Raw genomic sequence first — 55,927 nt, 5'->3', positions numbered from 1 at the left:
TGGTGCGCCTGGCCGACGAGGCGGTGCAACTCGGGCCGGCGCCGCCCAAACTGAGCTACCTCAACGCGGCCGCAGTGCTGGAGGCGGCCCGGATGACCGGGGCCGACGCCATCCACCCCGGTTACGGGTTCCTCTCCGAGGACCCCGACTTCGCCGACGCCTGCGCGGCGGAGGGGATCACGCTGGTCGGCCCGCCGGCCGCGGTGATGGCCCAGCTTGGCGACAAGACGTCGGCCCGCACGCTGATGTCCGAGGCCGGCCTGCCGCTGCTGCCCGGCAGCCTGGACCCGCTCTCCGCCGAGGACGCCCACCGGCTCGCCGACCGGATCGGTTACCCGGTGATCGTGAAGGCCTCCGCCGGTGGTGGCGGTCGGGGGATGCAGGTCGTGCACTCCTCGGCCGAATTCCCGGAAGCGTACCGGCGCACCCAGGCGACCGCGCGGATGCTGTTCGGCAACGGCGAGGTGTACGTGGAGCGGTACCTCGCCGAGGCTCGACACGTGGAGATCCAGGTGCTCTGTGACGGGCACGGGCACGCCGTCCACCTGGGGGAGCGGGACTGCAGCGTGCAGCGCCGGCACCAGAAGCTGATCGAGGAGACCCCGGCGCCGAACCTGCCGGACGGCCTCGCGGAGCAGATGGGCAAGGCCGCCGTCGCCGGGGCGCTGGCTGCCGGGTACGTCGGCGCGGGCACCTTCGAGTTCCTGGTCGACCGCAGCGGCGGCTTCTACTTCATGGAGGTCAACTGTCGTATCCAGGTGGAGCACCCGGTCACCGAGATGGTGACCGGGGTGGACCTGGTGGCCGAGCAGATCCGGATCGCCGCCGGCCAGCCGTTACGCCTCGCCCAGGAGGACGTCCGGCTCTCCGGGGTGGCGATCGAGTGCCGGATCAACGCCGAGGACCCACGACAAGGCTTCGCGCCGACACCCGGCCGGTTGACCGAGTTCATCCCGGCCGGCGGGCCCTTCGTCCGGGTGGACACTCACGCCTACCAGGGGTACGTCGTCCCACCCAACTACGACTCGCTGCTGGCCAAGCTGGTGGTCTGGGCACCGCGACGAGACGAGGCGATCGCCCGGATGCTCCGCGCGCTGGCCGAGTTCCACGTCGCTGGCGAGCGGGTCAGCACCACCAGCGACTTCCTCGCCGACGTGCTCGCCACCGACGCGTTCCGGACGGCGACACACACCACCGCGCTCGTCGACCAGCTGCGCTGACGGCCGCTCCAGACGGACTCGACCGGCCCTCGAGCACCGGCCGACAGCCTGGACACCGTCACCCGGCACGTGCGGCCACCCGGCACGCCAACCCGCAACGGAGGAACAATGACGCAGGATCAACGGGTCGCGCTGGTCACCGGCGCGACGAGCGGCATCGGGTTGGCGATCGCCCGTCACCTCGCCCGCGACGGCGTACGGGTCTACCTCTGCGGTCGTCGCGAGGAGGCCCTCGCGGAAACCATCAAGTCACTCGGCGACGAGGGGCTGGAGGCGGACGGGCGCACCTGTGACGTGACGTCGTCGGCCGAGGTCCAGGCGTTCGTCCGGGCCGGGGTCGAGCGGTTCGGGCCGGTCGACATCCTGGTCAACAACGCCGGCCGTTCCGGTGGCGGCGTCACCGCCGAGATCCCGGACGAGCTCTGGCTCGACGTGATCAACACGAACCTCAACAGCGTCTTCCTGGTCACCAAGGAAGTGCTGAACAACGGCGGAATCCTCGGTCGGGGCCGGGGGAGGATCGTCAACATCGCCTCCACCGGCGGCAAGCAGGGCGTGCTGCACGGGGCGCCGTACTCGGCGTCGAAGCACGGCGTGGTCGGGCTCACCAAGGCCCTCGGGCTGGAGCTGGCCAAGACGGGCGTCACCGTCAACGCGGTCTGTCCCGGCTTCGTGGAGACGCCGATGGCGCAGCGGGTCCGGGAGGTCTACTCGGGCCTGTGGCAGGTGCCCGCCGACGAGGTGCTCCAGCGGGTGAACGCCCGAGTGCCCATCGGCCGCTACGTCCAGCCCGACGAGGTGGCGGCGATGGTCGGCTACCTGGTCAGCCCCGCCGCGGACGCGGTGACCGCGCAGGCGTTGAACGTCTGCGGCGGGCTCGGGAACTACTAGGGGGCGGCCGTGACGCAGGCAGAGACCAGACAGGACGACCAGCACCTGTTGGAGACCGTCGAGCACAGCGTGCTGCGACTGCTCTCCGGCTTCCGTGACCCACCGGCCCGACTGGAGATCACCGCAGGAGCGGTCACGGTGACCGCCGAATGGGCCACCGCCGAGGGCGCCAACGGCACCGTCCCGGCGGTGCCCGCGCGAGCTCCTGCGGACACGCCGGCCGCGCCGATCGACGACCGGCTGCTGGTCCGGGCCCCGACCGTGGGGGTCTTCTACCTGGCCCCGCAGCCGGGCAGCCCGCCGTTCGTGCAGGTCGGCGACCCGGTCGGCGCCGGTCAGCAGATCGGCATCGTCGAGGCGATGAAGCTCATGATCCCCGTCACCGTGGACACGCCGGGCATCGTGCTCGACGTCCTCGCCACCGACGGCGCGGCGGTCGAGTACGACACGCCGCTGTTCGCTCTGTCCCCGGCCGAGGCGGGCTGACCCGTCGCTCGGCCGCCCAGACCCGAGGAGAAAGCATGATCACGACCGGTGTCTCGACCGACCTCTACGCCGAGGTGTCGCAGTTCTACGCCCGGCAGATGCAGGCGCTCGACAACGGTGACTTCCAGGCGTACGCCGACAGCTTCACCGACGACGGCGAGTTCACCCACTCACCCGGCCTGCCGCCGGCCCGGACCCGCGCCGGCATCGCGGCCGAGCTGACCGAGTTTCACCGCCGGCGCTTCTCCGGCACGCCCGTGCAGCGGCGGCACTGGTTCAACCACGTGGTGTTGGACCACCGACTGGACGGCGGCATCGACTCGACGAGCTACGCCCTGGTGCTCACCGTGCACCCGGGCGTGAAGCAGCCCGAGATCGGGCCGAGCTGCGTGGTCCATGACGTGCTGGTGCGGGTCGACGGCGACCTGCGGCTCGCGTCGCGGCGCGTCGACCACGACCAGGACCGCTGAGGTGGGAGCCGTCGTCGTCATCGGCACCGGCACCATCGGCACCGGCTGGATCGCGCTGTTCGCCGCACACGGTCTGCCGGTGCGGGTGAACAGCCGCCGGCCGGACGCGGAGAAGGTCGTACGTGCCGCACTGGAGCTGTTCGCACCCGCGTTGCCGGGCGCGCCGGACCCGGCGGCGTTGCTGGACCGGATCGAGTTCGAGCCGGACCTGGCCCGCGCGGTCGCCGACGCCGACGTCGTGTCCGAGAACGCGCCCGACGACCTGGAGCTGAAGCAGCGGCTGTTCGCCACGATCGAGCAGACCGGCACCGGGGCGTTGCTGCTGTCGTCGACGTCGAAGCTGGTCCCCGACGACCTCGGGGCCCGGATGCGGGACCCCGCCCGGCTGGTCGTGGCACACCCCTTCAACCCGCCGCACCTGGTGCCGCTGGTGGAGGTCGTCGCCGGCTCCGCCACCGCGGCGGCGGCCGTGAGCGAGGCGATGGCGTTCCTGCGGTCGGTGGGCCGGCAGCCGGTGCTGCTGCGCCGCGCCCTGCCGGCGTTCGCCGCCAACCGCCTCCAGTCGGCGCTGCTGCGCGAGTGCATCCACCTCGTGGTGGAGGGGGTGGTGACGGTGCCGGAACTGGACGACCTCGTCACCAACTCGATCGGTCTGCGCTGGTCGACCATGGGCCCGTTCCAGGCGTTCCACCTCGGCGGCGGGGAGGGCGGCCTGCGCGGGTGGCTGTCCCACCTGGGCTCCGGCCTGGAACGCGGCTGGGCGCAGCTGGGCACCCCGGCCCTGACCGACCAGACGCGGGAGCTGCTGGTCACGCAGACCGAGCAGGCGTACGGCGATCGCACGTATGCCGAGTTGGCGGCCGAACGGGACCGGTTGCACCTGGCGGTGCTCGGCGCCCTCGCCCGCGCTCGGGCCGAACCTTCCTGATTGGAGCGCGTACATGCGAGTGATGCAGTTCGACCGCTACGGCGGGCCGGAGGTGCTCGTCGCCGCCGACGTCGCCCGGCCGGAGCCGGGCGCTGGCGCGGTTCGGATCCGGGCCGAGGCGATCAGCGTGGGGTACGCGCAGACCCAGATGCGGCGCGACGTCTTCCCGGCGCCGATGTGGCGACCGGTGTTCCCGGTGGTGCTGGGCGGTGACGTGGTCGGGCGGGTCACCGCCGTCGGCGACAGCGTGAACGGTGTCCGGATCGGCGACCGGGTCGGCGCCTTCACGCTGCACGGCGCGTACGCCGAGGAGGTCGTGGTGGACGCCACCACTCTGGTGCCGGTGCCGGACGCGTTGGACGCGGCCGAGGCGGCGGTGCTGCCCGGCACCGGCCTGATCGCCGGCGGTGTGCTGCGCACCGCGTTGCTGCGCAAGGGCGACACGGTCCTGGTGCACGCGGCTGCCGGCGGCATCGGCCACCTGGCCGTGCAACTCGCGAAGGCCGCGGCTGCCGGCCTGGTCGTGGCCACCGCCGGATCGGCGTCCAAACGGGACTTCGCCCGCTCGCTGGGCGCGGACGTCGCCGTGGACTACACGCGGACCGACTGGGCCGACGAGGTGCGGTCCGCGACCGGCGGGCGCGGCGTCGACGTCGTACTGGAGAGCATCGGCGGCGACGTCGTGGAGCAGGGACTCGACCTGCTCGCGCCCGGCGGTCGCCTGGTCTTCTTCGGGTCCTCGGCGGCCGAGCTGGCGGTGCCCACCGTGCCGCTGATGAAGCTGATCGGTCTGCGCTACGTCACCGGGTTCGCCCTGTCGGCCTGGCGGGGCAGCCGGCCCGACGAGTACCGCGACGTCCTCGACGACCTGACCTCCCGCCTGCTCGACGGACGGCTGCGCTCGACAGTCCACGCGCGACTGCCGCTCACCGACGCGGCCGAGGCGCACGAACTGGTGGAGAGCCGGGCCCACCCCGGTCGGGTGGTGCTCGTACCGGGGCTGGACTGAGCTTCGAGCCAGTTTCAGGCCACCGTCCGTAGCGTCCATCCTGGCTCGCTTCGGTACCTCACAAGGAGATGAGATGGCAGGTAACACGAGATGGATCGGCCGGCTCGGCATGGGTGCCGTGGCGCTCACCGGGGTGCTCGCGTCGGTGGGTGTCGCGAACGCCAGCCCGGGCGCCGCTACACCGACGGCGGCCGTGAGCACTCACAGCACGGTCGCCTACGACTGCCGCACGACGGTGCAGCAGGGCTTCCACCCGGTCGCCTACAGCCGTGACTTCGACGTCTCGGCGCCGACCACGGTGACCGCCGGGACCGAGTTCGACGTGACGCTCGACCCGACGCCGATCACCGCGTTCGCGCAGTACAACCAGACCGTGACGGACGTCCAGGTGGCGTACGCGATCCCGCGCAACGCCAAGGTCAAGAGCTACTCGCTGGTCGGCGGGTCGGGTCTGGGTCAGGCGTTCACCTGGGTCGAGGAGCGCGACGGCGCGCTCGTGGTGCGCAGCAGCGGGCCGTTCACCGGTGGCGTCGAGTTCGACCTGCCCACGCTGTCGCTGCACATCAAGGCGGGCAAGAACGCCGGTGCGATCGTGTTCGCCCCCGGCGGCGGCAGCTACGTGGAGCCGGGCTTCGCCTGGTTCCGCTACCAGCCGATCCTGAACGAGTGGGGCCCGTTCCAGTGCTTCCCCGACCCGGCCCTGCCGGCGGTGGAGCTGGCCCGGGTGAACGTCACCAAGTGACGCGCGAGGGCGGGCGTCGGGACACCGGGGCCCGCCCCTCTCCGCCACAATGGGATTCCACTTACCAAAAGCACTGAAAGGAACCCCCATGCCGTTCGCGATGGCGATCACGGAGTTCGGCGACGCTGACGTCCTGCGCCCCTTGGAGGTGCCCGAGCCGGACGCCGGGCCCGGCCAGCTTCGGGTGCGGGTGCGTGCCGCCGGCGTCAACCTGATCGACTGTCGGATCCGGTCCGGGTTCATGCAGTCCATCTACCCGGCGACCTTCCCGCAGGTGCTCGGCAACGAGTTCGCCGGCGTGGTCGACCAGACCGGGCCGGACGTGACGGGCTTCGCCGTCGGCGACGAGGTGCTGGGCTTCGCCTTCATGCAGTCGTACACCGAGGTGCTCGTCGTCGGGGTCGACCAGGTGGTCGCCAAGCCCGCAGACCTGCCCTGGGAGGCCGCCGGCTCGCTCTCCGCCGTGGGCCAGACGGCCTACAACGGGCTGCGCGCCCTGCAGGTCTCCAGCGGGCAGACCGTGCTGGTGCACGCCGCCGCCGGCGGCGTCGGAACGGTCGCCGTGCAACTGGCCCGGGCCTTCGGCGCCACGACCGTCATCGGCACCGCGAGCCCGAGCAACCACGACTACCTCCGGTCGCTCGGCGCCGAACCGGTCGCCTACGGTGCCGGCCTTGCCGACCGGGTGCGGGCGCTCGCCCCGGCCGGGGTGGACGTCGCGCTCGACGCGCACGGCGGCCAGGAGGCGCTGGACGTGTCGCTGGAGCTGGTGTCGGACCGCAAAAGGATCGGCACCATCGCGAACTTCCGCGCCGCCGGCCAGCACGGCATCACCATGCTGCGCGGCGAGCGGTCGGCGGAGACGCTGGCCGCGCTGACCCGGCTGTACGACGACGGCGGCCTGCGGTTGCACGTGCAGCGCACCTACCCGCTGCGGCAGGCCGCCGACGCTCACCGTGAGGCCGAGGCCGGGCACGTACGCGGGAAGCTCGCCCTCGTCGTCTGACGGCTTCCACCTGGAGGACACCGTGCCGTCGCCCCCCGACTCCGGACACCCTCGACGCTGGCGGATCCTCGCGGTGCTGGTGTGCTGCCTGCTGTCGATCATCCTGGACAACACCGTGCTGAACGTCGCGCTGCGGACCCTCACCGATGCCCGGCACGGCCTCGGCGCGACGCACAGCCAGTTGGAGTGGATCCTCAGCTCCTACACCCTGGTCTTCGCCGCGTTGCTCTTCGCCTGCGGTGCGGCGGCCGACCGCTTCGGCCGTCGGCGGATGTTGCTGCTCGGGTTGGTGGTGTTCGGGGCGGCGTCGCTCGCCTCGGCGTACGCCGACAGCCCTGCGGCGTTGATCCTCACCCGGGCCGTGATGGGCGTCGGTGCCGCCGCGGTCATGCCGTCCACGTTGGCCGTGATCGCGACGGTCTTCCCGCTGCGCGAGCGGCCCCGGGCGATCGGGGTCTGGGCCGGCGCGGTGGGCTTCGCCCTGGCCATCGGCCCGATCACCGGGGGTGTGCTGCTGTCCCGGTTCTGGTGGGGCTCGATCTTCCTGGTCAACGTGCCGCTGGTGCTCGGCTGCGTCGTCGCAGTGCTGCTGGTGGTGCCGGAGAGCCGGGGGCACGACCGTGGCCTGGACCTGCCGGGTGTGGGGCTGTCGGTCGGGGGTCTCGGCGCGCTGGTGTACGGGGTGATCAACGGCGGCCGGTTGGGCACCGTGAGCGACCCGCGGGTGTGGGTGCCGCTCCTGGCCGGCGTGGCCGCGCTGTGGCTGTTCGTCCGGCACGAGCGGCGCACCGCCCAGCCCGCCTTCGAGCTGCCCTTCCTGCGGGACCCGGCCTTCTCCGCCGCGCTGGTGGCGGTCGGTTTCGTCTCCTTCGCGATGCTGGGTTTCCTGTTCTTCAGCGCGTTCTACCTGCAGAGCGTGCGCGGCTACAGCCCACTGCGGGCGGGCTCGTTCACGCTGGCGTTGGCCTCCGCCAACGTCCTGGTCGGCCCGCTCAGCGCGGTGGCGGTCCGCCGCTACGGGCCGCGGGCGGTCTGCGCCGCCGGGCTGCTGTCGGTGGGCGCCGCGTTGCTCGGGGTGGCCCTGGTGCGTGAGCACACGCCACCGTGGGCGCTGCTGCCGATGTTCGCCCTGCTGGGCGGTGGGATGGCCGCGGTGCTGCCAGCCGCGTCGATGTCCATCATGACCGCCATCCCCCGGGAGAAGGCCGGGGTCAGCTCGGCGATGAACAACACCATTCGGCAGGTGGGCAACGTGCTCGGGGTGGCCGTGCTCGGTTCGGTGCTCGCCTCGACCTACCGCGCCGGCGTCTCCGACGAGTTGTCGGTGCTGCCGGCCGCGATGCGCCACGACGCCGGGGAGTCGCTCGACGCGACGCTGGCCGCCGCGGCGGCGCGGGGCGGTGACACCGACGCCCTGGTCGCGGCAGCCCGTGCGGCTTTCATCGACGCGATGCACCTCACCGCGGTGCTCGCGGCGCTGTTGGCACTGGCCGGTGCGGCCATCGCACTGCGCTGGCTGCCCCGGTCGCTGCCGACCCACGACCGGCCCACCCCGGCGGCGCCCGATCGGTCGCTGCGCTCCGCAGTCGAATCGTCACCGACACCCTAGGATAGGCCGATGTCTTTCACCGATGTGGAGATCGAGTACCTGACGACGCAGCGACTGGGCCGGCTGGCCTCGGTCGCGCCGAGCGGCGCACCGCAGAACAACCCGGTCGCGTTCACCTACAACCCGGACACCGGCACGATCGACATCGGCGGGCATAACCTGACCGCCAGCCGCAAGTTCCGCAACATCAAGGCCGATCCACGGGTGGCGTTCGTCGTCGACGACCTGGCGTCCACCAACCCGTGGAAGGCCCGGGGCGTCGAGATCCGAGGCCACGCCGAGGCTCTGGTGGACGTGGAGCCACCGCACCCCTACTTCGGATCGGCCATGATCCGGATCCGGCCGCGACGCATCATCACCTGGGGGATCGACGACGCGCCGATGACCGGCCGCGACGTCGAGTCGTGACCGACCGACCGACTTAGGGCCTGTTTCACAAGGACTGACCGGCCTCGGCTCGACCGCCCTTATGAAACAGGCCCTAGCGCGCTTCGAGTGGGCCGCGAGCCCGCCCTGACACCGTTGACCTGCAACCGCGGGCCAGCCGGGAGGGGCGCAGATGACGGCACCGACAGCGCAGCAGCTCTTCGAGGACGACTTCACCAACGGCGTACGGATCGGGGCGGGGGCGCCCTGGCGGCTCCGCCCCGTGGACGCCCTGCCGGGTGGTGACGGCGTCGTCCGCGCCACCCCCGACGGCCTGGTGGTCGTACCGACCGGGGTGGACGTCCGGACCGGTGCGCCGGCCTTCGCGCAGCCGGCGACGCCGGTGCAGCACCTGCGCTGGGCGGCGTTCACCACACACGTGTCCCCGTCCGGCCGCCCGGGTTTCGAGACCGCCGACGGACACCTGCTGACCGTGTCGGCCGACGTGGCGCTGCGGGGGTTCGGGCTGGACGCCCACCCGTACGACGACGTCGCCGAACCCACTGTCGACATCCGGCTCGGCGCCGGCGGCCTCATCTCCGTCGACCTCGAATCCGGCATCGTGTTCGACTTCTTCCTCACCCACCGGCGCCTCTACGCGGTGTACGAGCGGCTGGCGCTGCGTCCGGACGCGCGTTTCGCGGCGTTCACCTACGCCGTCCCGGTGGCCGACCGAACGCCCGAGCAGGTGCACCGCCTGGAGGTCTCCTTCGAGCGGGCGACCGGCACGGCCCGGTGGCGGGTCGACGGCGCCGAGGTGCTGTCGGTCGACCGGGTCGGCACGCGCTGCCTCGACGCGGCGTACCTCAAGCGCGACAACGGCGGCGTCGAGGAGTCGGTGCTGCCCGGTCAGTTCAGCTACGGCCTCGGCCTGTTCGCCGACCGCATGTACGGCCAGGGCGTCGAGCTGTCCGCCGGCCGGCTGCGGGTCACCGCCGTCCCGCGTTCCTGACGCCACCCGTCACCGCCCCTTCCGTCACCTCTGGAGGTCAACCGTGTCCCCTTCGGACAAGACCGTGCTTGTGCTCGGTGCCACCGGCAAGCAGGGCGGATCGACCGCCCGTCACCTTCTGCGGCGCGGCTGGTCGGTCCGCGCGTTCGTGCGTGACCCGAACGCCGCGAAGGCGCGGGCGCTGGCCGACCTGGGGGCGACCCTGGCGGTCGGCGACCTGGAGGACGCCGACTCGGTACGGCAGGCGATGAAGGACGCCTACGGGGTGTTCAGCATTCAGACCCCGATGAGCGAGCACGGTGTGGAGGGCGAGGAACGGCACGGCAAGACCTGCGCGGACGCGGCGAAGGAGTTGGGCGTCCAGCACTACGTGCACAGCTCCGTGGGCGGCGCCGAGCGGCCCGAGGGCATCAACTGGCGGCTGTCCAAGTTCGCCATCGAGCAGCGCATCGTCGAGAACGGGCTGCCGTTCACCTTCCTGCGCCCGTCGTACTTCATGGAGAACCTCAACCACGACATGTCGCCGCTGGTGCTGGTCGATGGCGAGTTGGTGTTCCGGCGCGGGCTGGGCCCGACCAACACCCTTCAGATGATCAGCGGGCCGGACATCGGCTACTTCGCGGCCGATGCCTTCGACGACCCGAAGCGGCACATCGGCGCCAAGATCGAACTTGCCGGTGACGAGGTGACCGGCGACGAGCTCGCCGCCGCGTTCGGCCGGCACACCGGCCTGCCCGCCCGGTTCGAGTCGGTGCCGCTGGACCAGCTGCACGCGGAGGGGCTGGTCTGGCAGTCCATTTCCTACCGGTGGCTCAACGGCATCGGCTACCACGCCGACATCCCGGCCCTGCGGGCCCAGTTCCCCGGGTTGCTCACCCTCGACCAGTGGCTGGCGAAGACCAACTGGCAGCCGATGCCGCCGGCCCCGGCCGAGTGACCGACCCACTGCCGCACGAGTCGCGTACGAGCGCGCGACGCCATGGTGAACCGAATCGATGAGGGGGCCGACATGCCGGACCTGTTGACGGCGACGCGAGACGTCGTCGAGCTGGCGGCCAAGAACGCCGCCGACGCGGAGATCAACCGCAGGCTGGACCCGGAGGTGGTCCGGGGAGTCGTGGAGGCCGGGTTCGCCAGGCACTTCGTGCCGACCCGGTTCGGCGGCCGGGCCGCGACCTTCACCGGGTTGATCGAGCCGGTCGCCGTGCTGGGCGAGGCGTGCGTGTCGACAGCGTGGTGCGCCTCGCTCACCGCGGCGCTCGGCCGGATGACCGCGTACCTGCCCGGCGAGGGTCAGGCCGAGGTCTGGTCCGACGGGCCGGACGCGCTGATCGTCGGCGCGCTGATGCCCCTGGGGCGGGCCGAGCCCACCGACGGGGGCTGGCGCCTGTCCGGCAGTTGGCCGTTCGTCAGCATCGTCGAGTACTCCGACTGGGCACTGGTCTGCGCGATGGTGCCCGGTGCGGACCGCCCGCAGCCGTGGTTCTTCGCGGTGCCGCGCGACACCTACCGGGTCGCCGACACCTGGCACACCATGGGCATGCGGGGCACCGGCAGCAACACGCTGATCCTCGACGACGTCTTCGTCCCGACCGGGCGCGGGTGCAGCCGGGAGAGCATCGCCAGCGGTGATGCGGTGGCCGCCGAGGCGATCTGCCACACCGTACCGGTGCGCGCCGTCAACGGTCTGGCCTTCGCCGTGCCGGTGCTGGGCGCGGCGCGGGGCGCGGCGGCGGCCTGGACCCCGTGGGTCGCCGAGAAGCTGACCGGCGGCCCGAACGCGATCTCCGCCCTGGACCGGGGCGCGTACGAGCAGACCCTGGCCCGGGCGCACGGCGAGATCGACGCGGCGCAGCTCCTGCTGGAGCGGGTGGCGCTGGTGGCGGACGCGGGCAACGTGACCCCGCTGGCGGTCACCCGAGGCTCCCGCGACTGCGCCCTCGCCGCCGAGACCCTGGTCGCGGCGACCGATCGACTCTTCACCACGGCAGGCACACGAGCCCAGGCCGAGAACAACCCGCTGCAACGGTTCTGGCGGGACGCGCACGCGGCGGCCAGCCACATCGGCCTGCAGTTCGGCACCGCGGCCAGCGCCTACGCAGCCCGGCTGCTCGCCGGTCGCTGACGACCACCACACTTCTCGGAGGCAGACAGTGGATCCGACCAGGACGGACGCGGGTTTCGTCGCGATCGTCACCTTCCCCACCGACGGCCCGGCGACGGCACGCAAGCTGGTCGAGCTGGCGACCGGGGGAGTCCAGGAGTGGATCCGGGCGGTGCCCGGGTTCCTCTCCGCCAACTACCACATCAGCTCCGACGGCACCCAGGTCGTCAACTACGCCCAGTGGAGCAGCGAGGCGGCCTACCGCGAGTCGTTCACGAACAACCCCAGGTCGGCCGAGGTACGGGCAGCGCTGAGCGCGCTTCCTGGCCTCACCGGTCCGCCACGCTCGGTCTTCTGCACGCTCGCCGCCAGCATCCTGCCGGCGCCGGCCCCGGAGGCGTCCGCGTGAGCCGCCGGGTCGTGGTCACCGGGATCGGCGTACGGACGCCGGGCGGCTCCGGCGCCGACCAGTTCTGGGACCTGCTCACCGCCGGCCGCACGGCCACCCGCCGGATCAGCTTCTTCGACCCCGCGCCCTACCGCTCCCAGGTGGCCGGGGAGTGCGACTTCGACGCCGAGGCCGAGGGTTTCAGCCCCCGGGAGATCCGTCGGATGGACCGGGCCACCCAGTTCGCCGTGGTGTGCACCCGGGAGGCGGTGGCCGACAGCGGTCTCGACCTCGACGGCGTTGACCCGCACCGGATCGGCGTGAGCCTGGGCAGCGCGGTCGCCGCGGCGACGAGCCTGGAGAACGAGTACCTCGTCCTGTCCGACCGGGGGCGGGAGTGGGAGGTCGACCCGACGCACCTGTCGCCGTACATGTTCGACTACCTCACCCCCGGCGCGATGCCGGCGGACGTGGCCTGGACGGTGGGGGCGGAGGGGCCGGTGGCCCTGGTCTCCAACGGCTGCACCTCCGGGCTGGACGCGGTGGGACACGCCGCGCAGCTCATCCGGGAGGGCAGCGCCGACGTCATGATCACCGGCGCGACCGACACCCCGATCACCCCGATCGTCGTGGCCTGCTTCGACGCCATCAAGGCGACCACTCCGCGCAACGACGAGCCGGAGCGCGCCTCCCGGCCGTTCGACGGCTCCCGCAACGGCTTCGTCCTGGCCGAGGGCGCGGCGATGTTCGTGCTGGAGACCCACGAGCGGGCGGTGGCGCGCGGCGCGCACATCTACGCCGAGGTCAGCGGGTACGGGGCGCGCAGCAACGCGTACCACATGACCGGCCTGAAGACCGACGGCCGGGAGATGGCCGAGGCGATCCGGGCCGCGCTGGCCGAGTCCCGGCTCGACGCGGAGGCGATCGACTACATCAACGCGCACGGCTCCGGCACCAAGCAGAACGACCGGCACGAGACCGCCGCGTTCAAGCGCAGTCTGGGCGAGCACGCGTACCGGACGCCGGTCAGCTCTATCAAGTCGATGGTCGGTCACTCGCTGGGGGCGATCGGCTCGATCGAGATCGCCGCCTGCGCGTTGGCCATCAAGCACAACGTGGTGCCGCCCACCGCGAACCTGCACGACGCCGACCCGGAGTGCGACCTGGACTACGTGCCGGTCGTCGCGCGGGAGCGCCGGCTCGACGCGGTGCTGACGGTCGGCAGCGGATTCGGTGGTTTCCAGAGCGCGATGGTGCTTACCCGGGTGGGAGGAACGCGATGACGACGGTGGTCACCGGGGTGGGCGTCGTAGCCCCGAACGGTCTTGGGGTCGACTCGTACTGGAAGGCCACGCTGGACGGGGTCAGCGGCATCGGGCCGCTGACCGGGTTCGACACGTCCCGTTATCCGGCCCGGCTCGCCGGGCAGATACGCGACTTCGACGCCCGCGACCACATCCCCGGCCGGCTCCTGCCGCAGACCGACGTCTCCACCCGCTACGCGCTGGCGGCGGCGGACCTGGCGCTGGCCGACGCTCAGGTGCGCACCGACGCGCTGCCCGACTACGACATGGGGGTGGTGACGGCGAACGCCCTCGGCGGTTTCGCCTTCACCCACCGCGAGTTCCACAAGCTCTGGTCGCAGGGGCCGGAGTACGTCAGCGTCTACGAGTCCTTTGCCTGGTTCTACGCGGTCAACACCGGCCAGATCTCCATCCGCAACGGCATGCGGGGGCCCAGCAGCGCCGTCGTCACCGAGCAGGCCGGCGGCCTCGACGCGATCGGGCACGCCCGGCGCACGATCCGGCTGGGCACCCCCCTGATGCTCACCGGCGGGGTCGACTCGGCGCTCGACCCGTGGGGCTGGGCCTCGCACCTGTCCAGCGGCCGGGTCAGCCTCGTCGACTCGGCCGACCGGGCGTACCGGCCGTTCGCCGCGGACGCCACCGGCTACCTGCCCGGCGAGGGCGGGGCCATCCTGGTGCTGGAGGACGAGGCCGCCGCGCGGCGGCGCGGCGCCGGCGCCGGTTACGGCAACGTCGTCGGGTACGCCGCCACCTTCGACCCGCCACCTGGCTCACCGCGTCCTCCGGCGTTGCGCCGCGCGGCCGAGGCCGCCCTCGCCGACGCCGGTATCGGGCCGTCCGACGTCGACGTGGTCTTCGCGGACGCCGCCGGCGTCCCGGAGCTGGACCGGACCGAGGCGCAGGCGCTGCGGGAGATCTTCGGTCCGCACGGCGTGCCGGTTGCCGCACCGAAGGCGCTGGTCGGCCGCCTCTTCGCCGGTGGGGGAGCGCTGGACGTCGTCACCGCGCTGCTGGCGATCCGCGACGGGGTCATCCCGCCGGTGCCGCACACCGTCGAGGTACCGGACGACTACGGCCTCGACCTCGTGCACGGCGAGCCCCGACAGGCCCCGCTGTCGTACGCCCTCGTCCTCGCCCGTGGCAAGGGCGGATTCAACTCCGCGGTCGTGGTCGGTCAGACCACGGCCGGACGTCACCACTGATCGAGAGGACCAGGTAGATGACCGACATCACCCTCGACGACCTCCGACGCGTCATGGCCGCCTGCGCCGGCGCGGACGAGAGCGTCGACCTCGACGGCGACATCATCGACGTGCCGTTCGAGGATCTGGGCTACGACTCCCTGGCCGTCATGGAGACGGCGGCGATCCTGGAGCGCGACTACAAGGTCACGATCCCGGACGAGAAGATCGCCGGCCTGCCCACCCCGCGGGCGATGCTGGACGAGATCCGGCACAGCCTGGCCACGGCGAGCTGAGCCGTGCCGTACCGGACCGAACACACGCTGACCGTCGCGGCGCCGCCCCGCGTGCTCTACGACCTGGCGGCCGACGTCACCCGCTGGCCGGCCATCTTCACCCCGACGGTGTACGTGCACCACCTGGACCGCTCGGAGTCCACCGAGCGGTTCCAGCTCTGGGCGCTGGTCGGCGGCGAGGTCGCGACCTGGACGTCGCGCCGGAGCCTGGATCCGGCAGGGCTGCGGATCAGCTTCACGCAGGAGCGCAGCCAGGCGCCCATCGCCTCGATGGGCGGCGAGTGGATCTTCCGTGCGGTGGACGGCGGCACGGAGATCCTGCTGGTGCACGAGTTCAGCGCCGTCGACGACGACGCCGATTCGGTCCGCTGGATCACCGAGGCACTGGACCGCAACAGCCCGGTGGAGTTGGCGGCTCTGGCACGGATCGCCACCACCGGGCACCCGGTCGAGGACATCGTCTTCACCTTCGCCGACGAGGTGCCGGTCGACGGCGCGGCGGCCGACGCGTACGAGTTCGTGAACCGCTCCGACCGGTGGCCGCAGCGGCTGCCGCACGTGGCCCGGGTGGTGCTGCGCAAGGTGGCCCCGGGTACGCAGGACATGGAGATGGACACCGTCACCGAGGACGGCTCGGCGCACACCACCAGGTCGGTGCGGGTCTGCACACCGGTCGAGCGGATCGTCTACAAGCAGTTGGTCCCGCCCCGGTTGCTGCTCGGGCACAGTGGCCGGTGGTTGTTCACCGACACCGACGACGGTGCCACGGTGACCGCGGAGCACACCGTTGCCATCGACCCGACCAGGGTGCAGGAGGTGCTCGGCGCGGGCGCCACGCTCGCCGACGCCCGCGAGTTCATCCGCTCCGCACTGGGTCGTAACAGCCGCACGACGCTGGCGCACGCCGGCTCGTACGCGGCTGCCCGACGATGACCGTGGCGGGGCCGGCCGTGGCGTCGGTGGCGGCCGAGTTGACCGAGGTGGCCGACGGGGTCTTCGCGTACACCCAACCCAACGGTGGCTGGTGCCTGAGCAACGCCGGCATCGTGACCGGGCCGGACGGGCTCCTGCTGGTGGACACCGCGGCGACCGAGCGGCGGGCCCGTGTCCTCGCCGACCGGATCTCCGGGTTGCGGGCCGGCCCGGTCCGCACGCTGGTCAACACCCACCACCACGGCGACCACACCTTCGGCAACCAGATCTTCGCGCCGTCGGCCACCGTCATCGCCCACGAGCGGGCCCGTCAGGAGATGGCCGAGACCGGGCTCGCGCTGACCGGGCTCTGGCCGGAGGTGCGGTGGGGTGACATCCGGGTGGTGCTGCCGGACGTCACGTTCGCGCACGAGTTGACGGTGCACGTCGGGGAACGCCGTGCCGAGCTGCTGCACGTCGGTCCGGCGCACTCCACCAACGACGTCGTGGTGTGGCTGCCGCACGAGCGGGTGCTGTTCGCCGGGGACGTGCTGATGTCCACCTGCACGCCGTTCCTGCTGTTCGGCTCGGTCTCCGGTGCTCTCGACGCGGTGGCGCGGCTGCGGGCGTTGCGGCCCCGCACGGTGGTCTGCGGGCACGGTCCGGTGACCGGCCCGGAGATCTTCGACGTCACCGAGCGTTACCTGCGGCGGGTCACCGAGGTGGCGGCCGAGTTATACCCGCAGGGGCGCACCCCACTGGAGGCGGCCCGCGAGTCGGACTGGTCGGAGTTCGCGCACCTGCTCGACCCCGAGCGGGTGGTGGGCAACCTGCACCGGGCGTACGCCGAGCTGGCCGGCGGCCCGCCCGGGGCGCCGTTGCCGGTGGCCGGGGTGGTGGCCGAGATGATCGAGTACAACGGGGGTCGGCCGTTGACCTGCCTGGCCTGACCGGCCGTCCCGCGCGTCGACAGGTGGCGCGCGGGACGGTTCAGGCCGGCTCGGCGTACGTCGACAGGCCCCGGAGGATGATCTCCATGCCCAGCTCGAAGCGCCGCTCCGAGTCCAGGGAGGTGATCGGCCCGGCCATCTGCGTCAGGTTGGGAAACCGGTCCGGGGGCAGTGAGGTCAGGTAGCCGTGGATCTGCGCCACGTACGCCTGCACGGCGCCGGTGTCCACGCCGTCGCCGGGAAAGGCGTCGTCGAGCGTCTCGGTGGTGACGAAGGAGGTCACCAGGTCTCCGGCGTAGGCGGCGATGTCGTCGGGCAGGCCCCCGGCGCGCATCAGCGCCATGGTGCGCTCCATCCCGACGACGCCGTTGCTGCCCAGCGGGATCCGTGACAGTGACACGCGGGCCAGGTCGCGGTGCGACCGGAAGACCCGGCGCAGTGAGCGCAGCATCTCCTTGACCTGCTCGGCCCAGCGTTCCGGGTCGGGTTCGGGGATCTCGACCTCGGCGAGCACCCGGTCGTACAGCAGGTCGAGCAGCTCGTCCTTGTTGGCGACGTGGGCGTACAGCGACGCAGGGCCGGTCTGGAGCTCCTGGGCGACGCGCCGCATGCTCAGCGCGTCGAGCCCTTCGCTGTCGAGGACCCGCAGGGCGGTGGTGACGATCAGCTCCTGGCTCAGCGGGGCCCGGGGTGGGGGCTTGGGGGGCGTCTGCCACGGCGGCGTGGGGATCGCCTGCGTCACGCGTGCCTCCATCGCTCGCTCGTCTGCGGGTCGACTCATCGTAGTTGACGGCATCCGGTGTTTGCTGTTAGAACGGTGTTCGTGCGTGGAACAGCGTACGCTGACCGCCGTGGAGAGGCTGAGATGAATTCCCCGACCGAGCAGGACGCGCCCGACGCGCGCTCCGGCGAGACAGCACGGAGACCCGCCATGGCCACCGACCTCGCGCCCGCCCCGTCCGCCTCCGGCACCCGACTGTGGCCGATCCGGCTCGCCGGGGTCGCCGGGGCCGTCCTCGTCGCCCTGCTCACCTGGGTGCTCATCGAGCCGGTCATCGGCCACGACCTGTACGCCCCGGCCCTCGGCTCGGACGAGCCACAGGACATCGGCGCGGTGGAGACCATCGCCGTCGCCCTGCTGCCCTCCCTGGCCGGGTGGGGGCTGCTCGCCGTCCTCGAACGGCTCGTTCCGCGGCGGGCCACGCTGCTCTGGACGGTCGCCGCCCTGGTGCTGCTGCTGGCCACCATGCCGTGGAGCGGCACCTTCCGCAGCGACGGCGACCACCTCTCGCTCGTGCTGCTGCACCTCGCGGTCGCCGCCGTCCTCATTCCCGTCCTGGCCTCGTCGTCGGCGCGGCGACGACCGGCCGGCACCCACTGACACCCGCAGCCGACCAGCCCGGCACGACCAACACAAGGAGAGACGCAGCCATGACCAAGGTTCTCGTCATCGGTGCCACCGGCAACCAGGGAGGAGCGGTCACCGACCTGCTCCTCGACCATGGCCACGAGGTCGTCGCGTACGTCCGCGCGCCCGAATCAGCCACCGCCCAGGCGCTCGCGGCCCGGGGCGTCCAGCTCGCCGCCGGCAACCTCGCCGACGCCGAGGCGCTCGGCCGGGCGGCCAGCGGCGTCGACGCGGTCTTCGGGCTCTCGGTGCCCTTCGGCGATGGCGGTAAGGAGGAGGAGATCGCCCAGGGGCGTCTGATCGTCGACACCGCGGCGCGTGCCGACGCCCACCTGGTGTATTCGTCGGTCCGGGGCGCCGACCAACTGGTGGACAGCGACATCGACCACGCCGACAGCAAGCAGGTGGTCGAGACGTACCTGCGGGGGCAGGACGTGCGATCCACTGTGCTCGGGCCGGTCTACTTCATCGAGAACGTGCTCAACCTGAACTTCAGCCGCCTGGGTGACGGCGTCCTGTCCAACCCCCTGTCGCCGGGCAAGAAGCTGGACCAGGTGACGGTCCTCGACATCGCCGGCCTGGCGGTGTACGCCATCGAGCACCCGGACGAGCTGGTGGGCAAGCGGATCGACCTGGCCTCCGACAGTGTGACCGGCGAGGAGGCGGCCCAGATCCTCAGCGGGGCGATCGGTCGGGAGATCCCGTACCGGCAGATGCCCATCGCCCAGGTCCGGCAGTGGGCGGGCGACGAGATCGCCGACATGTTCCAGCGCTTCGAGGAGAACACCGACTTCGTCGACGTGGCCGCTCTGCGGGCGCAGTTCCCGGGTGTGGCCTGGCACAGCTACGCCGACTGGGCCAAGACGGTCGACTGGGACCGGGTGCTCAAGGGCTGACGACGGGGCGGCGCGGGGAGGTCCGGGCGCTCCCCGCGCCGCCGCCACCATGGGCTGGTTCGACGCGCTGGTCAGGTGTGCGCGCGGCGCACCATCTCACTGATCCAGGTGGGCGCGTACGGAGATGTGCAGCCCGGGGATGTCGGGTAGTCCTTGAGCACCGCCAGGCGTTCGCCGATGTCGATCGCGCGAGCGCGGTGCGCGGCGTGCTCGATTCCGATCTGGGCCAGGCAGTGGTTCATCGCCCACTGGAGGCGATCCGGCGCGTCCTTCATCTCGCTCTCGATGACGTCGAGCAGTCCCGGCAGGTCGAGGCTCTCGGGCTTCTTCGTCACGCGCTCGGTGGTCAGCGCCCAGCCGGCGCTCGCGACCACCGGGTCCGGGTCGGCGCACCAGGCCAGGCGCAGCTCCTCGGCGTGCGGGCTCTTCTTCACCACGTAGTTCACGAGCCAGTCGTGCACCTTGGGCGCGCGTGCCTCGCGCAGCATGGCGTCCAGCTCGGCACGCTCGAACGCCCTGGGACGGCAGATCAGGAGCGCCAGCAGTCTCGCCGCGGTGTCGCCGGTCCTCCAGAGCTGGCGGGCGAGTTCCTGCTGCGTCTTGAGCCGCTTGGCGACCGCACGAAGCTTGCCGAGGTGCACACCGTGGTCGTCACCGTGTTTCGCGTTCACCTCGCGTGTCCGGTGGTCCTCCAGCGCGGCCAGTTCGGCCATCACCTCGGCCAGCACCGTGTCGGTCGGCGTCGTCGCGGTCACCGCAGCCTCCAGCTCTTCGGGTGTGAGATGCACCTTACGACGCAGTGGACCGGTGATGACCTGCGGCTGGTCGGTTCCTGCCGCGCGTGGCCCATCGAATGGCACAGTGGTGTCCATGGACCGGACGCACGTCAACGAGTGGCTCACCGCGTACGAGCGGGTGTGGCGGACGCCCGGCACGGACGCCTTGGTCACCCTCTTCACCGAGGATGCGAGCTACCAGCAGGGGCCGTACTGGACACCTGTCGTCGGCCTGCCGGCCATCGCCCAGATGTGGGAGAAACAGCGCAAAGGCCCCGACGAGGTGTTCCAGATGACCAGCGAGATCGTCGCGGTCGAGGGTGACACCGCCGTGTCGCGCCACGAGGTCCGCTACGGCGACCCGGTCGAGCAGGAGTACCGCGACCTGTGGGTCATGCGGTTCGCCGACGACGGACGTTGTCGGTCGTTCGAGGAGTGGCCGTTCTGGCCGGGACAGCAGCCGGCCAACCCTCCGGACGGCTCGTGACCCGAGGCTCGGCGGCCGGGGCGGACTATGGTGATTCCGTGAGTACCCGACAGGTGCCCGCGCCGATCGGTGACCTGCCGCCGATCGGGCGACCAGCCACCAGTGCCCTGCTCGAAGCCGGCATCACCACGCTCGCCCAGGTGGCCACCCACAGCCGCCGCGATCTGCTGGCCATGCACGGGGTGGGGCCGAAGGCGGTCGACATCCTGGCCGCCGCGCTGGCCGAGCGAGGGCTGGCCTTCGCGGCTTCGTAGAAGGTCCGCTGGCTCAGCCGGGCGGGTTGGCGCAGAGCGCCTCCAGCCGTACCAGCGTCGCGGTCATGCTCGGGATCCAGCCGCGGCCGCCGTCCATCGCCGCCTGCTCGTCCGCCGGCAGCCGGGAGCAGTCGTAGGTCTCGGTCACGATGGTCGCGTCCGGGCCGTCGGGGGTCAGCTCGTAGGTCCACCGGTGTCCCCAGCGCGTCCGGGGAGTGGCACCGGGTGCGGTGTCCGGGTGGCCGCGACCCGGCTCCGGCCTCCAGCCGATGCGCCGGTTCACCTCGTACTCGACGACGTGGTTGTTCATCTCGTAGTCGCCGTACCGCGAGTAGTGCATCCTCATCACGAAGACGTCGCCGACGGCGGCGACCACCGCGTCCGATACGGCACCCCGCAGCATTCCGGAGCCGTCGAGATCGGTGTGTCGCCGAGGATCCGCGAGGATCCGGAAGATGTCGGCCGCTGGTGCGGCGATCCGCCGGGACACCGCGATGGGCTCGGCCCGACCACCTGTCACCGGTACGCCTCCTCGAAGGTGATCGTCGCCGACGCCTGGCGCTGAACGTCGCCGAGCCGTTCGGTGAGGAAGGCGCGTTCGACCTCGTTGTCGGTGTGGGCCAGGGCCGCCTGGTAGGCGTCCGCCGCCGGTGCCCACCGGTCGAGTTGGCGCAGGAAGTCACCACGGGCGGCGCTGAGGTAGCCGTAGGTGGCCAGGACCGGTTCGGCGAGCAGTGGCGTCAGCGCGTCGAGACCGGCCTGCGGCCCGTCGCGCAGACCCACGGCCACGGCACGGTTGAGCTCGACCACCGGCGAGGGCCAGAGCTGGAGCAGGACGTCGTACAGCCCGACGATCTCCGCCCAGTCGGTGTCCTGCCAGGTCGGCGCCTCGGCGTGCACGGCGGCGATCGCGGCCTCGACGGCGTACCGTGTCGGCGGCCTGCGGCGCAGCGCGACGGTCACCAGGGCGACCCCCTCGCTGATGAGCCGGGTGTCCCAACGCCCGCGGTCCTGCTCGGAGAGCAGTTGCAGCCGCCCGGTGGCGGACAGGCGGCTGTCGTCACGCGCGTGGATGAGCAACAGCAGCGCGAGCAGGCCGCTGATCTCCGTGTCGGTCGGCATGAGCAGGTGCAGCATGCGGGCGAGGTTGATTGCGCTGTCGACCAGGTCACGGCGGACGAGGTGCGCGCCGCTCGGCGCCGTGTGGCCGGTGGTGAAGATCAGATGGAGGACCTCGAGGACGGCGCTGACGCGCCCGGCGAGGTGGTCGGGCGACGGCACACGGTACGGGATACGGGCAGTGGTGATCTTCTTCTTGGCCCGGGTGATCCGTGCGGCCATGGTGGTTTCCGGCACCAGGAACGCGCGGGCCACTTCCGCCGTGGACAGGCCGCACACCAGCCGCAGCGTCAGCGCGACCTGGGCGTCGCGGGACAGGGCCGGGTGACAGCAGGTGAAGACGAGTCGGAGCCGGTCGTCATCGAGGCCGTCCTCGGGGCCGGGCACCGACTGGTCGGTCACCAACTGCGGTAGAGCCCGACGCAACGCCGACTCGCGGCGCAGCACATCCAGCGCCCGGTTGCGGGCGGTGGTTGTCAGCCACGCACCGGGGCGATCGGGAATGCCGATCTGCGGCCAGACCCGCAGCGCCTGGGCGTAGGCGTCCTGGGTGCACTCCTCCGCGAGATCGAGGTCCCGGGTCAGGCGTGCCGTCGCGGCCAACAACTGGGCCCAGTCGCGGCGGTGCGCCTGCGTGACCGCCGCGACGACCTCGGCGCTCATCCGTGATCGACCACCGGACGGATCTCCACCCCGCTGTGCCCGGCGGAGACCTCGTACAGCCGCGAGGCCAGGCTGATCACCTCGTCGAGGTCGGGGGCTTCGATCAGGTAGTAGCCGCCCACTGCCTCCTTGGTCTCCAGGAACGGCCCGTCCGTGATGGCCAGCCGACCGTGCGGGTCGGTGCGCAGTGTGGTCGCGACGGCCGCCGGCTCCAACTGCTGGCCGTCGAGGACGGCCGGACCGGCTGCGGCGCAGAAGGCGCTGTGCGCCTCGTCGCGCTTCTGCAACTCCTGCGGTGACATCGCGGCCCACTGCCGCTCGTCGCCGTTGATGAGGATCAGGTACTTCGCCATGTCGCATCCCATCGTGTGGAGCCCGGCCGGGCCCGTCTACCTCACCGACGAGTCAACCTGATCGCCGATCGACAAACGAGGGGATCAATTTTGCCGGGTGAACCGCCGGCGGCGACGCCCGCCGGCCCACCGCTCTGCTGCACGTTCACACCCGGGCTTTGGCGGGTTCCGCGGGGGCGTCGAGCGGCAGGTCGCGCAGCCGGCGGATCGGGGTCGACAGGTAGATGATGGGCGACAGCACGGTGAGGGCCCCGAAGATCAGCAGGGTGGTCCGGGCGCCGAGCGGCCCGGCGAGGAGGCCGGCAAGCAGGCTGCCGAGCGGGATGGCGCCCCAGGAGACGAACTTGACCGTGGCGATCACACGCGACAGGAGGTCCGGCGGGCTGGCGAGCATCCGGTAGGTGCGGGTGGTCACGCTGAGCACCACCGAGGAGCCGGCGAAGACGAGGTTCCCGATGGCGAAGGCGAGATAGGCGCCGGTGCCGCTGCCCAGCGGAATGACGAGCGCCCCGGCCACCCCGACGACGGCCGCGATGACCAGGCCGCGTGCGGTGCCGACCCGGTCGGTGAACCGGGTTGTCAGCGCGGCGCCCACGAGCGTGCCGAGTCCGTCGGCGGCGAGCAGCAGCCCGACCATGAGTGGCGACGCGTGCAGCTCGCGTATCAGGTAGTACGGGAAGAGCGCGAGCATGCCGCCGCAGACGAAGTTCGTCGCTGTGGCGTCCCACATGGAGGGTCCGATGATCGGGTGGCGGAGTACGAAGCGCCAGCCCTCGCGGATCATCGTGACCATCGGTGGCCGCTCGGCCGGTCGCAGCAGACGCCGGGCCGGAAGGGTGCGCAGCAGCACGGCGGAGATCAGGTAGCTGACGGCGTCCACGAACAGCGTCGGCACCGCGCCCAGTAGCTGCACCGCGAGTCCGCCCAGTGACGGCCCGCCGAGTTGGGTGGCGGCATAGGTGCCGGAGTTGAGGCTGTTGCGCGCCTGCAACTGCGCGGCCGGCACGATCTCCGGCAGGAAGGTCTGGTTCGCCACGTCGAACAGCACGTTGGCGAAGCTCACGACCAGGGCGACCACGATCAGTTGGGCCACCGTCAGGGCGTCGAACCACCAGGCCAGGGGCACGGACGCGATGGCGAGGGCCCGGATCAGATCCAGGGCGACCTGCGTGCCGCGCAGCGGCACGCGCTGCACGATCACCCCCGCCGGCAGGCTGATCAGCAGGTACGCGAGGTAGCCGGCCGCCGTGATCAGACCCATTTCGAGGGCCGAGGCGTCCAGCACGGTCAGCGCGGTGAGCGGCAGGGCGACCCCACCGATCGCCGAACCGAGGTGACTGGTCGTGCCGGCGCCCCACCAGCGCCAGAAGGCAGTAAGTCTCATAATGGAACTCACTATAGTGGCGCGTGCGTCGGGAGCACCACGGCTAAGGGTCTGTTTCATAAGGGCGGTCGAGCCGAGGCGGAGTCCGGGCGGCGATCCGGCAAGGCGCGGTTTCGTCCGGATACCGGTGTTGTATCCGGACGAAACCGCAACGCCGCCGGGCGTCGTCCGGGCCCGCCGCAGGCCGGCCAGTCCTTATGAAACAGACCCTAAGCGCCCCGTCCGTTGTGGACGGGGCGCTTGAGCGATTCAGCCGAGTTGCGGGTCGAAAGCCGATCGGTCCTCGTGAGCCGTCGACGCCGGGGCGGCTACCTCGATCCGGGGTGACCGGTCCGGCGGAAGGTGGGCGGGGTCGGCGATCACGACCACATCCACTTCACCGTCGATCATCTTCTGCTCGACGGTCTCCCAGGGTGCCCGGACGATTCCCTTCAACCGGTAGTCGTGTTGGCGAAGGTGTGCGAGACACATCGCGACGGCGGGCTCCGACGGTTCGATGTCGGCGGGGATCCAGACAACGGCTATTTCCATGATCTCTCCTGATCAACGTCGTGGACGCGGCTGACTGATCAGGAGTTGCCGTGGCGGCGGAGGGCCCCGCTCCACGGGTCGGCTGGTGGCGCGCATGTCGACGGCGGCGACGGTGAGCCCCCGGGACAGCGGCGAGATGGATGGCGGACATTCAGCTGCCGAGGTCGGCGAATCGACACCGCCGGCGCCGACGCCGGTGGGTGCGGACGCTACAGCCAGCACGAATGCCGGCAGCCCCGGCTCGGGGCGGGCCGGTGGGCGCGGCGTCGGCACGGGGACCGCGGTCATCGCCACCTGCGTGTGACCCGCCGTCCGGGCCCGATCCCGCGCGCGGCCGTCGACGCTGCCGTGGGGGGTACCCCGGGACACCGTCGCCGTCCAGGAGGGCGGCGGTGCTGGCGGTGCCGACGGCGGCGGTGGTGAGGCAGCCCGAGAAGCCGAGGCGGACGGGACGGGGGCGGCAGGCGGCGAGGACGACGACGGCACGCTTGGCCGCCGGGTCGGTATGGCGGCGGGGAGCTTGGCCGACGTCGAAGGCAGGGGGATCGCTGATCGCAGCGGCAGGGGAGTGGCTGACGGCAGCGGCAGAGGGGTGGCTGACGGCAGCGGCAGGGGGATCGGCAGCGGCGACTCGACCACGTCGGGCAACAGCGCCTCGATGACATTCGGCGAAGTGGCGGCCGTCGCGGGGTGGGGACCGGTTGGCAACGGCACCGGTAGTGGCGGCGTCGAATCGGCGCGAGCGGGGTCAGCGCCGAGAGCCGCGCCCAGGGCCACCGCCCCGAGCGCCACCGCGGGCAGGCTGTGCCTCAGGCGCATCGCACAGGGGCCGCGGAGAGCCGTGCCGCCAGCCGTGCCCGGTCCGAGTCAGCGGTCCAGCACCGCTGGCCGAGCGGTCGCTCCTCGCTCCCCGTCGTCCGATCCATGTGCGTTCCTTGCCCCCGGAAAACGCGGGCTACACCTTCCGTCGCGCGGCGCCTGGCCAGAGGCCCGTCCACGGACGACGACGCACCCTCTAGGGTGGACCAATCACACCGCAAGATCGCGCGGTGTCGGCGGCTGACGGAGGGCGTCGCCGATGATCCCCGGCCTGCGCCGGGCCACCCCCGCGAGGAGGTCCGCGACCTGGACGCGCGGATCGTCACGGGAGTCGACCATAACGAGGCCAGCCAGGGGCGACACGTCGTCCGGCAGAGCCCAGGTCGTGTCAGCTGCCGCCGACGATGCGCCACCGCCGGCCATCATGCGCTGAAGGCGGGTCAGTCGATCGGCCGTCAGGGCGCTCTGCTCGTCGTGGGTCACCAGCACCTGCCGCTGGCCGCCGCTCCAGGACAGGACCGTTTCCGCCAGCGCCGGCAGCAGCGGTTCCAGCGGCGGGGGCACCGACCGGTCGTCGTCATCGAGCCGGGCCACCACGGCCCGCACATGATCCGGGTCGAGCCCTTCGAGGACGGCGTCGGCCGCCGCGCCGAGCCTGTGGTGCAGCAGCGTGTCCCGGGCCTGGAAGAACCGCTGCACCGACTGCCGCACCGGCACCCGCCGCTTCATCCGGACGAGGTCGACGAACGCGGCCAGGAAGGCACCCCAGTCGCTGCCGGCCGAGTGTCTGGCCGCGTAGAGGGCGAGAGCGGTCGGCCGCTGGTCGAGCGCCAGCCGGGTGCCGGCCGCGTACGACGGCTCGGCCAGCAGGAAGTCGACGATCCGGGTGACGAGGAAGAACTCCTTGTCGATCAGGTGGACGTGCGCGCGACCGGTCAGCGCGGTCAGGAACCACTCCAGGGCTTCGTCGGCACCCGAGCCGCGCAGGAACCGCCCGGACTTGAGCTCGTGTGGTGAGAACCGGAACCCCGACCGCAGCTCAGTGATGAGCGCGACCGCCTCGTCGACCACCAGGTCGACACTCGCGTGCGTGATCACCGGAGCGGTCGAGTGCAGCAGGTTGGTGCCCGAGAATCCCGACTCGTCGCAGGCGATCTCCACGACGGCGCCCACCACCGCGTCCCGCAGCGGCAGCCCGCCCTGAAGTGGCGATCTCACCCGCGAGCTCCCGCCATGCCGACCATGGTCACCCGTGCACCCGCACAGAACAACCCGATTGTGTACGGGGCGTGAGCTGACCGGGCCGGGGAGGGGCGTCTTGCTAGCGTCGCGCCGAGCGGACCGGCTCGGCGAGGGGTCGGCCGACGCGGAACACCGCGAGCGGTTCTCCGCCCACTCGCTCGGCGAGCCGGCTGGCGGTCGCCGGGCAGTCGACGAGCTGGCTGAGTGGATGGACCGCCAGGCCGTGCCGGGCGAGCGTCAACCACGTACGCAGAAGGCGCCGGCCTGCGGCGACGCGGTCGTCGTCGTCGGCGAGCAGCACCAGGACGCTGCCGTCGTAGCGCAACAGACCGCGGCCGCTGGCGGCCAGCAGCGCCGGGAGGCCCAGCCGGCGGGTGACCGGGTACGCGCGGAGCGCGGCGGACAGGAACCGTGCCTCGTACCGGGACAGGGCGAGCGCCCGGTCGGTGAGGCCGTCGAGGTGGTATCGAGGGTGGGCCGGGCTCAGTCGCAGCCAGTCACGTAGCTCGGCCGCGACGGCCGGCGTGCCGAAGAGCCACCGGTCGGCGACCACCAGGTCCGACACGAGATCCCGGGTCGGGACGTGCGCGATGCCGGGGCCGAGTTCGGCGATGACGGCGGCGTCGACGCGCCCGGGCGCGTACGGGCCACGGGCGACCCGGCGGGCCTCGACGTCGGCGATGGTGAACGGAGTCGCGTAGCGGTCCGCTGCGGGGACCAGTCGCGGGCCGGGGGCCGCGGTGACGGTGAGACCGAGCTCGGCGGAGACGATGAGGCACGTCTCGACGAACGCGCCGATGCCGAGGGCCAGGTCCCGCCCGGTCGGGTCGGAGTCGGGCAGGCTGCGGGCAGGGTCGATGCCGATGGTGATCTCGTCCGGGTGGTACTCCGGTCGCCAGGGCTGCGTGTTGTGCGCGCTCGGTGCCCGGCGGCAGATCGCCTCGTTTTCCCGCAACCGTTCGACCCAGCTCACGCGACCGCCGCTTTCTCGTAAAAGGTGTACCCGTGCAGTGGCCGGCCCCCGGCCCGCCGGTACTGAGCGGCCGAGGCGATGTTCGCCCGTTCGACGAAGGTGCTGCGCAGCGTCCGGTAGCCGAAGCTGGCGAGATTGCGGTGCAGCTCCCGGGACAGCAGCGTCAGGTACCCCTTGCCCTGCTCGTCGGGGACGGTGCCCTTGATGATGAGGACGGCGTCGCTGCGGTAGCGGCGGCGGGTGGCGAGCAGCCGGAGCTGATTGGGTATACCGAGCCGGCCACCGACACGCATGAGGTACTCGGAGATGTCCGGCACGGTGACGACGAACGCGACCGGCCTGCCGGCCTTCTCCAGCCAGAGGAGCAGTGCCTCGTCCAGCAGGAACGCGAGACCATCGGTCTGCTCCGCCAACTGCTCGGCGGAGATGTCGGTGTAGTAGCCGAGTTGCGCGAAGCTCGCGTTGAGCATTCGCCGCAGGATCGGCAGTTGGCCGCGTAGCCGCCACCGGGAGCCGTGCCGGACGACGAGCTGTTCGGCGGCGATCCGAGCGTCGTCGAAGACGAAACCGTGGTCCTGGTCCGCGACGGCCGTGCCGTGGACGTCGACCAGCCAGGTGTCGGCCTCGAAGCGACGGTGGAAGCCGTGCCGTTCGTACATGTGCGGGTAGTAGGCGGGGTTCCACGCGGAGTCCACGAAGCCGCGGTCGGCGAAGCCCGAGGTGATCACCCCACCGGTCTGGTTGGGCAGCAGTGCCACCGGTCCGAACAGACCGCGACCGTCGGCCCTGGTCTCGACCGCGTCCATGATGGCGGCGAAGACGTCGTCATCATCGACGAACTCGGTGTGCCCGAACAGCTGTCTGGGGCCCACCTTGGCGTCGAAGGCGGCGCTGCGGTGCATGCTGGTGCGCCCCACGACCACACCGTGGCGGTCGCGGACCAGGAACAGGTCGGCGGTGCGGCGGTGGGCCGCGATGACCGACGACAGCAGGGGTACGTACCGGTCGCTCGGGTGCAGCCGCAGCGGGAAGTCGACGAACGCCCGCAGGTCGGTCCGCGACCGCACCGGAACCAGTCTCATCCGCGGTGCACCGGTGGGCCGGCCGCCTCGGTGGAGAGCGGGGTGAAGGTCGGTATGTGCGCCATGCCGTCCGACTCGGCACGCCAGACGCCGTTGCTGTAGCCCTCGGGCTCGGCGTTGTACAGGCGGATGTAGCCACCGGTCGCGTTCGTGGTGCCGTGATCGGTCACCCAGCACATGAGGTCGCGGTGGTGGCGGCTGCGGGCGAACGTCAGCAGTGCGTCGCGGTCGCTGAAGAAGGCGATGGTGCCGAGCGTGAAGGGAAACTGGTAATACACGGTGTGCCAGCGGTACCCCTTCATCCGTCGCATCTGCCGGACCATCCGGAACCAGGTCCGGGTGAGCGTCAAGATTGAGCGCGGCCCCCGGTAGCGGGTGGCCCCGACGAACATGGCGGTCGCCTGCCCCACCGGGGGAGCCGCGGAGAAGTCGGTGGTCCTCATGCCGGCACGCCCCTCACCAGGTAGACGTTCTTGATCGTGGAGGCGGCGCCGGCGAACGGGCCGGTGCCGTACTCGTGGATCTCCACCCGCAGGTCGGCCGCGGACGGGTCCTCGGCGAGGGATTCGGCGAAGTCCCGACTGACCTCGGCGAGGTGACGCAGCACCCCCGCACGGCAGGTGTGGACGAGGGCTCGCCGCTCGTCGGGGCCGAGCGCAACGCCGTCGCGAAGTTGCAGGTTGACCACCGGTCGACTCTCCAGGTCGGCCTGCTCGATCACCTGGAGGCAGAAACTCTGCAACAGGTGCGCCTGGGGGTTGCCGGTGTAGAGGCCGTACTCGACGTCCTGCGGGTAGATGTTGGCGCCCATGTAGGAGATCGTGCTGTCCTTCCGGCCGTACAGGAACAGCAGCGGCAGCCGCATCCGGTCGACCTGCCAGGCGCGGTCCGCGGCGGCCCGCGCGGCGGGGTCGGTGATCGCGGCCACGACATCGGGGTACGAGATCAGCCGGCCCTCGTCGCCGATGTTGTAGCGGACCCGGGGATTGAGCACCGCCGTCGAGTTGATGGTGCAGAGCACCTCGTTGTCCGCAGTGGTCTCCAGGTAGGTCTCCAGCGGGTTGTACTGGAAGATCATCGGCAGCCGGTGCTCGTCGGCGCCGAGCAGGGCTGCCCGCAGTGCGGCGTCGGTCCGAAGGCGTCGCCGTACCCAGACGCTGAAGTCGCTCTCCCCGGCGATGCCGATGGTGAGGTCGCTGGCCCCGTAGCCGGAGCGCACCTTCAGGAAACGTTCCTGAAGGTAGTCGCGCAGCGCCTCGGTCATCCCCTCGCCGCCCACGAGACCGCTGATGCGGTAGTCGGCCCACGGGAAGTCCTCGGCGTCGAGCTTGTCGCGCAGGTGCTTGAGGAACGGCGGGTACGCGGTCACGATGTAGTCAAAGCCGGGCCCGAAGTAGCGCAGGGTGTCCGCGATCTTCTGGAGGTCGGGCCCGGTGTTCTTCACCATCGCGATGGTGGACATGGCGATGCCGGTGTTGGTGCCGGTGGCCCAGGCGCCCATCGAGTACGCGTTGATGACGAACCGCCGCTTCGACGGGAACACCATGGTCGCGTAGCCGGCCAGGTTCTTGTGCACCGACCGCAGCTCACGCCGGCTGCGGATCCAGTTGAACGGCTGCCCGGACGAGCCCGACGACTCGTCGACCACGCTGCCGGCGATCTCGATCTCACCGTGCCGGCAACGCTGCGCCTCCGGGTACGCCTGCACGTACGACCGCTTGTCCGTCGGGGGGTACGACGACAGGTCGAACCACCGGAACCGCCAGTTGCCACGGCGCAGGAAGTCGCCGTACGCGGGAACGTCGATCGCGGCGAACTGGCACGTCATCCAGGCGTGCAGCCGGGCGAAGTGACCCATGTACGGGCGGTACTGACGTGCCGTGAGCCGCCACACCGCCGGGTGGATTCGGTAGAGCGTATAGAGCCAGGTCAGAGCGAAGCTCGCGGATCGCAGCGTCCACCGGCGCAGGAAAGTGACCACGCGGCCACGCTATCGAGCCGTCGATGCCGGCGAATGACGGCGGGTACTCAGGCGTCGCTGAGTACGTCGTGCGGATCCGGGTTCGTCAACCGGCATCAGATCGGGAAGCGCCCGCGGCGCCACTGCCAGTGCCGGCCGGCCTTCAGATGGTCGATGATCGCGCGCTGGAGCACGCTGCCGCGGGGCAGCTCGTCTAGTGGGGTGGTGAGGCTGCGGAACCCGAACCGCAGCACCTCCACGTCGGCGTCGGGGCCCTCCTGCTCGTCGTAGGGCTCCAGCTCGAATCTCCGCTGGAACCGGACGATGTTGGAGTCCTCGGGCAGGTACTCCCGCAGCTGCGGGTCGAGCAGCCAGGACCCGCAGGCGAAGGCCGTGTAGTGCTCGTCGGGAAAGTGGCGGGGGAAGAACGCGCGGGCCTCATCGAGCGACGCCGCGACCGCCTCCGGGGTCAGCGGTCCCGACTCGGGGATGTGCAGGTCGATGGCACCGTCACCGCGCTGGTGCTGCAACCGCCCCAGCTCATAGAGGCCACCGCGCGCGTGCAGGGTCAGCCAGCTCTGCATCACCGGCCAGCCCTCGCCGCGCATCCGCCGGTCGACCGCGAGGTTGCGGCCCAGGTCCGCCAGGGTCACCCAGGACACGGCGTCGGCGATGCCGTGATCGCGGTGGTACGCCGTGACGACGTCGACCAGGGCCAGGTACGCGTACGCGTAGAGATGCCGCCACGCCGGGCCCCGCTCGCGCGGCAACTCCGGCCCCGGCGACAGCCAGCCGTGGCCCCCGAGGTCGGCGCGGACCAGGGCGATCGACCGGTCGAGCAGCCAGCGCAGCTCCGGGGTCCAGTGTGGTGAGTCGGGGTCGGGCCAGCCAGCCATGATCTCGGTGGTGTCATCCGGTGGCACCGCGAGACGGCCGAGAATCGCGCGCGCGTCGGCCTTGTCGGGCAGCGGTGCCGACGGCCGATCACCGGCGAGTTGGTGCACGCGTTCGACGTCCTCGACGGGCACCCCGAGTCGGGCGGCGGTCTCGTCCAGCTCCACGGCGGCGATTCTAACGGTCGTCGGGCTCGCCCTCCTGCCGCTGTTTCGTCAGCTGGTTGTGTTCGTCAGACGGTCGTCGTCGGCCGAGCCGTCCGTGCTCGCGGGTGACGGAGGTGTGTAGCCCAGTTCGGACGAGATCTGGTCCGCGGTCCTCAGCAGGAGCGGAAGGGCGCTCTTCAACTGGTCGAGGCTCGCGATGACCTCGATCGCCGTCATCGAGACGGCGGCGATGACCTGCCCTCGTGAATCCCTGATCGGTGCGGCGACACACATCACGTACGCGTCGTGTTCGCCGTTGTCCGTGGCCCAGCCCTGTTCCCGGATGCGGGCCAACTCGGTCGCGAGAGATTCGGGGTCGGCGAAGGTGGTGTTGGTGAACCGTTCGAAGACGACGGGGGAGATGAGACGGTCGCGCTCCTCCTGGGGTCGGTAGGCCAGGATCGTCTTGCCGACGGCGCTCGCGTAGATCGACACCGCGCGGCCCACCCGGGACGGCAGCTTGACGGCGTCGAACGCCGGGCTGTCCACCTTGTCGATGTAGATGATCTCGTCGCCGGTCAGTTGCGCCAGGTGCACGGTGTGGCTGGTCTGGCGTTGCAACGTACGCAGGTGTGCGGCGGCGAACTGGCGTAGGTCCATCGAGCCGAGCGCGAGCTCGGACAGCTCGATCACGCCACTGCCGAGCACGTAGGTGCCCGCGCCGGTCCGGCGTACGAAGCGCGCGGACTCCAGTGTCTGCAGGATCCGCAGGGCCGTGGACTTGTGGACGCCGAGCACGTCTGCCGCCTCCGTGAGCGACAGCGGGTGCTCCGCCGACCGACGGACGAGGTCGATCGCACGGCGAATCGATTGCGCCAAGGCCCTGTCTCCCTCCGCGCGGCGGAGCATGACCGCCACTGCGATTGCATAATACGCAATGCGGTTCACGTCACGCGCAACCGACGCTTGACAGCGTTGCACATGGCGCTACGATCGTTGCAAATTCATCGACTGACGCTGACTCGTATCCACTCCGGATGTATCAGGACGCCGTCTGTGACATCCGCCCCGGGGGCGAGCAATCCTTCTTCGGCCTGGGGAGCGGCTCATGACGGTGCCACGGCCCCGGCGCACGACCCCGGGCGCGGGCTGGGCCGGTACCGCCGCCGAGGCGCTGCCGGACGACGCCGACGACAGCGTCCTCGTCGGCCGGATCTGGGACCCGTCCGTCGACGGACCCTCGCCCGTGACCGTCCGAAACGGCGAGGTCTTCGACATCAGCCGGCGGTTCCCGACCGTCCGGGACATCTGCGAGCTTCCCGACCCCGCCGCGACGGTGGCCGGGCTCGACGGACTGCGGGTGGGCGACCTCGGGGAGATACTGGCCAACACCGAGGCCCCGACCCGCGACCGTACGCGGCCCTGGCTGCTCGCCCCGGTCGACCTTCAGGTGCTCAAGGCCGCTGGTGTGACCTTTCCCGTCTCGATGATCGAACGGGTCATCGAGGAACGGGCCCGGGGTGACCTGGCGCTCGCGGGGGACATCCGGCGGCGAATGCTCGCCGACGTCGGTGTCGACCTGCACAGCCTGGCTCCGGGCTCGGCGGAGGCGGAGCGGCTCAAGAGTCTGCTGGTGGCCGAGGGCATGTGGAGTCAGTACCTGGAGGTGGGGATCGGCCCGGACGCCGAGATCTTCACAAAGGGTCAGATCCTGTCCGCCGTCGGCACCGCCGTTCCGGTCGGCGTGCTCGCCACGTCGACCTGGAACAACCCGGAGCCCGAGGTCACGCTCATCGTCCAGTCCAGTGGCCGGATCGTCGGCGCCACCCTCGGCAACGACGTGAACCTGCGGGATGTGGAGGGCCGGTCGGCACTGTTGCTGCCGTTGGCGAAGGACAACAACGCCTCGTGTGCCCTCGGTCCCCTGATCCGGCTCTTCGACCACCGGTTCGGCATGGATCGGGTCCGCGAACTCGAGGTCAGCCTGGAGGTCCGCGGGTTGGACGGTTTCCTCCTGGAGGCGGTCTCGGAGATGACCCGGATGTCGCGGGACCCGGAGGACCTGGTGCGGCAGCTGATCGGCCCGCACCACCGCTATCCCGACGGCGCCGCCCTGATGCTCGGCACGATGTTCGCGCCCATCCAGGACCGCGACCGCGCCGGTGAGGGCTTCACCCACAAGGTCGACGACATCGTACGGATCAGCTGCCCGGCACTCGGCACCCTGGTCAACCGGGTGTGGCACGCGGAGGAGTGCGAGCCCTGGCACTTCGGCGTCCGAGACCTGATGGGCAATCTGGGGAGGAGAGGGCTGCTGTGAACGTGGTCAACACTGTCGATCCGCGCGACGGTCGGCGTCGCGCGACCGATCTCAACGAGACGGACGAGTCTCGACTGGAGGTTGTCGCCGGCGAGGCGTCCCGTGCCGCCCAGTGGCTCTCCGGCCTGGGCAGAATCGGCAGGGCGGAGATGCTGGACCGCATTGCCGCGTCCCTGGAGTCCCGTCGCGCGGACCTGGTCGCCGTCGCGGAGGCGGAGACCGGCTTGAGTCAGGCGCGGCTCGAAACGGAGCTCACCCGGTCGGCTCTCCAGTTCCGGATGTTCGGCGACGTCCTGCGCGACGGCGGGTACGTCGAGGCGACCATCGACCACGCCGCCGACACCCCCATCGGGCCCGGCCCCGACGTGCGGCGGATGCTCGTGCCCCTCGGGCCGGCCGCCGTCTTCGGAGCCAGCAACTTCCCCTTCGCCTTCTCGGTCGCCGGGGGCGACACCGCCTCCGCGCTCGCCGCGGGTTGTCCCACCGTCCTGAAGGCCCACCCGTCGCACCCGCTGACGTCGCACGCCTCCGCCGACGCGATCGGGTCGGCCATTCGCGACATGGGCGGGCCCGACGGCGTGATCACCACCGTGTACGGGGAGCAGGCCGGCCGGTCGCTGGTGCGCCACCCCGCGATCCGCGCGGTCGCGTTGACGGGCTCCGTCGGCGCGGCCCGGGCTATCCAGGCGGCCATCGACGAACGACCCGATCCGATTCCCCTCTACGCCGAGCTGAGCAGCGTCAACCCGATCGTCGTCCTGCCCGGCGCGGCCGCCGACCGGGGAGACGCGATCGCCGAAGGGTTGTTCGCCTCCTTCACGGCGTCGGGTGGTCAGCTGTGCACCAAGCCTGGTCTGGCGTTCATCCCGGCGGATCCGGGCGGTGAGCACCTGGTCGACGCGCTGCGGGGGAGGGTCGCCTCGGCGGGAGGCACGGTCCTGTTGAACGAGCGCATCCGTGACGCCTTCGAGAGCGGCGTGGCGGCGTTCGAGCGTGCCGGCGCGCGTGTCTCGGCCCGGCCCCAGGTCGAGCCGGGCGATGGCTTCACCGTCGCGCCGGCCCTGTTGGAGGTCGACCTGCCGGGACTGACCGCCGAGATCGCCGACGAGTGTTTCGGACCGCTCATGGTCGTGGTCCGGTATCGCGACGTCGCCGAACTCGACACCGTGCTGGCGACCGTTCCGGCGTCGCTCACCGGGTCCGTCCATCGTGGACCAGGCGATGACGTCGATGCTGTGCGCGGGTTGGTCGACGTGCTCGCCGCCCGCTCGGGTCGGATCGTCTTCGACGGCTACCCCACCGGTGTCCGCGTGTCGTGGGCTCAGCACCACGGTGGGCCCTGGCCGTCGACCAACGCCGTGCACACCTCGGTGGGCGCCACGTCGATCCGGCGGTTCCTCCGTCCGCTGGCGTGGCAGGACGCCCCGGAGTGGATCCTTCCGGACGAACTCCGGGACGCGTACACCGCCATTCCCCGCCGAGTCGACGGGAGATGGGAACCGAAGGGGGAGTAGCCGCGCCGTCGGTCGCCCCCCGCACGTGCTCCCTGGTCCCGATGTCACCAGCCAGACCCGCAGGCGCGCAGACCGCCGGGCGGGACGACGACAGGAAGGTGTGCTGATGTCGACGACGAATCCACCGCTGCGCAGCGGGCAGTGGTTCGGTGCGGAGGGCCGCAACGGGTTCATCCATCGGTCCTGGATGCGCAACCAGGGGTTCGCGGACGACGTCTTCGACGGTCGTCCGGTGATCGGCATCGCCACCACCTGGTCGGAGCTGACACCCTGCAACGCCCACCTGCGGGACCTGGCCGAATCGGTGAAGCGGGGCGTGTGGGAGAGCGGCGGCCTGCCCCTGGAGTTCCCCGCGATGAGCCTGGGCGAGCCCCTGATGCGACCCACCACCATGCTCTACCGCAACCTGCTGGCGATGGAGTTGGAGGAGTCGGTCCGGGCCAACCCGCTCGACGGGGTGGTCCTGCTCTCCGGCTGTGACAAGACCACTCCCGGTCTGCTGATGGGGGCGGCGAGCGTCGACCTGCCGACTCTGATGATGACCGGCGGCCCGATGCTCAACGGCAAGTTCCGCGGCCAGGACATCGGCTCGGGCACCGTCGTCTGGCGCTTCACCGAGGAGATGCGGGCGGGCCGGATGAGCGCCGCCGACTGCGCGGAGGCGGAGGTCGGCATGTCCCGCAGCCGGGGCCACTGCATGACCATGGGGACCGCCTCCACGATGGCCTGCGTGACCGAGGCGCTGGGCGTGCAACTCCCGGGGGCCGCCGCCGTGCCGGCTGTCGACTCCCGCAGGTACGCGCTCGCACACGCTGCCGGACGCCGGATCGTCGCCATGGTCGAACAGGACCAACGGTTGTCCACGGTGCTCACCCGGCAGGCGTTCGAGAACGCCATCCGGGTCAACGCCGCGATCGGCGGTTCCACCAACGCCGTCGTACACCTGCTCGCCATCGCCGGACGCCTCGGCGTCCCCCTGTCCCTGGAGGACTTCGACACCCTCACCGCCGACGTGCCGATGCTCGTCAACCTCATGCCGTCCGGGGCGTACCTCATGGAGGACTTCGCCTACGCCGGCGGCGTGCCGGCGGTGATGGCGGAGATCGCCCCGCTGCTGAACATGGACCACGTCACCGTCAGCGGCAGGAGCGTGGCCGACAACATCACCGGCGCCCAGTGCTGGAACCGGGAGGTCATCGGCACCCTGGCCGAGCCCTTCCAGCCCGCCGGCTCCGGCACCGTGGTGCTACGAGGGTCGCTCGCGCCGTCCGGGGCGGTGCTGAAGGTGTCCGCCGCCTCCGCCCAGCTCCTCACGCACACCGGTCCCGCGCTCGTCTTCGACCGGATCGAGGACTACGTCGTCGCCGCCGACGACCCGGACCTGGACGTCACCCCCGACACGGTGATCGTGGTCCGCAACGCAGGGCCGCGCGGCTACCCCGGTTTCCCGGAAGTGGGCAACGTGCCGATGCCACGACGGCTGCTCGCGGCCGGCATCACGGACATGGTGCGGATCTCCGACGCCCGCATGAGCGGCACCGGCTACGGCACCTGCATCCTGCACGTGGCCCCGGAGGCGTCCGTGGGCGGCCCGCTCGCGCTGGTCCGCACCGGCGACCTGATCCGTGTCGACGTCCCGACGCGGAGCCTGGAACTCCTGGTCGACGACACCGAGCTTGTCCAGCGCCGGGCCGCGTGGCGGCCACCGCCGCCGGTGGCCGACCGGGGATGGGTACGGCTGTACAGCGAACACGTCCTGCAAGCCGACCAGGGAGCGGACCTCGACTTCCTCGTCGGCGGCAGCGGCAGCGCCGTACCCCGTCACTCGCACTGAACCTGACGTGGCGTACGAAGCCGCGAGGAACCGATCGTCTGGGAGGGGGTGGCCCCACGGGGTGAGTTCGCGTGGAGGGCTCAGCAGCCGACGAAGGGTCCCTCAGGAGGAGATCGCTCGCGCCCACGGCACGAGGAGTCGTTCGAGGCCGGCCATCAGGTAGAAGAGCAGCGCGCCCATGAGCGCGAGCAGGATCAGCGCCGCGAACGCGAGCGGGGTGTCGGCGGACTGACCGGAACTGGCGATCACCGCGCCGAGCCCGACCTGCGGGTTGATCACTTCGCCGATGATCGCGCCGATGATGGCGAGTGAGGTCGCGACCTTCAAACCGACGAAGATCTGCGGCAAGGCCCACGGAAGACGGACTTTGAGAAAGGTCTGCCACCACGAGGCGGAGAGGGAGCGGGCCAGCTCGCCCAGGTCGTTCGGTGTCGAGGTCAGGCCCGCCATGGTCGAGATCAGGATCGGAAAGAAGCAGAGCAGCACGACCATCACGATCTTGGTCTCGTAACCGAAGCCGATCCAGACCAGGAGCAGCGGCGCGAGCGCCACCTTCGGCACCGCATTGATGCCGGCGATCATCGGTAGGGTCATCCGCTCGACCGTCCGCGACGCGGCGAGCAGCACGGCGAGCAGGAGCCCGCCCACCGCCGCGATCCCGAACCCGACGATCGTCTCCACGAACGTGATCCAGGTCTGCTGAGCCAGGTGACCGGGGAGCCGCAGGAATGCGTCGACGACGTCCGGGGGCGCCGGCAGGAAGAAGGGTTCGATGTCGAAGGCCCAGGTCGACAGCCACCAGATCCCGGTTGCGAGGACCGCGCCCAGGGCCGGCAGCCCGAGGGTGTGCCAGCGCCGTTGTGACCGGGAGTTGCCGGTCACGACTTCTTGACGAAGGTCGGTTCCACGATGGCCGCCGGCGTCAGGCCCGACGGAATCAGGTTGGCGCGTTCGAGGACGGCGATGGTCTGGGCCACCCGCGACTCGTCCATGAACCCGATCGGGGCACCGTCGGCGGGACGGACGTGCGGGGCCATAGCCTCGATCTCGCTCCTGCCCGCCGCCACCGTGTAGGTGGGCTTCGCCTTGTTGAGGATCGTCGCCGCCTCGTCCGGGTGCTCGATGCTGTATGCCAGGCCCTTGAGTGCGGCCTTGGTGAACCGCTGCACGAGGTCGGGGTCCTCGCTGATGAGCGACGGAGTGGTGATGATCGCGTTGCCGAACAGGTCGGGCAGGTAGTCGCTGTAGGGCAGGACCACGACGTCCTTTCGGGCGGCCGTCTGCAGGGCACCGCGGCTGAGCAGGAACGTGCCCAGTGCGTCGACCTGCCGGCTCGCCATGAGCCCGTTGAGGGCGGTGGGCTGCACGCCCTCGATCTTCACCGCGGCCGGATCGAGCCCGGCCAGCCGCGCGTACGCCGGGAAGAGCAACTCCGTCACGGAGCCGCTGCCGGTCGCGATCGTCTTGCCCCGGAGGTCCTTCGGGGTGGTGATGTTGGTGTCCTTGGTGGTCATCACCGAAATCAACGTCTGCTGGTGCACGGCGGCGATCGCCCGCCAGTCGGTGAACTCGCCCTTGCCTGCCTGAATGGCGGCACCGGTGAAGTCGAGAGCCGCGAACTGGACCTGCCCCGACTTGAGGGCTGTCAGGTTCTGCTGGTTGCCGGCGCCCTCCTTGATGTCGACGTCGATGCCGACCTCGGCGAAATAGCCCTTCTCGTTCGCCACCCAGGCGAAGGCGTCCCGGCCCACCGCGCCGAACGCGGTGATGTAGGAGACCTTGTCGGTCCCACCGCCGGACGAGTCGTCGCCGCCGTCATCGGTGCCGCCGCAGCCACCGGCCACGAGAGTTACGGTCAGCCAGGCTGCTACCAGCGCGTGAAAGCGCTTACTCATGAGGTGCCTCCAGCTTTCGGCTTCGCGACGCTTGGCCCATCCCTGTTGGCGGAAATCGACGGGTCGACGCCAGGCCGGCATCGATAGACGATTTTAGATCAGGTGGGTGGTCACCGTCAGTCCCGAACCGCAACAGGGGTGCCGAGCAACAGACCCAACCTGTCCATAATGGAGCGCTGGTGTGCGGCGCCTTGTGATACACATGATCACCGATATACTTGCGCTCGGCGGCTCCCGGCTCTTCGACCGCTGGGCGTTCGTTCGAGTGCACCCGCACGACCTCGCTCGCAGGGCTCACTGAGGAGCGCGATGCCTGACCATCTGGTCCCGTCCGCCCGCGCCCGCGCCGTGGTCCACGGTGCCTACGACACGCACGTGCACGTGGCCCCCGACGTGATGGCCCGGCGCATCGACGACGTCGACCTGGCGCACCGCTGCGCCGAGGTCGGGCTGGCCGGTTTTGTCCTCAAGTCCCACTACGTGGCGACGGCCGAGCGAGCAGCGGTGGTCCGCAAGGTGGTGCCCGACGTCGACGTCCTCGGTGCCATCACCCTCAACGGCGCGATGGGCGGCATCAATCCGGTCGCGGTCGAGGTCGCCGCGCGACAGGGTGCGCGGATCGTCTGGATGCCGACGGTGGACTCCGGAAACCAGCGGCGCAGCACCGCCACCGATCTGCCAGGCGCCACACCGGCGATGTGGGGAGCCTTCCAATCCGACCTGCACAGCCAGGGCATCGTGCCGGACCCGGTCGAGGTCGTCGACGCCGAGGGCCGGGTCCTCGACCGCGTACGCCAGGTGTTGCGGGTGATCGCCCGGCACGACGTCACGCTCGCCACCGGCCACCTGAGCGGCGCCGAGATCGCCGCCGTGGTTCGGGCCGCGGGGGAGGAGGGGGTACGCCGGATCGTGGTCACCCATCCCGAGTTCACCTCGCAGCGGCTGACGCCCGCGCGGCAGCGCGAGCTGGCCGAGGCGGGCGCTCTGTTGGAGCGCTGCTTCACGACCCCGCACTCGGGCAAGGTCGACTGGGCGGACCTGTTCGCCACCATCCGGTCGGTAGGTGTGGCGCACTCCGTCCTCTCCAGCGACCTGGGGCAACCGTTCAACCCGCCGGTGGAGGACGGTCTGGCGCTCTTCGCCGACCGCCTGTTCGACGCCGGCTTCACCGAAGACGAGATCCACGTCATGGCGGTGGTCAATTCGCGCCGTCTGGTGACGCCGGCCGGAACGACGCCGGTATGAGCGGGCGGCGGATGCTGGTGGTGGGCGCCCACTCGGCCGACTTCGTCTGGCGGGCCGCCGGAGCCATCGCCATGCACACGCGGGCCGGCGGCGAGGCCGTCGTGGTGGCGCTCTCCTACGGCGAGCGGGGCGAGTCCGGCGAGCTGTGGAAGGACCCGCAGCAGACGGTGGAGAACGTCAAACGACTGCGGCACGCCGAGGCGGAACGGTCCGCTGCGGCGGTCGGCGCCCGGTTCGAGGCGTTCGACCTGGGCGACTACCCGCTTCGGATCCGGGACGAGGACATCGACCGGCTGGCGACGCTGATGCGCGAGTACGCGCCGCACGTGGTGCTCACCCACCCGGAGCGCGACCCGTTCAACCCGGACCACCCGGCGGCGCACGCAGCGGTGGCGACCGCCCGGCAGCTCACCGCTGGCGCCGGCGTGTCCAGCGGCTTCCGGACCGCCCCGCCCTCGGAGTTCCTGGCCTTCGAACCCCACCAGCCTGAGCTCTGCGGGTTCGTCCCCACCCTCTTCGTCGACATCACCGAGGCGATGCCGGCCAAGCGGGAGGCGATGGCGGCGATGGCAGCTCAGGGCTACCTGCGCGAGTACTACACCCAGCGCGCCGACCATCGCGGCAACCACGCCCGCCGGGTGACCGGTAACACGGCCATCCGGCAGGCGGAGGCGTTCCAACGGTTGATTCCGAACGTCGTGGTGGCGCTGTGAGCGCCGCCCGCGACGCGGCGGACGTCGCCCCCGCGGTGATCGAGACACTGGCCGCTGCCGGGGTGGCAACGGTCTACGAGGCCGCCGGTCGGCGTGGCCTGATCGACGTGGACCTCGTGCAGGTGGTGCCGGGTTCCCGGGTCGCCGGCGCCGCCCGGACCGTCGTCTGCGGCCAGGGTGACAACCGGACAGTGCACGAGGCCATGACGCTCGTCCGCCCCGGCGAGGTGCTCGTGCTCACCATGCCCGAGCCGGCCCCCGTCGCGCTGATCGGTGAGCTGCTGGCCACGCAGGCCAAGGTCGCCGGCGCGGCCGGCGTGCTGGTCGACGCCGCGGTGCGGGACGTGGACGAACTCCGGGCGCTCGGCCTGCCGGTCTGGGCCCGCTGGTGTCGGGTGCGCGGAGCCACCAAAAGCGACAGGGGTTTGCTCGACGTGCCGGTGCCGGTCGGCGGTGCGACAGTCGAGCCGGGGGACATCGTGGTGCTCGACGCCGACGGGGCCGTGGTGGTGCGGCGGACGAGCGCGGACGCCGTGGCCGCCGCGACGAGGGGCCGGATGGCCAAGGAGACCGGATTGCGGGCACGGCTGGAAGCCGGCGAGTTCAGCTACGACCTGCACGGGATGCGGACGGAGGACGAGCCCGGCGGGCGGTAGAGCCGGGCGGATCGCCCGACCCCACCGCCCGGCCTGGTCAGCCCAGGTACTTCTCCCACGGGCCGGTGATGGCCAGAGTGAGGCCGGGGTCCTGCATGTTCACGAAGAGCACGTTGCCGTCGGTGCTGAAGGTCGGCCCGCAGAACTCCGAGTCGTTGAGCATGTTGCGGGCGATCGCATAGGTCGGGCCGCCCGGGATCGTGCTCAGCACGTGGGAGGCGCCCTTGCCGTCCTCGGCGAGCACCAGGCTTCCCCACGGGGTGACGGTCACGTTGTCCGGGCCGTCGAAGGTGATGTCGGTGTACTTGACCGGGGTCCCCTCCTCGGCGGCGGTCTGGTGCGGGAAGTACGTCACCAGCTGGATGGTCTGGTCCTTGAAGTTGTAGAACCAGACCATGCCGTCGTGCGGCGCCGCGTCGGACGGCAGGTCACCCTCGTCCCAGGCGAAGGAGTTGACCACGTACACGCCCTCGTCGGTGCTCCAGACGCCCTCGAACTTGCGTCCGCGGGTGACCTGGCCGTCGGTGAACTGCTCGCGTACGGACGTGTGCCGCGCGTCGCGGTCCGGCACCTCGATCCACCGGACGGGGAAGGGGCGACCCAGTTGGGCGGAGGTCAGGTAGGCGACGTCCGGCAGCACCGAACCGTCGTCCATGATGATCTGCATGGCGGCGAGGACGCCGGTGTTCGGTGCGAGCCGGGTGAGCACGCCGGGACCGACCTTGACGCCGCGCGGCGCCGACCAGCGGTAGAAGAGGCCGTTGGGCTCGTCGGCGTCTTCGGACAGGTAGATGTGGGTGCGGTCCTTGTCGACCGCCAGGGCCTCGTGGGAGTAGCGACCCAGGCACTTGATCGGCCGCGGGTCGGCGCTGCCGTCGGGCCAGACCTCGAAGACGTAGCCGTGGTCCTTCTGGTAGACGCCCGACCGGCCGCCCTCTTCCCACTCGTCGCCGGCCCGGTCCTCGGTCTCCTCGCAGGTGAGCCAGGTCCCCCAGGGGGTGGGCCCGCCGGCGCAGTTGGAGATGGTGCCCGAGAGGGCGACGAACTCACCCAGGTTGCGGCCCGCACGATCGGTCTTGATCACGGTGCATCCGCCGGCGTCGACGGCGCCCGGGTCGTACACCGTTCCCTTGACGTGCGGCACGCCGAACTCGGCACCCGGGTCGATCTCGTGGTTCTGGATCAGGGTGTAGCGGCCGTTGCCGGCGTCGTAGACGGCCATGCCGTCGTGGTCGGCCGGGGTCATGCCCTGGCCACGGTCGAGCCGGGTGACGCCGGTCCGGGTGACCACCGTGTAGCTGAAGCCCTTGGGCAGGGCGAGGATCCCCTTCGGGTCGTCCACGAGCGGCGGGAAGGGCACGTGACCGGACTTGACCGGCGGGTGCGGCCGGCTCGGGCTGGCCTGGGCCAGGGACGGCAGGCCGCCGGCGACGGCGAGGCCAACGCCGGCGGCGGCGCCGCCAGCGAGGAAGGTACGACGAGAGGAAGGCACGGGGATCAGCTCCTGGTCAGGACAAGTGCGACGACTGGCAGCCAACTCCTGCGGGCGAACACCGAAACGTCGCCGACCGGATCGCTCGGTGACATCGGGGTGAAGAATCAGGGTCGCTGCACTCAGGGGGCCGAGGTTCGCCGTCGACGGCGGTACGCCGCGGCCTTGGCGCGATCTCCGCAGCCGCGCATGCCGCACCAGCGTCGCCGCGAGCCTCGCGACCGGTCGACGAACGCTCGGGTGCAGTGCTCGTCGGCGCACCACCGGAGGGCGTGACGGTCGTCGCTGGCGTGCAACTCCAGGCAGTCGCGCGCGAGGACCGTCAGGACGGCGTCCGTGTCGCCCGTCCGGTGCACCCCGTCGGCGTCCAGGCGCAGCTCGGGTAGCGGCCCCGCCGCGGCATCATTGACCAGCTCGCGATCGGCCGGGGCCGCGTCGGTGCCGTCGATCAGGGCTCGGACCAGGCGGAACATCGCCTCGCGGAGATCCTTGGCTTGCCGCAGAGCGGCATCGTCCACATGCGGGGGTTGCTCGACGATGCCGGCCTGAACGGCCCAGTCCGCGAAATCCTGCGGGGCGGTCAGCTGCTCGACGTCGGTGTGGCCGCGCTCGGCGAGCGTGGGAAGGAAGTCCAGTACCGGCCGGTCGGCAATGAACTCGAATCCCACGTCACCATCTTGACCGGTGACGCGACGCGATGCAAGAGTGGTTCGATGGCATCACCGGTTCAACAGGTGACGGCACCCGATCCCGACACCCGCCGACACGGCACACGGCTGGCCCCCTACCTGGCCGCAGCGCTATTGGCGCGTACCGCCGACGAGGGCGCACGTGTGGCGCTGGTGCTTCTCGCCCTGGACCGGGCGGACAGCGCCGCCGTCGGCGGAACGCTGGTCGCGACCCTGCTCATTCCACACGTGGTGGCCGCACCCCTGGTCGGCACGCTGGTGGACCGGTCGAGACGGCCGGCGGCCGTGCTCGCCGGCGCGATCACCGTCTTCGCCGGGGCCCTCGCGGCCCCGGTCGCCCTGCTCGGTCACGCGCCGCTGTGGCAGACCTACCTCGTCCTCGTGGTGGCGGGGTGCTGCGGACCGGCGGTGACCGGCGGGCTGACCAGCCGGTTGGGCGAGCTGGCAGGACCCGGGCACGAGGTTCGTGCCTTCGCGCTGGACTCGCTGTCCTACAACGTTGCCGGCATGGCCGGGCCGGCGGCGGTCGGGCTGGTCGCGGCGGCAGCCGGCCCGAGCGCCGCCACCCTCGCGCTCGCGATCACCGCCGGACTCGGCGCACTCGGCGTCGCTTTCCTGCACCTGCCCACCTCCGACACCGTGGCGGCGCGGACACGAACGGCTGGCCTGTTCCACGGCACCCGCGCGGTCGCGCGCGATCCGGCCCTGCGAGTGCTCACCCTCGCGACCAGCTTCGGCCAACTGGGCCTGGGCGGTCTCGCCGTGGTCGCCACCACCCAGGCTGCCGCCGCGCACGAACCCACGCGCGCCGGCCTGCTGCTCGGCGTGATCGGCGGAGGTGCGTTCGTGGGCTCCCTGCTCTGGGCCTGGCGGCCGATGCCGGCCTCTCGCGCGCCGGTTGTGACGGTCTGGGCCATGGTCGCGGTCGGTGTACCCCTCGCGCTGGCGGCCGCCGTGCACTCCCTACCTCTGATCGCAGCGCTGTTCGCGCTGTCCGGGCTCTTCACCGGGCCGTGCGCCGCAGCGCTGTTCCTGGCTCGGAACCAGTTGGCCACCGAGACGATCCGTACGCAGGTCTTCACCATCGGCGCCGGACTGAAGGTGGCGGCTGCCGCGATCGGTGCCGGTCTCCTGGGTCTCGCCTCCCACCTGCCGGTGAGCGCCCAACTGCTGCTGGTCGCCGCCTTCCCGATTGTCGCGGGGACAGCGGGCGGCGTACTGCTCCACCGCCGCTAGCGGAAGGTCCCGCTTGGCAGGCCTGCGGCACGGGCTCGGCGACCCCGTGGAGTTGCCGTCTACCTCGGCTGACGAGCAGCCGCCCCGGTGAGTGATGGGGCCCGGCGTGCAGGCTGAGGAGTCAGCTCAGCGCGGCCGCCTTGCGGAGCAGCACTGCGCGCTCGCGCTGGTTGGCACAGAGCCGGGCGGCCAGCTCCAACTCGGCGCGCGCCTCGGGCCGCCGACCGAGACGGCTCAGCAGTTCCCCGCGTACGGTCGGGACCAGGTACGAGCCGGCGAGTCGGTTCGAGGCGACCAACTCGTCCACAATGGACAGGGCCTGCGCCGGCCCCGAGGCCATGGCCACGGCGACGGCCCGGTTGAGCTCGACCACCGGGGAGGGCGCGACCCGGCCGAGCGCCTCGTAGAGCAGCACGATCCGATCCCAGTCGGTCTCCTCGACGGAGGGCGCCGACGCGTGGGTGGCCGCGATGGAGGCCTGCAGACCATAGGGGCCGAGGCCGCGGGTCGATGCCCTGGCCAACGCCGCCAGCCCGCGGCGGATCGCCGCGCGGTCCCACAGTCGGCGGTCCTGGTCCTCGAGCAGCACCGGCGTGCCGTCCGCGTCGGTGCGGGCCGGGAAGCGCGCGGCCGTCAGCTCGCACAGCGCGAGCAGGCCGTGCACCTCCGGCTCGTCCGGCTGTAGCGCGGCGAGCGTGCGGGCCAGCCGGATCGCCTCGTACGCGACGTCGGGGCGCAGCAGCCGGTCACCGGACGTGGCCGTCGAACCCTCGGTGAAGATCACGTAGAGGACGCTGAGCACGCCACCCAGCCGTTCCCGGCGCTCATCGGGGGCCGGCAGCTCGAACGGCACCCGGGCCGCCGCGATCGTCTTCTTGCCCCGGGTGATGCGGGCCTGCACGGTCGGCACGGGTACGAGGAACGCGCGGGCGATCTGCTCGGTGGACAGGCCGCCGACCACGCGCAGGGTCAGCGCCACCCGGGTCTCCGGGGAGAGCACCGGGTGGCAGCTGACGAACATCAGCGCCAGGATGTCGTCGTCGATCCGGTCGGGGTCGATCTCCGCGTCGACCGCGGGTTCGGCCGCCAGCAGGGCGTAACGGTCCCGTAGGGCGGCCCGGCGGCGGATCGCGTCGATCGCCCGCCGCCGGGCCGTGGCCATCAGCCAGCCGGCCGGATTGGCCGGAGAGGCACGCGGCCACGACTCCAGCGCCTCGGCCACCGCCTCCTGGGCCGCGTCCTCGGCCAGCCCGAAATCGCCGGTGAACCGGGTCAGCGCGGCGACGATCCGGGCCGACTCGATCCGCCAGACGGCCTCGATGTCGGCCGTACCCATCAGATCCGGCCGCTGCTCCCGTGCGAGGTCCCTTCCGTGACGAACGTCCCGCTGTCCTGCGGGACCTCGTCCTCACCGGGCACCCGACGGATCTCGATCTTGGATCCGGGAACCGAGGGGACCCGCTTGGCCCACTCGACCGCCTCCTGGATCGAGGCGACGTCGAGCAGGAAGAAGCCCCCGAACAACTCCTTGGTCTCCCCGTACGGCCCGTCGGTGACCACCGGTGCCTCGTCGCCGAAGTGCACCACGACGCCCTGGCTCGGATCGTCCAACCCCTCGGCGGCTACGTAGACGCCGGCCTGGCCGCCTCCTCGATGAACAGGCGGGTCGCGGTCATCAGCTCGTCGACGTTGGCCATCACGGCCGCGTTGGTCTCGTCGGTGCCCCGCATGATCAGCATGTACTGCGCCATCGCGTTCTCCTTCGTCCGGCGGGGCCGCCCGTCGGGCCTCGCACCCCCACGTCGAACGAGCGGCCTGCGGATCGACACGGCCCCTGAATAATCTCTCGCCGTGACGCAGACAGCCCCTTCCCGCGATCCGTGTCCCGCCCTCAACCGCGAAAGCCGTCGGCGGCGGGCAGTTGTTCGTCCGCGACCTGGATGATCGTCTTGCCGGGTGTGCGACGGTGGCGGGCGAACGCGGCGGCCGTCTCGGTCAGTGGTCGTACGGCGCCGACGACGGGGTTGAGCCGTCCGGTCCGGAGGCGCTGGGCGAGGTCGGCCAGCCGGACGCGATCAGGTTCGACGACGAAGAAGATGGCTCGCCCGTCCCTGGGTTGCACTGTGGGCGGCATGGCGATGGTGACCAGTGTTCCGCCCGGGCGTACCAGTTCGGTCGACTGCCTGAGGATGTCGCCGCCGATGACGTCGAGCACCACGTCCACCTCGCCGACCTGCCGCAGATCGTCGGCGTCCAGGTCGACGAAGGTCTGCGCGCCGAGGGCGAGTGTGGCAGCACGGTCGTCGGCTCGGCCGGTGCCGATCACCTGGGCGCCCACCTCCCGGGCGAGTTGGACGGCGATCGAGCCGACACCGCCCGCCGCGCCGTGGATGAGGACGGTCTGGCCGGTCGTGAGGTGAGCGTGGTCGAACAGTGCCTGCCATGCGGTCAGCCCGGAGATGGGCAGCGCGGCGGCCACGGTGTGGTCGATGTCGGCCGGGAGCGGGGCCAGGTTGCGGGCCTCCACCGCGGTGTACTCGGCCAGGGACCCGTTGCGGGCCCAGTCGGTCAGGCCGAACACCCGCTGGCCCACGCTGAGGCCGGTGGTCCCGTAGCCGAGTTCGACCACGACGCCGGACAACTCGTGGCCGGGGATGCTGGGTGTCCGGTCGTGGCCGGCGCGGTCGGTCCACGTTGCCGGCCAGTCGAGCTCTCCGGGAGTGAAGCCTGCGGCGTGTACGCGCACGATGACGTCGTTCTCCGCGGCGTGCGGGTATGGCATGTCGGTCAGGGTGAGTCCGTTGACGCCCGCGTCACGGTCTCGCACGGTGATCGCTCGCATGCTCGGATCCTTTCCACAAGCGTTCGTCGGATGGGAGCTTGAGTCCGGTCAGTGCGGCCAGGGCGAACCGAGGATGCGCTCGACCGTCGTGACGCGCGGCAGGCCGGGAATGAAGTGTTCGAGGATGTCGGAGTTGACGGTGCCGTTCGTGGTCTCGGGACGATTCTTCAGCCCGTCGAACTGGACTCGCAGGAACTCGTTCCTGAAGTCCCCGCGCGGGTGGACGGCGAGGATCTCGCCCAGCTCATCGTGTTCCAGTCCGTCCAGGCCGAGGCCGAGCACGTCGGTCAGGACGCCGAGGTAGGTGGTGGCGATCTCCGGGCCCATCCGGTCGGGGATGCCCGGTGTGGTGTGCAGCGCGATGGCCGTCCAGACGGTCTCGGCGGCAGTCGTGGGAAAACCCCGGTCCAGCAGGAACCTGCGCGCGTGGTCGGCACCATCGATCTCGAAGCGCTGCTCGACGTCGGAGAAGGGCGTCAGAAGGCCGGAATCGTGGAACATGGCTGCCAGATAGAGCAACTCCGGGTCCGGTTTCACGCCCAGTCTGCGCGCGTGAATCAGGCCGAAGAGAAAGACCCGTCGGGAGTGGTGGTAGATGAGAGGTGTGGTGGTTTCCTGGATGTGCCTGGTCGCTTCGGCGACCGCTGCCGTCTCAGGAATCTCCAACCCCGCGATGACCTCTGGCATGGTCTGACCTTCCGGGAAGTGTCCGTAGGTGAACGACCTCCATGCTGCCCACCGATCGTCGTACGCTGCCGCCTTCGTCCGGCCAGGAACCACTCATATCCGGACGGCCGTCTTCCCCGGTGACGGCGTGCTACCAATAAGCGGTGCCCCTGCCGTCCGCCGTCGAAGGAGCCGCGGCGGTGACCGGCGGCCCTCACCGCGTCGCGATCTTCGTCTACGACGGGGTGACGTTGCTGGACATCGCCGGCCCGGCGGAGGTGTTCAAGGAGGCGAACCGGTTCGGTGCCGACTACCGGATCATGCTGCTGTCGCCGACCGGCGCGGACGTCACGTCGAGTCTCGGGGTTCGGATGGCGGTCGACGGTGCTGTCTCCTCGGAGGCCGCTGTCGACACGCTCCTGGTGGCCGGGTCCGACCACTATCCGCGCGCCCTGGTGCCCGCCGAGCTGGCGGACGCCGCACGGATCCCGGCCGCTTCGGCCGGCAGGGTCGCGTCGATCTGCACCGGGGCGTTCGTCCTCGCCGCCGCCGGCGTCCTGGACGGCAAGCGCGCGACCACGCACTGGCAGGTCGCGCACGAGCTTGCCGTCCGGTGCCCGACGTGCCGTGTCGAGCCCGACGCGATCTACGTTCGCGACGGCACCACGTACACCTCGGCCGGGGTGACGGCCGGCATCGATCTGGCCCTCGCGCTCGTCGAGGAGGACCACGGGCCCGATCTGACGCGCGACGTCGCACGCGCCCTGGTGGTGTACATGCAGCGGGCGGGCGGGCAGTCCCAGTTCTCGGCGCCGCTGCAAGGGCCGCCGCCCCGTTCGCCGGCCCTGCGGCGCATCACCGACGTGGTGACGGCCAACCCCCGTGGTGACCACTCACTCGGCGAACTCGCGAACCACCTCAACGTGAGCACCCGGCATCTCACCCGGCTCTTTCACGACGAGCTGTCCACGACGCCGGCCCGCTACGTGGAGAACATCAGATTCGACCTGGCCAGGGCGCTGCTCGACCAGGGCCACACCGCGTCGCAGGCCGCGACCCTCGCCGGGTTTCCCAGCTACGAGAGCATGCGACGGGTCTTCGCCAGGAAGTTGTCGATCACCCCCGCCGCCTACCAACGGCGGTTCGGCACGACTCGTCTCACCTGAGCGCGACGTTTCCTGGTCGCAGGGTGGGTAATCAGCCGCGCCCACGTAGTCGGACGAGGCGTCCACCCGAGCCCGTCCTCAGGCAAAGGAGCCGATGGCCGTGTCAGACCAAGACGTCACCGTTGTCCTCGTTCACGGCGCTTTCGCCGAGTCGGCGAGCTGGAACGGTGTGATCGAGCGGCTCGGTGCGGCCTACAACGTGGTGGCCGCCGCCAACCCGCTGCGCAGCGTCGCCGGAGATGCCGCATACCTGCGTGACGTGGTGCGAGGTGTCGGCGGACCGGTCCTGCTCGTCGGCCACTCGTACGCCGGCATGGTCATCACCGAGGCGGCGGCGGACGACCCGATGGTCCGTGCCCTTGTCTACGTCAATGCCTTCGCCCCGGAGACGGGTGAGTCGGCGCTGGCGCTGTCCGGCAAGTTCCCCGGCAGCACACTCGCCGACACCCTGGTTTCCTACCCGGTGGTGACCGGCGGCAACGAGGTGGCGATCGCCCAGAACGCCTACCACAAACAGTTCGTCCAGGACGTGTCCGACGACACGGCGGCGTTGATGGCCCGGACGCAGCGGCCGGTGACCGAGCAGGCGCTCGGCGAGGGCCTGGCGTCGACGACACCGGCGTGGAAGTTGTTGCCCAGCTGGTTCGTCTTCGGCGAGCAGGACCACAACATCCCGGTCGCGGCGCACCGCTTCATGGCCGAGCGGGCCGACGCTCGCGGCGTCCGGGAGATCGCCGGCGCCTCCCACGCGATGACGGCGTCCCAACCCGGCGAGGTCGCCGAGACCATCATTGAAGCGGTACGCGGGTCGTCCTGACCCCGAGCCGTTCCGTCACACCCTGACGGACCGCACACGACGTCATCGACGATCTCGACGCACGGCCCCGCCGCCTGTTCGCAGCGCGGCGGGGCCGTTCTCGTCTGCCGATGAGGGACCCTTCTCCGACAGGCCGGCCGCTGGCGCTGACCTGGTGGCCGGCCGAACTTCGGCGTCGACGCAACCTGTCGGTCGTCCGGACCCGTCGGGGGTGCGGAGGAGGGAGCCTCGATGGCGGATGCCGAGGGTGAGTTCGTGGAGTACGTCTCCGCGCGACTGCCGAGCCTGCATCGGACCGCGTTCCTGATGTGCGGCGACGCCCATCTGGCCGACGACGTGGTGCAGCAGACGATTACGGCGTTGTACGTGAACTGGCGCCGGGTCAGCCGGGTCGACAACGTCGACGCGTACGTGCACCGGATGCTGGTCCACAAGCTCGTCGACGAGAAGCGGTTGAGCTGGGCGAAGGTCCGGCTACTGGGGTCGATGCCGGAGCCCCGCCGCCCGCCGGTCCCACCGGACGACGAGTTGGTCGAACGGGACAGCGTGGTGAGCGCCCTCGCGCACCTGCCTCGCGGGCAGCGCACCGTCCTGGTCCTGCGGTTCCTGTGCGACCTGTCGCTGGCCGACACGGCGGCGGCGATGGGCTGCTCCGAAGGCAACGTGAAGTCGCAGACGGCTCGGGCGTTGGTGGCGGTTCGCCAGGTGCTCGGAGTCAGCGAGATGTCCGGGAGGAGTACGAGATGACGACGTTGGACGAGGAGCGCCTCGCCGCGCTGCTGCGGTCGGCGCAGGTTCCCGAGCCACGTGTCGACGTCAACCGCGCGGTCCGCGACGGTCGGCGTCGCCGCCAGCGCCGCCGCGTCGGGGGAGTCGCCGCCGTGACCGTGCTGGCCGGCCTCGGCGTCGTGGGCGTCGTCGAGCTGGCCGGGGCCGCCAGCCCGCCGGCCCCGGCCAGGCCGGCCGTCGCGGCATCACCGACCGCTGTCGCGTCGGCCGCCGCCGCCCAGCCGGTCACCTGCGAGGCGTCGTGGTTACCGCAGCCGATCGGCGGTTCGGTCGCGGTGGCGAACGGCGTCGACCCCACCGGGCGGTACATCGTCGGTGACATCGGCACCGGGAACGAGGACGGGCGGGTCGTGCTGTGGACCGACGGCCGGGCCGGCGTCCTGCCCGCCAGCGCTCGACACGCGGCGGCGGTCAACGCGCGCGGCGACGTGGTCGGCACCGACGGCGGCGGCACGGGCTGGGTCTACCGGAACGGAAAGCTGCGCTTCCTGGCCACCCCGCCCGGCTACCAGGCGGTCCTCGTGTACGCGGTGAACGGCCGGGGTGACATCGCCGGCACCGCCAGCGGAGCCGGCGAGTCCCGCCAGGCCGTGCTGTGGTCGGCGGACCGCCCGCAGGAGTACCGGCTGATCGGGCGGCCGGGATCGGCCGCGACCGCGATCACCGAGGACGGCACTGTCGTCGGCTCGATGGGTCGCCTGCCCTACCGGTGGACGCCGGAGGGCACCGGGGCGCCTCTGGCGGTGCCCGACGGCTATCCGCACGCCTCGGTCGACTCCGCGCACGGCGGCTGGGCGATCGGCATGGTTCCCGCCGAGCCGAAGGGCGGCGCCGTGCAGATGCTGCCGGTGCGATGGAATCTGAGCACCGGTGCGGTGACCCTGCTGCCGTTCCCCGGGGCGAGCGGGATCGCCGGCACCGGCGACCTGCTGGTCGACGATGGCGCGCCGCTGATCGTCGCCCCGGACGGCACATCCCGACGGTTGCCGGGCCGGGCCGAGGTCCGCGCGACCGAGGCGGGCACCTACACGGCCAGCGGGATCAGCGACGACGCACTGACCGTGGTCGGTGCCGTCTACGAGAACGAGGCGTACCGGCCGTTGGTGTGGCGCTGCCGCCGTTAGCGGGTGCGGTGCCCGTCGACCGAACGGTCGGCGGGCACCGCGGTCGGCGGTCCCGATCGGGCCGGTCACCGGCCGCAGACACCGCACGGCCGGCGAGCGTCGGCACCCATCCGGCCAGACCTCACCCCAACGGTGCACCAGCGCCAGCGGCAACAACACCCCGGCCAGCACCATGCCGATCATCAGCCCGACCATGGTGGCGTCGTCGGTGAGACCGTCGAATCCCACCACTGCCTGGGCCGCGAATCGGGCGACGAGGCCGGTCACTGTGGCGTACGCGGCCCACCGCGCCCACCGCGCCGGTGTCGAGCGCCGCAGACCCGGTCGGACCGTCCGGCAGCAGTCCGGACAGTCGCCCCGGGTGCGCCGCTGATAGCGGGCGGTGGCCAGGCCGAGCAGGACCGCTCCGGTGACACAGCCGAGCCGGCTGGCGAACGCGAGCGGGTCGAAGTACGGGCCGACCGTGAACAGCAGGAAGCCCACCAGCTCCGGCAGCAGGATCGCGGCTGCGGCGACCAGCGCCCCGGCGGTCGCCCAGGCGATCGCCGCGAGCACTGGCCACCACACCATCAGCCGGTCCAGAGCAACCGCCAGGACACCCGCCGCGACGCACATCGCCACCGACAGCCAGCCGGTGAAACCCAGCAGGTCCGTCCCGAACCGCCCGAACTCCGGCGTCTCCCCGACGGTCCACGCCAGACGCAAACCCCCGTATGCCACGGCCCAGCCGAGCACTGCGTACGTCAGGCCATGGCCCGCCTCGCGGACGGCCGGTGCCGATGTCGTCATGCGTCGATCCTCGCGGGACCGGCGCGCTGACGGCCCCCGCCGGCAGGGGAACGCACTCCCTCGCTCGGGTGAGGCTCGTCGCCGATCCACAAGCGAGCGATCCTCGCGCGGTGCTCGGGCAGGGTGGCGCCGATTCTCTGCCTTCTATACCGTGGCACGGTCGCGGGCGACGATGTCCTCGACCGGGCTGTCCCCGCGACGGAGTGGCGTACGCGGTCGAGATGAGGGGTTCGTCGTGACCATGGACTCGCAGGCGACTGGCCGACCCGGGGCCGACGACGTCGACGTGCCGCAGAAGATCGACACGTCGGTGCCGCATTCGGCCCGGATCTGGAACTACTGGCTCGGCGGCAAGGACAACTTTGCTGTCGACCGTGAGGCCGGCGACCAGTACCGGCAGGTCTTCCCCGGTGTCGTCGACGTCGCCCGTGCCTCCCGGCAGTTCCTGGTCCGCTCGATCATGTTCCTCGCCGGCGAGGCGGGTGTCCGCCAGTTCCTCGATGTCGGCACGGGGCTGCCGACCGCCAACAACACGCACGAGGTGGCGCAGGGGATCGCGCCGGACGCGCGGATCGTCTACGTCGACAGTGACCCACTGGTGCTGGTGCACGCCCGTGCGCTGCTGGTCGGCACTCCCGAGGGCCGGACGGCGTACATCGACGGCGACCTGCACGACCCGGCCGCGGTCATCGCCGAGGCGGGCAGGACGCTCGACTTCCAGCAGCCGATCGGCCTCATCCTCAGCGGCGTCATGGGCCACGTGCCCGACTACGAGACGGCCCGCTCGATCACGCGGCAGTTGGTGGCGTCGCTGCCGAGCGGCAGCTACCTCTCGCTCAACGACGGCACGAGCCTGATCAGCGCGGAGATGCAGCAGGCGCAGGACGACTACAACGACACCGGGGCGACCCCGTACACGCTCCGCTCGCCGGACGAGATCGCTGGCTTCTTCGACGGGCTGGAGCTGGTGGAGCCGGGCGTCGTGCCGTGCCCGCGTTGGCGACCCGACGACACGGTCGACACCCCCGAGGACATCGACGCCTTCGGCGGGGTGGGCCGCAAGAACTGAGGTTGGCGCGCCGAGGGCGATGTCGCGGGCGACGACCTCGGCGGGCTACTCGTCTGACTGCTCGGTCTGCGGAAGGACGCTCCGCACGGCGACGCAGGGGTCCGTGGCGGGCGCCGCGGCGTGGATCGCCTCGGCGGCGCGGGCGGCGAAGTCGCGAAAGGCGTCGCGCTGATCCTCGGGCAGCCCGCCCAGCACGTGGTCCTCGGCGTGGGCGACCCGCCGCTCGGCCTCGGCGAGTGCCGCACGCCCGCGGTCGGTGGCCACGACCCGGCGGGCGCGCCGGTCCTGGGGGTCGAGCTTCCGCTCGATGAGACCGGCGTTCTCCAGGTCGTCGATGACGTACGTCAGCACGCTGCGGTCGATGGCCAGGCGCGCGGCCAGCGCGCCCTGCGTGGGCACGTCCTCGTGTACGACGACGGCCAGGATGTGATAGCCCCGGCTGCGGTGCGGCAGGTCGCTCAGCGTCTCCTCGACGTACTCGTGCCAGCGGCGCAGCACGACGCCCAGCGACCAGCCGAAGGTCGAACCCCGCCTGCGGTCGGCCGGCAGCTCGCACGCGTCGGTGGCGGACATGCACCGGACGCTAGCAGGCGATGTGTTGATCAAACCGAAGTTCCTGTGCACCGAGGAATCAGCGGGCGGGCAAGTGCGTTGTTGGACATACGATCTGCACGACAGATTATATTCTGACAACATGACCACGGAGATGCTGACGAATGTCTGATTACGGGCACGAACTTCTCTTCGGCACGTTTCTGACGCCCACCGCTGAGGACCCCGACCACGTGGTGGCGCTCGCTGAGCTGACCGAAGCGGCGGGACTGGACCTCACCACCTTCCAGGACCACCCCTACAACGCCGACTTCCTCGACACCTGGACCCTGCTGAGCTGGGTCGCGGCCCGCACCGAACGACTGCGGATCTCGGGAAACGTCCTCAGCCTCCCGCTGCGCCCGCCGGCCGTCCTGGCCAGGGCGGCGGCGAGCCTGGACCGGCTGTCCCATGGTCGTTTCGAACTGGGCCTCGGCGCCGGCGCGTTCTGGGACGGGATCGAGGGCATGGGCGCTCGTCGGCTGACGGCGGGGCAGGGTGTCGAGGCACTGCGCGAGGCGATTGACGTCCTGCGGGGAGTCTGGGACGCCGACGCCCCCGGGCCGCTGCGGCGGGACGGGACGTACTACCCGATCCCCGGCATGCGGCGCGGCCC

Annotated in this window: 60 protein-coding genes (2 of these 60 only partly in view); 36 read left to right on the top strand and 24 right to left on the bottom strand. The window is 71.3% G+C overall.

The features are described from left to right. The 19 genes from HNR22_RS07815 to HNR22_RS07725 form a co-directional block, all read left to right on the top strand. Positions 1-1,220: the 3' portion of an acetyl-CoA carboxylase biotin carboxylase subunit gene (locus tag HNR22_RS07815; RefSeq protein WP_179779778.1), read on the top strand. The gene continues 133 nt to the left of window position 1, outside the view; 1,220 of the gene's 1,353 nt are visible here — the last part of the coding sequence; its start codon lies off the left edge, out of view; its stop codon occupies positions 1,218-1,220. 108 nt (positions 1,221-1,328) lie between these two features. Beyond that, entirely contained in the window at positions 1,329-2,111 is a 783-nt protein-coding gene (gene fabG, locus HNR22_RS07810; protein ID WP_179779777.1) for a 3-oxoacyl-ACP reductase FabG, read from the top strand. Positions 2,112-2,120: 9 nt separating this feature from the next. After that, a complete protein-coding gene (locus tag HNR22_RS07805) occupies positions 2,121-2,597 on the top strand; it encodes a biotin/lipoyl-containing protein (protein WP_179779776.1) in 477 nt (158 codons plus the stop codon). Positions 2,598-2,632: 35 nt separating this feature from the next. Continuing rightward, positions 2,633-3,067 (top strand): nuclear transport factor 2 family protein, encoded by a 435-nt coding sequence (locus HNR22_RS07800; protein WP_179779775.1) that lies wholly within the window; start codon positions 2,633-2,635, stop codon positions 3,065-3,067. Between the two features lies 1 nt (position 3,068). Further along, positions 3,069-3,995, top strand: coding sequence for a 3-hydroxyacyl-CoA dehydrogenase NAD-binding domain-containing protein (locus tag HNR22_RS07795; protein WP_343059727.1), 927 nt, complete (start codon positions 3,069-3,071; stop codon positions 3,993-3,995). Positions 3,996-4,008: 13 nt separating this feature from the next. Further along, positions 4,009-5,004, top strand: a complete 996-nt coding sequence (locus HNR22_RS07790) for a quinone oxidoreductase family protein (protein WP_179779773.1) — start codon at positions 4,009-4,011, stop codon at positions 5,002-5,004. A 73-nt stretch (positions 5,005-5,077) separates the two neighbouring features. After that, on the top strand, positions 5,078-5,746 hold the full coding sequence (locus HNR22_RS07785; protein ID WP_179779772.1) for a hypothetical protein: 669 nt from the start codon (positions 5,078-5,080) through the stop codon (positions 5,744-5,746). Between the two features lie 88 nt (positions 5,747-5,834). Then, positions 5,835-6,752 (top strand): NADP-dependent oxidoreductase, encoded by a 918-nt coding sequence (locus HNR22_RS07780; protein ID WP_179779771.1) that lies wholly within the window; start codon positions 5,835-5,837, stop codon positions 6,750-6,752. Positions 6,753-6,774: 22 nt separating this feature from the next. Beyond that, positions 6,775-8,361, top strand: a complete 1,587-nt coding sequence (locus HNR22_RS07775; protein ID WP_218906233.1) for an MFS transporter — start codon at positions 6,775-6,777, stop codon at positions 8,359-8,361. A 9-nt stretch (positions 8,362-8,370) separates the two neighbouring features. Further along, positions 8,371-8,769 (top strand): PPOX class F420-dependent oxidoreductase, encoded by a 399-nt coding sequence (locus tag HNR22_RS07770; RefSeq protein WP_179779770.1) that lies wholly within the window; start codon positions 8,371-8,373, stop codon positions 8,767-8,769. Positions 8,770-8,920: 151 nt separating this feature from the next. After that, positions 8,921-9,739: a DUF6081 family protein gene (locus tag HNR22_RS31215; RefSeq protein ID WP_179779769.1), complete on the top strand. Its 819-nt coding sequence runs from the start codon at positions 8,921-8,923 to the stop codon at positions 9,737-9,739. 43 nt (positions 9,740-9,782) lie between these two features. Further along, positions 9,783-10,676: an NmrA family NAD(P)-binding protein gene (locus HNR22_RS31210; protein ID WP_179779768.1), complete on the top strand. Its 894-nt coding sequence runs from the start codon at positions 9,783-9,785 to the stop codon at positions 10,674-10,676. Positions 10,677-10,748: 72 nt separating this feature from the next. Further along, entirely contained in the window at positions 10,749-11,864 is a 1,116-nt protein-coding gene (locus HNR22_RS07755; RefSeq protein ID WP_179779767.1) for an acyl-CoA dehydrogenase family protein, read from the top strand. Between the two features lie 28 nt (positions 11,865-11,892). After that, the gene (locus HNR22_RS07750) at positions 11,893-12,252 is read left to right on the top strand and encodes an antibiotic biosynthesis monooxygenase (RefSeq protein ID WP_179779766.1); all 360 of its coding nucleotides are present in this window, start codon (positions 11,893-11,895) and stop codon (positions 12,250-12,252) included. Further along, positions 12,249-13,514 carry a beta-ketoacyl-ACP synthase II gene (locus HNR22_RS07745; protein WP_179779765.1) on the top strand — a complete coding sequence of 422 codons (1,266 nt, stop codon included), beginning with the start codon at positions 12,249-12,251 and terminating at the stop codon, positions 13,512-13,514. The genes HNR22_RS07750 and HNR22_RS07745 overlap by 4 nt, the downstream gene beginning before the upstream one ends. Then, a complete protein-coding gene (locus tag HNR22_RS07740) occupies positions 13,511-14,740 on the top strand; it encodes a ketosynthase chain-length factor (protein WP_179779764.1) in 1,230 nt (409 codons plus the stop codon). Before HNR22_RS07745 ends, HNR22_RS07740 begins: the two co-directional genes overlap by 4 nt. A gap of 17 nt (positions 14,741-14,757) precedes the next feature. Then, positions 14,758-15,015 carry an acyl carrier protein gene (locus tag HNR22_RS07735; protein ID WP_179779763.1) on the top strand — a complete coding sequence of 86 codons (258 nt, stop codon included), beginning with the start codon at positions 14,758-14,760 and terminating at the stop codon, positions 15,013-15,015. 3 nt (positions 15,016-15,018) lie between these two features. Next, positions 15,019-15,948 (top strand): SRPBCC family protein, encoded by a 930-nt coding sequence (locus HNR22_RS07730; protein WP_179779762.1) that lies wholly within the window; start codon positions 15,019-15,021, stop codon positions 15,946-15,948. Next, positions 15,945-16,877 (top strand): MBL fold metallo-hydrolase, encoded by a 933-nt coding sequence (locus HNR22_RS07725; RefSeq protein ID WP_179779761.1) that lies wholly within the window; start codon positions 15,945-15,947, stop codon positions 16,875-16,877. The genes HNR22_RS07730 and HNR22_RS07725 overlap by 4 nt, the downstream gene beginning before the upstream one ends. 40 nt (positions 16,878-16,917) lie before the next feature. On the opposite strand, the gene HNR22_RS07720 is transcribed toward HNR22_RS07725, so the two are convergent. Then, on the bottom strand, positions 16,918-17,619 hold the full coding sequence (locus HNR22_RS07720) for a TetR/AcrR family transcriptional regulator (RefSeq protein WP_343059726.1): 702 nt from the start codon (positions 17,617-17,619) through the stop codon (positions 16,918-16,920). Positions 17,620-17,808: 189 nt separating this feature from the next. On the opposite strand from HNR22_RS07720, the gene HNR22_RS31205 reads away from it, so the two are divergent. Further along, on the top strand, positions 17,809-18,258 hold the full coding sequence (locus tag HNR22_RS31205; protein ID WP_246380737.1) for a DUF6069 family protein: 450 nt from the start codon (positions 17,809-17,811) through the stop codon (positions 18,256-18,258). A gap of 50 nt (positions 18,259-18,308) precedes the next feature. Continuing rightward, the gene (locus HNR22_RS07710) at positions 18,309-19,181 is read left to right on the top strand and encodes an NmrA/HSCARG family protein (RefSeq protein ID WP_179779759.1); all 873 of its coding nucleotides are present in this window, start codon (positions 18,309-18,311) and stop codon (positions 19,179-19,181) included. 71 nt (positions 19,182-19,252) lie between these two features. Here the strand turns inward: HNR22_RS07710 and HNR22_RS07705 are convergent, their stop codons facing one another. After that, positions 19,253-19,894, bottom strand: coding sequence for a DNA alkylation repair protein (locus HNR22_RS07705; protein ID WP_218907400.1), 642 nt, complete (start codon positions 19,892-19,894; stop codon positions 19,253-19,255). A gap of 157 nt (positions 19,895-20,051) precedes the next feature. Between HNR22_RS07705 and HNR22_RS07700 the strand changes: the two genes are divergently transcribed. Both HNR22_RS07700 and HNR22_RS07695 read left to right on the top strand, forming a co-directional pair. Further along, positions 20,052-20,444, top strand: coding sequence for a YybH family protein (locus tag HNR22_RS07700; protein WP_179779757.1), 393 nt, complete (start codon positions 20,052-20,054; stop codon positions 20,442-20,444). 38 nt (positions 20,445-20,482) lie between these two features. Beyond that, entirely contained in the window at positions 20,483-20,698 is a 216-nt protein-coding gene (locus HNR22_RS07695; RefSeq protein ID WP_179779756.1) for a helix-hairpin-helix domain-containing protein, read from the top strand. Positions 20,699-20,711: 13 nt separating this feature from the next. Here HNR22_RS07695 and HNR22_RS07690 read toward each other — a convergent pair whose 3' ends face one another. The 12 genes from HNR22_RS07690 to HNR22_RS07635 all read right to left on the bottom strand — a co-directional run bounded on the left by HNR22_RS07690 (position 20,712) and on the right by HNR22_RS07635 (position 32,743). Further along, positions 20,712-21,218, bottom strand: coding sequence for an SRPBCC domain-containing protein (locus HNR22_RS07690; protein ID WP_179779755.1), 507 nt, complete (start codon positions 21,216-21,218; stop codon positions 20,712-20,714). Next, a complete protein-coding gene (locus tag HNR22_RS07685; RefSeq protein ID WP_179779754.1) occupies positions 21,215-22,480 on the bottom strand; it encodes an RNA polymerase sigma factor in 1,266 nt (421 codons plus the stop codon). Before HNR22_RS07685 ends, HNR22_RS07690 begins: the two co-directional genes overlap by 4 nt. Beyond that, positions 22,477-22,833, bottom strand: a complete 357-nt coding sequence (locus tag HNR22_RS07680) for a YciI family protein (protein ID WP_179779753.1) — start codon at positions 22,831-22,833, stop codon at positions 22,477-22,479. Before HNR22_RS07680 ends, HNR22_RS07685 begins: the two co-directional genes overlap by 4 nt. Positions 22,834-22,978: 145 nt before the next feature. Then, on the bottom strand, positions 22,979-24,217 hold the full coding sequence (locus tag HNR22_RS07675) for an MFS transporter (protein ID WP_179779752.1): 1,239 nt from the start codon (positions 24,215-24,217) through the stop codon (positions 22,979-22,981). A 249-nt stretch (positions 24,218-24,466) separates the two neighbouring features. After that, complete coding sequence (locus HNR22_RS07670; protein ID WP_179779751.1) at positions 24,467-24,748, bottom strand: hypothetical protein; 282 nt, start codon at positions 24,746-24,748, stop codon at positions 24,467-24,469. 1,029 nt (positions 24,749-25,777) lie between these two features. Further along, positions 25,778-26,785 (bottom strand): hypothetical protein, encoded by a 1,008-nt coding sequence (locus HNR22_RS07665; protein WP_218906231.1) that lies wholly within the window; start codon positions 26,783-26,785, stop codon positions 25,778-25,780. A 103-nt stretch (positions 26,786-26,888) separates the two neighbouring features. Further along, positions 26,889-27,782 (bottom strand): nitroreductase family protein, encoded by an 894-nt coding sequence (locus HNR22_RS07660; RefSeq protein ID WP_179779750.1) that lies wholly within the window; start codon positions 27,780-27,782, stop codon positions 26,889-26,891. Continuing rightward, entirely contained in the window at positions 27,779-28,849 is a 1,071-nt protein-coding gene (locus tag HNR22_RS07655; protein WP_343059724.1) for a hypothetical protein, read from the bottom strand. The genes HNR22_RS07660 and HNR22_RS07655 overlap by 4 nt, the downstream gene beginning before the upstream one ends. 11 nt (positions 28,850-28,860) lie before the next feature. Further along, on the bottom strand, positions 28,861-29,307 hold the full coding sequence (locus HNR22_RS07650) for a DUF4188 domain-containing protein (RefSeq protein WP_179779748.1): 447 nt from the start codon (positions 29,305-29,307) through the stop codon (positions 28,861-28,863). Beyond that, on the bottom strand, positions 29,304-30,845 hold the full coding sequence (locus HNR22_RS07645; protein WP_179779747.1) for a phenylacetate--CoA ligase family protein: 1,542 nt from the start codon (positions 30,843-30,845) through the stop codon (positions 29,304-29,306). The genes HNR22_RS07650 and HNR22_RS07645 overlap by 4 nt, the downstream gene beginning before the upstream one ends. A 95-nt stretch (positions 30,846-30,940) precedes the next feature. Next, positions 30,941-31,885: an acyltransferase domain-containing protein gene (locus HNR22_RS07640; protein ID WP_179779746.1), complete on the bottom strand. Its 945-nt coding sequence runs from the start codon at positions 31,883-31,885 to the stop codon at positions 30,941-30,943. Positions 31,886-31,933: 48 nt separating this feature from the next. Further along, positions 31,934-32,743, bottom strand: a complete 810-nt coding sequence (locus tag HNR22_RS07635) for an IclR family transcriptional regulator (RefSeq protein WP_179779745.1) — start codon at positions 32,741-32,743, stop codon at positions 31,934-31,936. Between the two features lie 229 nt (positions 32,744-32,972). On the opposite strand from HNR22_RS07635, the gene HNR22_RS07630 reads away from it, so the two are divergent. The 3 genes from HNR22_RS07630 (at position 32,973) to HNR22_RS07620 (ending at position 37,532) form a co-directional block, all read left to right on the top strand. Further along, positions 32,973-34,184 (top strand): fumarylacetoacetate hydrolase family protein, encoded by a 1,212-nt coding sequence (locus tag HNR22_RS07630; RefSeq protein WP_218906229.1) that lies wholly within the window; start codon positions 32,973-32,975, stop codon positions 34,182-34,184. Further along, positions 34,181-35,698 carry an aldehyde dehydrogenase family protein gene (locus HNR22_RS07625; RefSeq protein ID WP_179779744.1) on the top strand — a complete coding sequence of 506 codons (1,518 nt, stop codon included), beginning with the start codon at positions 34,181-34,183 and terminating at the stop codon, positions 35,696-35,698. Before HNR22_RS07630 ends, HNR22_RS07625 begins: the two co-directional genes overlap by 4 nt. A 106-nt stretch (positions 35,699-35,804) precedes the next feature. After that, the gene (locus HNR22_RS07620; protein ID WP_179779743.1) at positions 35,805-37,532 is read left to right on the top strand and encodes an IlvD/Edd family dehydratase; all 1,728 of its coding nucleotides are present in this window, start codon (positions 35,805-35,807) and stop codon (positions 37,530-37,532) included. Positions 37,533-37,634: 102 nt separating this feature from the next. Here HNR22_RS07620 and HNR22_RS07615 read toward each other — a convergent pair whose 3' ends face one another. Continuing rightward, positions 37,635-38,414: an ABC transporter permease subunit gene (locus HNR22_RS07615; RefSeq protein ID WP_179779742.1), complete on the bottom strand. Its 780-nt coding sequence runs from the start codon at positions 38,412-38,414 to the stop codon at positions 37,635-37,637. Further along, complete coding sequence (locus HNR22_RS07610; protein ID WP_179779741.1) at positions 38,411-39,427, bottom strand: ABC transporter substrate-binding protein; 1,017 nt, start codon at positions 39,425-39,427, stop codon at positions 38,411-38,413. Before HNR22_RS07610 ends, HNR22_RS07615 begins: the two co-directional genes overlap by 4 nt. A 309-nt stretch (positions 39,428-39,736) precedes the next feature. Here HNR22_RS07610 and HNR22_RS07605 point away from each other — a divergent pair, with 309 nt between their 5' ends. From HNR22_RS07605 to HNR22_RS07595, 3 genes are read left to right on the top strand one after another with little or no spacing between them, the layout of a single operon-like run. Next, positions 39,737-40,672 (top strand): DUF6282 family protein, encoded by a 936-nt coding sequence (locus HNR22_RS07605; protein ID WP_179779740.1) that lies wholly within the window; start codon positions 39,737-39,739, stop codon positions 40,670-40,672. Next, positions 40,669-41,385 carry a PIG-L deacetylase family protein gene (locus tag HNR22_RS07600; protein ID WP_179779739.1) on the top strand — a complete coding sequence of 239 codons (717 nt, stop codon included), beginning with the start codon at positions 40,669-40,671 and terminating at the stop codon, positions 41,383-41,385. The genes HNR22_RS07605 and HNR22_RS07600 overlap by 4 nt, the downstream gene beginning before the upstream one ends. Beyond that, the gene (locus HNR22_RS07595) at positions 41,382-42,041 is read left to right on the top strand and encodes a 4-carboxy-4-hydroxy-2-oxoadipate aldolase/oxaloacetate decarboxylase (protein ID WP_179779738.1); all 660 of its coding nucleotides are present in this window, start codon (positions 41,382-41,384) and stop codon (positions 42,039-42,041) included. The genes HNR22_RS07600 and HNR22_RS07595 overlap by 4 nt, the downstream gene beginning before the upstream one ends. Positions 42,042-42,078: 37 nt before the next feature. On the opposite strand, the gene HNR22_RS07590 is transcribed toward HNR22_RS07595, so the two are convergent. Both HNR22_RS07590 and HNR22_RS07585 read right to left on the bottom strand, forming a co-directional pair. After that, complete coding sequence (locus tag HNR22_RS07590; RefSeq protein ID WP_179779737.1) at positions 42,079-43,533, bottom strand: alkaline phosphatase PhoX; 1,455 nt, start codon at positions 43,531-43,533, stop codon at positions 42,079-42,081. 122 nt (positions 43,534-43,655) lie between these two features. Then, positions 43,656-44,201: an ABATE domain-containing protein gene (locus HNR22_RS07585; RefSeq protein ID WP_179779736.1), complete on the bottom strand. Its 546-nt coding sequence runs from the start codon at positions 44,199-44,201 to the stop codon at positions 43,656-43,658. A gap of 45 nt (positions 44,202-44,246) precedes the next feature. On the opposite strand from HNR22_RS07585, the gene HNR22_RS07580 reads away from it, so the two are divergent. Then, positions 44,247-45,458, top strand: coding sequence for an MFS transporter (locus tag HNR22_RS07580; protein WP_179779735.1), 1,212 nt, complete (start codon positions 44,247-44,249; stop codon positions 45,456-45,458). Between the two features lie 121 nt (positions 45,459-45,579). Here the strand turns inward: HNR22_RS07580 and HNR22_RS07575 are convergent, their stop codons facing one another. The 5 genes from HNR22_RS07575 to HNR22_RS07560 all read right to left on the bottom strand — a co-directional run bounded on the left by HNR22_RS07575 (position 45,580) and on the right by HNR22_RS07560 (position 48,987). After that, entirely contained in the window at positions 45,580-46,794 is a 1,215-nt protein-coding gene (locus HNR22_RS07575; protein WP_179779734.1) for an RNA polymerase sigma factor, read from the bottom strand. Continuing rightward, positions 46,794-47,069 carry a YciI family protein gene (locus HNR22_RS07570; protein ID WP_246380735.1) on the bottom strand — a complete coding sequence of 92 codons (276 nt, stop codon included), beginning with the start codon at positions 47,067-47,069 and terminating at the stop codon, positions 46,794-46,796. Before HNR22_RS07570 ends, HNR22_RS07575 begins: the two co-directional genes overlap by 1 nt. Before the next feature lie 11 nt (positions 47,070-47,080). Next, positions 47,081-47,209, bottom strand: a complete 129-nt coding sequence (locus HNR22_RS31605) for a hypothetical protein (RefSeq protein ID WP_281374132.1) — start codon at positions 47,207-47,209, stop codon at positions 47,081-47,083. 140 nt (positions 47,210-47,349) lie between these two features. Continuing rightward, on the bottom strand, positions 47,350-48,300 hold the full coding sequence (locus HNR22_RS07565; RefSeq protein WP_179779733.1) for an NADP-dependent oxidoreductase: 951 nt from the start codon (positions 48,298-48,300) through the stop codon (positions 47,350-47,352). A gap of 48 nt (positions 48,301-48,348) precedes the next feature. After that, positions 48,349-48,987 carry an HD domain-containing protein gene (locus HNR22_RS07560; RefSeq protein ID WP_179779732.1) on the bottom strand — a complete coding sequence of 213 codons (639 nt, stop codon included), beginning with the start codon at positions 48,985-48,987 and terminating at the stop codon, positions 48,349-48,351. Positions 48,988-49,166: 179 nt separating this feature from the next. Here HNR22_RS07560 and HNR22_RS07555 point away from each other — a divergent pair, with 179 nt between their 5' ends. The 5 genes from HNR22_RS07555 (at position 49,167) to HNR22_RS07535 (ending at position 54,720) form a co-directional block, all read left to right on the top strand. Beyond that, a complete protein-coding gene (locus tag HNR22_RS07555; protein WP_179779731.1) occupies positions 49,167-50,132 on the top strand; it encodes a DJ-1/PfpI family protein in 966 nt (321 codons plus the stop codon). Between the two features lie 94 nt (positions 50,133-50,226). Next, complete coding sequence (locus HNR22_RS07550) at positions 50,227-50,949, top strand: alpha/beta fold hydrolase (RefSeq protein WP_218906227.1); 723 nt, start codon at positions 50,227-50,229, stop codon at positions 50,947-50,949. Positions 50,950-51,180: 231 nt separating this feature from the next. Then, the gene (locus tag HNR22_RS07545; RefSeq protein ID WP_179779729.1) at positions 51,181-51,696 is read left to right on the top strand and encodes a SigE family RNA polymerase sigma factor; all 516 of its coding nucleotides are present in this window, start codon (positions 51,181-51,183) and stop codon (positions 51,694-51,696) included. Next, positions 51,693-52,862, top strand: coding sequence for a hypothetical protein (locus HNR22_RS07540; RefSeq protein ID WP_179779728.1), 1,170 nt, complete (start codon positions 51,693-51,695; stop codon positions 52,860-52,862). The genes HNR22_RS07545 and HNR22_RS07540 overlap by 4 nt, the downstream gene beginning before the upstream one ends. Positions 52,863-53,892: 1,030 nt before the next feature. Continuing rightward, complete coding sequence (locus tag HNR22_RS07535) at positions 53,893-54,720, top strand: SAM-dependent methyltransferase (protein WP_179783450.1); 828 nt, start codon at positions 53,893-53,895, stop codon at positions 54,718-54,720. A gap of 45 nt (positions 54,721-54,765) precedes the next feature. On the opposite strand, the gene HNR22_RS07530 is transcribed toward HNR22_RS07535, so the two are convergent. Next, positions 54,766-55,293 carry a MarR family winged helix-turn-helix transcriptional regulator gene (locus HNR22_RS07530; RefSeq protein WP_179779727.1) on the bottom strand — a complete coding sequence of 176 codons (528 nt, stop codon included), beginning with the start codon at positions 55,291-55,293 and terminating at the stop codon, positions 54,766-54,768. A gap of 143 nt (positions 55,294-55,436) precedes the next feature. Here HNR22_RS07530 and HNR22_RS07525 point away from each other — a divergent pair, with 143 nt between their 5' ends. Then, a protein-coding gene (locus HNR22_RS07525) for an LLM class flavin-dependent oxidoreductase (protein ID WP_179779726.1) crosses the window boundary here: on the top strand, positions 55,437-55,927 show its 5' end (the start). It continues 1,786 nt past the right edge of the window; 491 of the gene's 2,277 nt are visible here — the first part of the coding sequence; its start codon is at positions 55,437-55,439; the stop codon falls past the right edge of the window.

Origin of the sequence: Micromonospora jinlongensis (assembly GCF_013410645.1) — a bacterium.
GTDB lineage: Bacteria > Actinomycetota > Actinomycetes > Mycobacteriales > Micromonosporaceae > Micromonospora > Micromonospora zamorensis.
Note: the sequence above shows the minus strand (reverse complement) of the source record. Positions and strands in the feature narration are given on the sequence as shown.

Bases quoted from the DNA above. Each gene is read 5' to 3' on its own strand.
- HNR22_RS07700 (WP_179779757.1), top strand. From the start codon at position 20,052: ATGGACCGGACGCACGTCAACGAGTGGCTCACCGCGTACGAGCGGGTG.
- HNR22_RS07675 (WP_179779752.1), bottom strand. From the start codon at position 24,217: ATGAGACTTACTGCCTTCTGGCGCTGGTGGGGCGCCGGCACGACCAGT.
- HNR22_RS07530 (WP_179779727.1), bottom strand. From the start codon at position 55,293: ATGTCCGCCACCGACGCGTGCGAGCTGCCGGCCGACCGCAGGCGGGGT.
- HNR22_RS07770 (WP_179779770.1), top strand. From the start codon at position 8,371: ATGTCTTTCACCGATGTGGAGATCGAGTACCTGACGACGCAGCGACTG.
- HNR22_RS07785 (WP_179779772.1), top strand. From the start codon at position 5,078: ATGGCAGGTAACACGAGATGGATCGGCCGGCTCGGCATGGGTGCCGTG.
- HNR22_RS07680 (WP_179779753.1), bottom strand. From the start codon at position 22,833: ATGGCGAAGTACCTGATCCTCATCAACGGCGACGAGCGGCAGTGGGCC.
- HNR22_RS31215 (WP_179779769.1), top strand. From the start codon at position 8,921: ATGACGGCACCGACAGCGCAGCAGCTCTTCGAGGACGACTTCACCAAC.
- HNR22_RS07685 (WP_179779754.1), bottom strand. From the start codon at position 22,480: ATGAGCGCCGAGGTCGTCGCGGCGGTCACGCAGGCGCACCGCCGCGAC.
- HNR22_RS07545 (WP_179779729.1), top strand. From the start codon at position 51,181: ATGGCGGATGCCGAGGGTGAGTTCGTGGAGTACGTCTCCGCGCGACTG.
- HNR22_RS07790 (WP_179779773.1), top strand. From the start codon at position 4,009: ATGCGAGTGATGCAGTTCGACCGCTACGGCGGGCCGGAGGTGCTCGTC.
- HNR22_RS07630 (WP_218906229.1), top strand. From the start codon at position 32,973: ATGACGGTGCCACGGCCCCGGCGCACGACCCCGGGCGCGGGCTGGGCC.
- HNR22_RS07780 (WP_179779771.1), top strand. From the start codon at position 5,835: ATGCCGTTCGCGATGGCGATCACGGAGTTCGGCGACGCTGACGTCCTG.
- HNR22_RS07535 (WP_179783450.1), top strand. From the start codon at position 53,893: ATGGACTCGCAGGCGACTGGCCGACCCGGGGCCGACGACGTCGACGTG.
- HNR22_RS07600 (WP_179779739.1), top strand. From the start codon at position 40,669: ATGAGCGGGCGGCGGATGCTGGTGGTGGGCGCCCACTCGGCCGACTTC.
- HNR22_RS31605 (WP_281374132.1), bottom strand. From the start codon at position 47,209: ATGGCGCAGTACATGCTGATCATGCGGGGCACCGACGAGACCAACGCG.
- HNR22_RS07580 (WP_179779735.1), top strand. From the start codon at position 44,247: ATGGCATCACCGGTTCAACAGGTGACGGCACCCGATCCCGACACCCGC.
- HNR22_RS07650 (WP_179779748.1), bottom strand. From the start codon at position 29,307: ATGAGGACCACCGACTTCTCCGCGGCTCCCCCGGTGGGGCAGGCGACC.
- HNR22_RS07620 (WP_179779743.1), top strand. From the start codon at position 35,805: ATGTCGACGACGAATCCACCGCTGCGCAGCGGGCAGTGGTTCGGTGCG.
- HNR22_RS07740 (WP_179779764.1), top strand. From the start codon at position 13,511: ATGACGACGGTGGTCACCGGGGTGGGCGTCGTAGCCCCGAACGGTCTT.
- HNR22_RS07565 (WP_179779733.1), bottom strand. From the start codon at position 48,300: ATGCGAGCGATCACCGTGCGAGACCGTGACGCGGGCGTCAACGGACTC.
- HNR22_RS31205 (WP_246380737.1), top strand. From the start codon at position 17,809: ATGGCCACCGACCTCGCGCCCGCCCCGTCCGCCTCCGGCACCCGACTG.
- HNR22_RS07605 (WP_179779740.1), top strand. From the start codon at position 39,737: ATGCCTGACCATCTGGTCCCGTCCGCCCGCGCCCGCGCCGTGGTCCAC.
- HNR22_RS07705 (WP_218907400.1), bottom strand. From the start codon at position 19,894: ATGGCCGAACTGGCCGCGCTGGAGGACCACCGGACACGCGAGGTGAAC.
- HNR22_RS07710 (WP_179779759.1), top strand. From the start codon at position 18,309: ATGACCAAGGTTCTCGTCATCGGTGCCACCGGCAACCAGGGAGGAGCG.
- HNR22_RS07540 (WP_179779728.1), top strand. From the start codon at position 51,693: ATGACGACGTTGGACGAGGAGCGCCTCGCCGCGCTGCTGCGGTCGGCG.
- HNR22_RS07725 (WP_179779761.1), top strand. From the start codon at position 15,945: ATGACCGTGGCGGGGCCGGCCGTGGCGTCGGTGGCGGCCGAGTTGACC.
- HNR22_RS07560 (WP_179779732.1), bottom strand. From the start codon at position 48,987: ATGCCAGAGGTCATCGCGGGGTTGGAGATTCCTGAGACGGCAGCGGTC.
- HNR22_RS07550 (WP_218906227.1), top strand. From the start codon at position 50,227: ATGGCCGTGTCAGACCAAGACGTCACCGTTGTCCTCGTTCACGGCGCT.
- HNR22_RS07575 (WP_179779734.1), bottom strand. From the start codon at position 46,794: ATGGGTACGGCCGACATCGAGGCCGTCTGGCGGATCGAGTCGGCCCGG.
- HNR22_RS07735 (WP_179779763.1), top strand. From the start codon at position 14,758: ATGACCGACATCACCCTCGACGACCTCCGACGCGTCATGGCCGCCTGC.
- fabG (WP_179779777.1), top strand. From the start codon at position 1,329: ATGACGCAGGATCAACGGGTCGCGCTGGTCACCGGCGCGACGAGCGGC.
- HNR22_RS07755 (WP_179779767.1), top strand. From the start codon at position 10,749: ATGCCGGACCTGTTGACGGCGACGCGAGACGTCGTCGAGCTGGCGGCC.
- HNR22_RS07670 (WP_179779751.1), bottom strand. From the start codon at position 24,748: ATGGAAATAGCCGTTGTCTGGATCCCCGCCGACATCGAACCGTCGGAG.
- HNR22_RS07610 (WP_179779741.1), bottom strand. From the start codon at position 39,427: ATGAGTAAGCGCTTTCACGCGCTGGTAGCAGCCTGGCTGACCGTAACT.
- HNR22_RS07800 (WP_179779775.1), top strand. From the start codon at position 2,633: ATGATCACGACCGGTGTCTCGACCGACCTCTACGCCGAGGTGTCGCAG.